The following is a 57,671-nucleotide window of genomic DNA, read 5'->3' as shown; positions in this document are numbered from 1 at the left end:
TGTGGCATTTTTTATATTGGTGAGCCGGGGGAACTGCAACCAATTTTTAGAGCATTCCTATAAGTATTGACCTATCAGGTCGACTCTTTAAACATTGAATGTTTACCAGAAAATCCAAGCGAACAACGTAAGTACTAAGATACAAACTAGGTTTAACACCATACCGATTCGCATCATCTCTTTTTGTTTGATATGACCAGAGGCAAACACGATTGCGTTAGGCGGTGTTGCAACTGGTAACATAAAGGCACAAGACGCAGCTACGGCGATCAACGCTGATAAAATAACGGGTGACATACCAAGAGCTTCAGCAATAGTCGCAAATAAAGGGACAAGCAGTGCGGCACTTGCGGTGTTACTCGCAAATTCAGTCAGGAATACAACAAAAGCAACTACAGCAAGAATTGTGAGAAGCACGCCAGCCGTTTCCAAGAAGCCACTGAGTGAGTGTGCTAAGAAGACACTGGTACCAGTCTCTTTAAGAACATTACTTAAGCAGATACCACCGCCGAACAGAATAAGTACACCCCAATCCGTTGATTTCTCGACATCTTTCCAATCAACAACTCTAGAAGCACCAAGCAGTACAATCGCACCAATTGCAACCAAGCTATCAAATTTAGAGAACCCGCCAATCATTGCGTTGATTGGCTTTCCAAATATCCAAAGCGTAACGGTTAAGAGGAAGATAGATAGAGTGATTTTCTTACTATTTGTCCACTCTACAGGAGCGTGGTCTAACTCAAACTTGTGGTTTAGCTTAGGTTTAGTCATCGCATATAGGATGACCATCGCGATTGGAAGCAAGATCATTGAGATCGGTAGACCCAGTTCCATCCACTCAGTAAAACTCAAGCCAACTTCCGCTGCTGCGATTGCATTTGGAGGACTGCCGACTAAAGTTGCAATACCACCAATGGATGCGCAATAGGCGATACCCAGAAGCACGAACACATACGTATTGCGGTCTTCACTTTGGTCAACTTTATTCATGATGCCAAGAACAAGGGGAAGCATCATTGCAGTGGTGGCTGTGTTTGAGATCCACATTGATAACCCAGCACTTACGCCAAATAACATGAAGACGGCGACAGACATTTTCCCCTTTGCTATTAGAAGCACCTTATCAGCAATCGCTTTATCTAGTTCTTGTTTGTTGAGTGCCGCCGCAAGAGCAAACCCCCCCATAAACAGAAAGATGATCGGGTTGGAAAAGTTAGACAATGCAGCCGATGTGTTGAAAACACCAAACAAGACAGCCAAAAGTGGAATGAGCAAAGCTGTGATGCTGACGTGAATGGCTTCGGTTAACCATAAAATCGCGACAAATACGAGAATACTTAGACCTGTATTCACTTGAGCTTCGAAAGGCAAGGTGTTGAGCAATAACGCAAATAGCGAGAAATTACCAATTAAGATCATGCTGTTGCGTGTAAACAGCCAGTGTTTCAGTGTAGTAACAAGTGCCGTCATAAGGCGCTCCTTTTGTTTATCCTCGTTTTATTGGTGCACCTGACCCAAAGAGCGATGCTTCTTATTTTTTCGAGGTATATAGTTTTCGAATTATCTTGTTTCAAGCTATACAGTGCTAATGCATTGACTCGATGTAGGGGTGGGCTTTGTTGGGATAATGTTACTTAAGTTAATAAAGGAGTGTTGGTGTGTTTTTGTGTAACAGTGGGGAAGTGTGAGGTAACAAATTAAAAATGTGTAGTTTTCTACACATCAGTCTCTGCTGGTCCTGCAATAGGCGGAGGGATAGGTGATGATTCTTGTTTTGGATTTAGTTGAATTGGCTCTTTCGGGCCAAGAAATTTAGGTGTGGTCCCAATAATGTATAGGTCAAGAAACGCTTTGGTGCGGGCAAACACTTCACGTAAGCGTATGGTCATTCCCGAGTGATGAGTTGGTCCAGAAACCGCTAAACACTTTGCGTGTATATCATAAGAATTAGCGATAAATAGCGCTCTTTCACAGTGAAACTTTTGAGTGATGATCAGGAAGTTATCTGTGTCGAATATTTTTTTTGCACGAACAATTGAGTCTAATGTCCTAAATCCAGCGTAATCTAGATTGATTCGTTCATCAGGAATACCGGCTTTCAATAAGTCTCGTTTCATCGTCCAAGGTTCATTGTAAGAACGGTGAGCGTTATCGCCACTCAGTAAAAATTGATTCACCTTTTCACGATTGAACAACTCGATAGCGGCTTCAATTCGGTATTTATAATAATCGTTGAGCGTTCGACCTAAATATTTACTGGTGCCGAGGACAACCGCAACTTCGCGCTCAGGTACTTCATCAATATCGTAAATGATGCGATCTTCTGCTTGCCATGAAACCCAATAATCGATAGCAATAATTGCAGCGCAGCTTACCAAGAATACGAGGAAGGCGCCAAACATAAACCCTTGTAGTTTTTGGTAAGCTTTTAGTAAGTAGGTACGGTAAACGTGAGAATCGAATTTCACTCTCGGTATGGCCCTTTGGTTGAACATTAAATTTTTAGTGTTCGATAATACCAAATAAAAATGAGAAAAATCAGTTAAAAAGACAAGACTGTGTAAAGAAAAAGCCCCTGTGATTACAGAGGCTTTGATTAGAAGCGTAACAATTTTTATTAGAATGCGGTGCGCTTGTAGCGACGGTAAACCGGCTGCCAGAAGTGTTGGTCAATGGCTTGTTGTAGTGCTTCGTCGGTGATCTCTAGAGCTACACCTTGTTCAATCGCTTTTTTACCAACAGCGAGAGCAATCTTCTTAGATACGGTATGGATCTCTTCCAATGGTGGAAGTAGAGCACCTGAACCATTGATTGCGAGTGGAGAGCACGTTGCAAGCGCACGACTCGATTCCATTAGCATTTCGTCAGTGATGCGTGACGCATTCACAGCAAGTACCCCAAGGCCGATCCCTGGGAAGATGTAGCTATTGTTACACTGAGCAATTGGGTAAGTTGTGCCGTTATGAGTTACTGGCTCAAATGGGCTACCCGTTGCTACCAATGCTTTTCCATCAGTCCAACGAATGATGTCGTTTGGTGTTGCTTCAACACGGCTAGTTGGGTTAGACAGTGGGAACACAATAGGGCGTTCACAGTGTAGATTCATCTCTTGGATGACTTCCTTACTGAATAGACCCGGAGCACCAGATACGCCAACAAGAACGGTTGGTTTTGCGTGACGAACAACATCCAGTAGTGAGAAGCCTGAGCTATCACTTTCCCAACCTTTAGTATTCGCATTGGTTTGAACTAAGCGTTGTTGGAAATCAAGTAGGTTTTGCATGCCTTCTTGTAGCAGGCCCCAACGATCAACCATGTACACTTGAGAACGAGCTTGAGCATCACTGATACCTTCAGATACCATTTGCGCGATGATCGCTTCAGCGATACCACACCCGGCAGAGCCTGCACCTAAGAAGGTAATACGCTGTTCTGAAAGTTTGCTGTTTGCGGCTTTACATGCTGCAAGTAGAGAACCTACAGTGACGGCTGCTGTACCTTGGATGTCATCGTTGAAACAACAGATGCGGTCTTTATAGCGCTCAAGCAATGGCATTGCATTCTTTTGAGCGAAATCTTCGAATTGTACTAATGCATCAGGCCAACGGCGTTGAACGGCTTGGATGAACTCTTCAACGAATGCATCGTAATCAGCCCCTGTGATACGAGGGTGACGCCAACCCATATACATAGGGTCTGCAAGACGTTGAGGGTTGTTAGTACCAACATCAAGCACGATTGGTAGCATATAAGCTGGGCTGATGCCGCCACAAGCTGTATAAAGTGCGAGTTTACCAATTGGAATACCCATACCACCGATCCCTTGGTCTCCCAAACCAAGAATACGCTCACCATCAGTTACCACGATAACTTTTACGTTGTGGTTGGTTGCATTATTCAGTAGATCATCGATGCGATCGCGGTTCGGATATGAGATAAACAAGCCACGACCACGACGGTAAATATTTGAAAAGTTCTCACATGCTGCGCCAACTGTTGGCGTGTAAATGATAGGCATCATTTCAGAGATGTGGTTTTGAACTAAACGATAAAAGAGCGTTTCATTTGTGTCTTGGATATTACGCAGGTAGATATGCTTATCCATATCGCTTTCGAAGTTGCAATATTGCTTGTAAGCACGTTCAACTTGCTCTTGAATTGTTTCGGTTGTTTCCGGTAACAAGCCTTCAAGGTTGAAAGAACTACGTTCTTGAGCTGAGAATGCGCTGCCTTTGTTTAGAAGAGGAGTACTTAGTAGAGCAGGACCAGCATAAGGTATATATAGAGGGCGTTTATCGTTGTTCATTGGATGCCTAATATGGGAGAAAGGGTAACTGAAAAATGATAACGGTTTAGTTATTCAATTGTAAATAGTTTCTCCGAGATCTTAGCAAACAAAATGATATTCTTAATTATGTCCCACACTTTTCGAATTCTAACGTCATAATTCGTTATACTTTGCTCACCGTTTTTCATTAGTTACCTTCTGTATGTCATCACTGCCTATCGATTCTTATCAAAAGACTTTCCATGAACAGATCTCTAATTCTCACCTTGTTGTCGAAGCTGAAACCGGGTCGGGTAAATCAACACGCTTACCAGTTTGGGCATCAGCGCATGGGCGAGTGTTGGTTGTTGAACCAAGACGAATCGCTTGTACGTCACTCGCTAAATATTTAGCGCAACAATCGGGCGAGAAGTTGGGTAGCAAAGTGGGCTATGCGATTAAGCTTGAGTCGGAATACAACGAGCAAACTAGCGTCGTTTTTGTGACGCCCGGTATCGCGCTGCGTTGGTTATCAGAAGATGGATTGGCTAACTTTGATGTGATCGTGGTGGATGAATTTCACGAGAGACGTTGGGACATTGATCTGCTGGTGGCGATTCTGAAACAAAAAGCGAGTCATCGTTTGGTGATCACATCAGCAACCATTGAGGGGGAACGCCTTGCTCATTATTTGGATGCGAATCGCATAAACTGTGAAGGGCGAACTTATCAAGTTGAGATAGAGCACCGAGCGAACGAATCCAGAACACTGCCTGATATTCGACATCTAGAGCAGCGTATTGCGGAAGAAGTGAATCATCAGCTGATCGCTTCTTCTGGCGATATGTTGGTTTTTCTGCCGGGTAAAAAAGAGATCGTGCAATGCGAACAAGCCTTAGCGAAAAATCCAGATATCCAAGTTGTTAAATTGCATGCGTCGGTCAGTGATAAAGAGCGAGATTCAGCGTTATCGGGTCGTAATATCAATGTTGAAGGAAATACCCTGAGAAAGGTCATTCTTGCGACCAACGTTGCAGAAACGTCATTAACCATTCCTGACATTGGTGTGGTGATCGATTCGGGATTAGAAAGGCGCACCGTTCAGCGTAATGGCAGAACCACACTGATGCTTAAATCCATATCACGAGCCAGTGCCAAACAACGAGCTGGCCGTGCGGGCAGGGTGATGGATGGTGTTTGTGTGCGTCTGTATGGTGAGCATGCAGCGTTGGAGTTAGTGACACCGCCCGAATTGCAACGCGAAGAATTAACCGAACCTATGTTGGCCGCGGCATGTTGTGGCAACTCGATCGAGAGCTTATCTTTTCTTGATCCAATCCCCGAGAAGTCGTTAAACAGCGCAACACAAACCTTGTTGATGATGGAAGCGATTAATACCGACCATCAAATCACTGAGCACGGCAAAAAGCTCTACCCGCTGCCGATTGATGCTTTGTATGCCGATATTGTCACGCGAATTAAAACCAAAGCACTTAAAGAAGCCATGGTGGATCTCACGGCGGCGCTGTCCGTTCCGGCTCGCTTGTATCAGTTACCAACCAATGCAGAACATTTGGAAGCGCTCGCTCAGCAAGAGAAAGAAGGGTGCGATCTAAGCCTGTTAATTCAGATCGTTCGTGGTCGCGATTATCCGCATTTAGAAATCGATCAACAGGCACTGAATGAAGCACAAGGACTGGCAAAGCAAATGCGTGAGGTGTTTGAACTTCCTCAGTTAGAAGTCGCGTCACGTTTCCAACGTATTGAACTGCTCAAGACCATTGTAAATCTGCATCCTGAACTGGTGTTTGTACGCCGACTTAAAAGAAAAGAAGCCTTTGCTAATGGCATGTTAGAGGTGGTACTCGGTCGTCAGAGTCGTTTCCCTGATAATGCACAAGCTATGTTGGTGCTTGATACCCACAGCTTGCCGGGAAGAGGCGTTAAGCAAACACTGACCCTAGCGACGGTCACGGCCCCAATTCCTCTTGAGCTTATCATTGATGCTGAACTAGGAGAGTGGGGGCAAGGTGAAACCGTTGTGAATGATGATGGCGTTTTTACCGAGGTCGCGTTGCTCTATGCCGGCCGCCCTATTATGACTAAACTCGTGGCGGCTGAAGGTCAATTGTCATTGAAGCCTATCGTAGACCTCGTAGTCAGCGGTGCTCAGCTTCCCGGTTTTGCAGAACTTCGCACTCAAGAGATCAAGCATTGGCAGTTGTACGTGAGACTTGGGCTCGATGAGAAAATACACAATACCCCAGAGATTGAGCAATTGAGTTTTGAGGGATGGTTTATAGAGCAACTTGAAGTCTTAGGGGTTACTGACATTAGCGAGCTAGAAATGTTCGAACAGTCAGATATTCCCTTTGAAGGCATCCCAACTTGGCTTTATTCAGAGTTTTCAGAAAAATATCCGTTTTCTTTGAGCCTTGCTGATTTGCAGCTTGATGTTGAATACTTCCCCGGAAGAAAGCTGATTTACGTGCATTATCAATCGGGTGGTCGCAAGTTATCGCCAAAACGTTGGGAACTACCAACATGGTCAGGATGGCGTATTCAATATAAAAAAGCGAGCCGTATTATCGATATAAAATAGCTTAGATAAGTTTTATCTCTAAAATATTAATCAAATAGGCGCATATGTGATTTATCAGTGCGTATTTTGTTACAAACTTGATTTTTATATGCATTTTTAACCAATCAAAAGGTCATAAAAGACCATTCTTCTATATCCTATTGCTATATAAAAGAAGTTGGTGGATATTGAGTATATTGTGTTGCCAAAGTGTCGGGGGACATCATGGATAAACAGAAAGAGACGCGTGTAGAATTTGATTACACAACATTTCTTGGCGCCTCATGCAGTAAAAAATGGACTTTCCTGGAAGCACTTACCACCATTGCCCCAGTATTCAGTACTGTCTGGCGCGATAGCATTAAAGAGCTAGCAAGCCCAGAAGATCGCTTATGGCAGATGGCATTGAAATCAATGTCTACGCGTAAAAGTGATGAGTCAAACATTGTCACTTTGCTCAAGCTTGCCAAGCTAGAAGGAATAAATGAACTCAAAGTTGTGATGCCATATTCTCTTGAAGAAGAGCAGATAGAGTATATCGAATCGCGTAGTCATTTAGTGCTTGCGGTTAATTCTGGAGAAGAGTTTACGATTAGGCTGTAACTTCAGTTCGTCTACAACCTCTCTCAGGAATAGTAGAACGTACACGTAAAAAGGGCCTCAATATTGAGGCCCTTTTAGTATCTAAAACTTGTGTCTACGAGCTTATTAGCGTTCTAGCTTTTTATTTTGAGATTAAGCAATTAAGCGACTAGTCGATTAGACCATAGTCAGCGCGCAGTACATCAATGATCTCTTGCTTAGGATTTTCGCTCAGTACGATCTCTGCACCTGTGATTTTCGCTGCGATATCAAGGTAAGTGCGAGACAGAGACATTAGCGAATCAAGTGGAAGTTCATTATCATGAGCCAATGCTTCACGCTCTGGCATACGTTCTTTGTTTAACAAGATGTCTGCATCAGGGAAGTAGTTAAGCAAGAACTGACGGAAACCTTCTTTTGAGTTCTCAACGATGTTGCCGTTGTTGTATTCCTGAGTATCCCAGATACGCGATGAATCTGGAGTACCAACTTCGTCCATGTAGATAAGTTTTTCTTTGCCTTGAGCATCGTTGACGTAGCCAAACTCAAATTTGGTATCAACAAAGGTTTGATCTACTTTTGCTAGCGCTTGGCTGATTACGTTGAAGCCTTCTTTAAGAAGTTTTTCGTAATGCGCGATGTCGCTTGCTTGAGTAAAGTTGAAGGCTGCAAAGTTATCTTCGATGTTGTTACGAGTGATGTTCACATCGTCAGCTTCTGGAACGCCAGGAATACCTTTCAGAATTCCTTTTGTTGAAGGCGTGATCAGTAGCTCAGGCAACTTCTTGTCTTTCTCAAGGCCTTCAGGCATCTCGATACCACAGAATTCACGTTCGCCGTTCGCGTACGCACGCCACATTGAACCTGTGATGTATTGACGGCAAATCGCCTCGATCATGACTGGGCGAGCTTTCTGTACAATCCATACGAACGGGTGAGGGATATCAAGAATATGACTGTCAGCAAGTCCGTTGTCTTTAAACAATTTGAACCAGTGGTTAGAGATAGCATTCAGAGCCGCTCCCTTACCTGGAACACCTTTAAGATTCCCTTCACCACGCCAGATACAATCAAATGCAGAGATACGGTCACTGATCACCATGATTGCTAAAGGCGCATCTGGTGCTACATCGTAGCCTTTCTCTTTAATTAGTCGTTGGCTATCTTCTTCAGTTAACCAGTAGACCGAACGAACCTTGCCACTGTGGACAGGTTTATCAGTACGGATTGGTAGGTCATCATTTACGGCAAGAACTTGATCAGCAAGGCTCATTTAGACATTCCTATCTTTTATCAAACGTCATACAGAGAAGTGCGGTGTGCACATGATTAGACGGGCATTATACCCAATCTACTATTTGCTTCCAGAGAAAAAGCAAACGATTGCTAAGTCTGTTGTTTAAATAAAAACCCCCGCCTAACAATCCGCTAAAAAATTGGCGAATTGTAGGGCGGGGAAGGCAGTATATTTGGACTTTGTTTTGGCTCTATGTTTGTGAGCTCAAAGGTTAAGCTATGTTTGCTAGCTAAAAGGCTAAGCAAGGTGGTTTAGTGAATACGCTCTTAGTGAATACGCTCTGAATTTGCATCCATAAAGAAGACTTCACATTGAAAGCGTAACCCTAGTGTTCTTAGGTACTGTTGGCTGAACTGGTCAATCGATGCACTTGCAACAATCGCGCTCGCATTCTTAGAACGGATTGCTTTCTCAACAGTTTCTACCTCAGTCATTTGATGAGAGGCTTTCATATGAATAACGCGGTCGCAGCAAACATTATGTTGCTTAAGCTGTTTAGCTGATGGTCTTGGTGTTTGAGCGGTAAACAGTAACCACTGATGTTGATTGGACAGCAACGCCATTCTTGCAAACAACGCTTCCTCGTTTGAATTTTTGCTTTTACGAGAAACTGATGTAAATGCGCAGTGAACTAGCGGGCTAGAGTGTTGTGCTTTAACGTGTGCTTGAATCATTTTGCTGTCCTTATATACATGCTGTATGTGTATACAGTAGTTTTGATTGCTTATAAGATCAAGCGTTTTTTGCGGGATTATTGGACGATTCTGTTTAGAATTGTGGATGGAATATGATTAAACTATTGAAATTATTAGATAAATTAAATTCGAATGAATTTGCTGTCTTGTCTCATAAGTTGAAAAAAATGTGAGCTTTATACAGGTGTATACAGTGGTTTTGACAGAAAAGTACTGTATACACCTGTATAGAAGAGAGAAGAGAGAAGAGAGAAGAGAGAAGAGAGAAGGTCTAAAACCGCAGGCACAAAAAAAGCGCCTTAGGCGCTTTCTTATATTTCAGAGGTGTTACTTATCTCAGTGTCGCTTGGGAGAGTTTCGCTCTCATTTCCATTTCACCAATATTGAATTGGCGAACATCAATGGTTGCAATATCATTGCACTCTTTACATGCATGATGACACTTACCATCTAGGTAGTCGTGCTTTTTTACTAGGCTTGGCTTTTTGCACCAATCACAAACGCCTTCTATTGTGAACATATTCTCTCCTCACCTGTATACGCCAGGTGTATTTTCGGCGCAAATTATGACACAAGTAAGACCTATTAGTTAATAGTTTGTTACCTGTTTTTGAGAGGGGGATCGATTGCCACACTAATAAAATCGGTATATTTGTGACTTTGTAAATTTGATTAGTGTTCTTTTTTACTATTTTGTAACATTTTGTAGTAGGGTTTTTAGTGCATTGTTCAAGCGTTTCATTTCTTCGTCGCACCCGCTAGCGTCAGGATGGTATATTTTTGATAGTTGTTTGTATCTAGTTTTTACACTTCTCTGTTCAGGAATAGAGTTCGGTGTATATCCGAATAAAGCGCAAGCCACTTGTATTTTTTGTATGTCCTTTGAATTTTTCTGTTTCTTTAGTTCAGTAAGCATTGCGTGCAGTTGTCTTTTTTGCTGCTTAATCGTCAGGTCCTTCGAGCTAAGCCGCGCTTCAAATGATTGTTGTTGCAGTCGCGAATCACCCGACTTTAGAGCTTGTCTTTTTCTTGAGATAACGAACGTCGCAATGATGCTGATAATTGAAATCAACACGGCTAAGGTTGTGCCAATCAGATAGTCTGAATTCGTTTGGTTAGAACTGGAGAGGTTAGAGCGTGAGGCTTGGTTAGATTGTACTTGCTGAGATAACCCCTGACTGGTGTCTATTTCAGAGTCGATGCTGTCATTGAGCTTCTCAATCGAAGAAATCTGCTTTGCGCGTTGTTGGTTGAATTGTGCTTCCAGAACCCGGTTGTATCCATCTTGTGCGTCAGGATTGTCTGGTAAGGCTGCTTCATACCATATCAGTGCAGCATCTAATGGTTGGAGTTGTGCTTTCTCAAGTGAGGACTCGTAGAGTTTGGCGATTTCGATTGGCGCTCGTTGGTTACCTTGCAGCGCTGCTTTGATTAACCATTTCAGAGCAAGCTTGTTGTTTTGTTCTACGCCTGTACCTGCTAAGTACAACTCTCCCAATCTAAATTGCGCATCTGAATTGCCATTATCTGCTGATTGCGTATACCAATAAAATGCGTCGCTGGTGCTAAGAGGGAGGTCGATCCCCGACTCATAAGCTTGAGCTAACTGGTATTGAGATACTGGATCTTGAGGTTGTGATTCTAGTAACAACTCACTACTCCTTTCAGCATAAACGAAATGTGTGATTGATAACTGTATCGTGGAAAAGATGAGGGCTAGAAATAGAGTTCTAAGAAATGACGACGGCAGCAAGTTGGATAAGGTAAGCAAAAGATAAGTCTCGTAAAAAGCCCAGAGTCGATAGTTCAATATGAATACATTTATGATTGTTGGTTAGTCGTATTACTTTGAATAAGTAACACGACTGACAAGCAACTAAACTATATAATGGTTAATTCAATAGATAAAGACGAGCTGGGCTTAATCGTGCTACTTAAGTGGCAAGATTTGAATTTCTACGCGACGGTTACAAGCACGACCTTGAGAGGTTTTGTTGTCACAAAGAGGGTAGCGCTCACCGTTACCACGAGCAATAGAACGACCTGTCGCTACATTTTGAGAGACCAAGAATGAACGAACGGATTCTGCGCGACGCTCGGAAAGTATTTGGTTAGTCGATTCACTGCCAGTGCTGTCAGTGTGACCTTCAATTACTAGGCTAGTGTCTGGGTATTCAACTAAGATGCGAGCGACGCCGCGCAGCGTGTTGTGAATGCTAGACTGCAAAGCGTAAGAACTGGAATCAAAACCGATGCCGTTCTCTAGACGGAGTAGAAGTTGGTTCTCACCTACACGCTGTACTTGAACTCCTGAGTTCATTAGCTCTTCACGAAGTGCGGCTTCTTGTTGGTCAAAGTAGTAACCAACACTTCCGCCAACGGCAGCTCCGCCTGCAGCACCAATTAAAGCCCGCTTGCGGCGATCTTTAGAATCGTCACCGGTAACAGCTCCTGCAACGGCTCCTGCGATAGCACCGATTAGGGCGCCTTGAGTTGCTGAGTTAGTCTCAGACTCGCCAGTTGTCGCGTTTTGACGTTGCGTTGCCTGACAACCTGTTAAGGCGACAGTAAGCGCCAGGGCTAGAGTGATTTTTTTCAACGTACTTTCTCCATTATGTACCTCTGTCAAACGAATGGATGTGAATGACAACCATAGTTCTGTAAATACTATTGGTGTTTTTATCAATACGTTGAGGTAATGTAAAGCCGCTCTACGATTTAGTGATCTTTTTAGGTGTCTGAGCACCGGAAACTGGTCGATTTACAGACAATTTACGACCTTTCTTCAAGCCAACTTCATAATCTGCGGTGAGGTTTTTCATCGCTTCTCTCAGTTGTTGCTTAAAAGTTTCGCGGTCGATATTTTTGAATTCTTTATCAATGTAGTTATTGATCTTGTTGTTTGATTCATCGTCGGGGGTAATAGTAGGTAGCTTCTCAAGCGCTCCTTCAACCCAACCTGAAACAAACGAGTTCACACGACGTGTAACCTCTAATGACCCGGTTCCTGAGCCAGCGAAGCTATTTCTAAATTGGCCCGTGTGCTCATTCAGTTCTCGGTAAACAATATCAAACGCAAAAGCTGCGAAGATAGCGCGATCGGCTTCACCAATGAACTCAACACGCTTGAGGCCTTTGTGATTCAGTAACACGGCTTCAACACCAAATTTGGTGTTGATACCACGAATAACACGCAGCAGTGTAGAGCTGATATTTGCAGGTAACAGATGACTGGATTGAGTTTTTCCCATCTTGATAAATTCAATATCGTCTTTTTCGAGACCATATTTCAGCATCAAGCTGTGCGCCATTTTTATCGCATTGGCAGCTTCATTGACGTTCGCAGAATTTCCAAGCTCAAGACACTTGGCAATTTTCTTTAGGGCTTTTTTCTTATCCATCGACTACTTAATCATTACCGCAAATTTTTAAAAGTCCGACATTTTACATGTTTTGACAGGCAACAGAAAGTTAAAACTCACATATAAACCTATAGGTCTGGTTGTGAAGTAGAGGTAAAGTTGTTTTTGAAAAATAAAAACGCCATCAGCGTATTGATGGCGTTAGTGAGGTTATTTATCAGAACGACTAGGGCTTTGTGGAATTAGATCCCGAGTTCATCGAGTAGATCCGCTGCAGAATCGTTGCCTGAGCTTTGAGTGGATTTGTTTGCTCCTTGCATATTTTTCTGAGTAGTTTCAAGAATGCTATCTGGACATTCGTCCTCAGCGATTTCAAATTCTTCCAATTGGATGAATTCTGTCTTATCCATGGCTAATTCAAGATAGAAAATATTGTTCTTTTCGGTTGAGAAAGTTACACGGCGCGCTTGTGGACGATCTAGGTTGGTGTCTACAGAAAGGTTAACTTGCTTGTTAAGCGCCAGCATTTTAGGTTGGTTCTGCGTGATGTTAGTTTGCAGTTCTTTACGGATTTTATTCGTAAAGTCGCCGACTAATTGATTCATTAATTCTCCCAATACATCACCAACTTCGTCCGAAGTATGGAGAACAGCAAGTTCTTCTTCAGGCATCCCCATGTTACGCATATAATTGGCATAGATCTCTAATGCCGCTTTTGACGTAAAATTGATAACAACAAGACCGGAAAAACCACCGTCAAATAAGACGAAACAGCCGAAGTCAGGTTTCAAACTCGTTTTATTGATTTTTTGAACCATGGCTGAATAGGACACTTGAGAAGCCGTCGCTGAAGTGAGTACGCTGGAGACTGATTGGCATAGCTTAAGAAGAATATCTTCAGTTGTGACTGTTTTGTTTTTTTTCATTGTGATGTGCTCGTGAAGTGCCTTAAACAAAATGTTATTCAATATATTACTACTGAATTAAGACAAAAGTGATTATTTCTCTATTCTTGCACTGAGATTCTTATTTGAGCACCTTTTTATATGATCTTAATAGTAGTAAAGTGACGAAATTCAAAGAAAATTACTAAAATCTCAAATAACCCAATGCTGATAGGATCAGCGAAGTAGGGGCAGGAAGCAAATGTTACCAAGACTTCAACTCAATGCTGATGTGGACCCAGTAGTCGTACGCTTTTTAGATGATTTAAAAACAGTGGGCTTTACTGGCGACATTGAATCTCAATATTCTAGCCGTTTGGCCGCGGCGACTGATAACAGTGTCTATCAGCAATTGCCACAGGCTGTCATTCTTCCTAAGACAACGCACGACGTTGCATTGATCGGCAAAGTAGGTTCTAAATCCGCTTACGAACGAGTGACTTTTTCTCCTCGCGGCGGTGGTACTGGCACAAACGGACAGTCATTAACAAAAGGCGTGGTGGTTGACCTATCACGATATATGAATAAGGTTCTTGAGATTAACGAAAACGAAGGCTGGGTAAGAGTTCAGTCTGGCGTCGTTAAAGACCAATTGAACGATGCTGTGCGTCCCTACGGTTACTTTTTTTCTCCAGATCTTTCAACGAGTAACCGAGCAACTATAGGTGGCATGGTTAATACCGATGCCTCTGGCCAAGGGTCACTCAAGTACGGGAAAACCTCTGATCATGTGTTGTCGCTGCAAGCAGTGTTCGCAGATGGTTCATGTCTAGAATCTGATTTATCAAACGGCTTACCCGTTGAGGGTGAATTTGCTCACCATGCACTTGCGGTGACTGAGGCTGTTTGTCGTAAAAAACGTGCTCAAATCCTAAATAAATTCCCCCCGTTGAATCGCTTTTTAACAGGCTATGATCTAAAGAATGCAATCAACGAACAAGATGACAGCTTTGACCTGACTCGCGTTTTATGCGGTGCCGAAGGTTCACTCGCATTCATTACTGAAGCAAAACTAAATTTAACGCCAATTCCAAAAGCTCGAACACTGGTTAACGTGAAATACAACACGTTTGACTCTGCGTTGCGTAATGCGCCGTTCATGGTTGAAGCGAAAGCACTGTCTGTTGAAACCGTTGATTCAAGAGTATTGAATCTTGCGAAGCAAGATATTGTTTGGCACACCGTGAGCGACCTGCTGATGGATGTGCCAAATAAAGAGATGCTTGGCATCAACATGGTTGAGTTTGCTGGCCAAGATGAAGCGGAAGTTGAACAACAAGTTCAAGCGCTGACTGCACAACTTGAAACCATGGTAGAAACCGAAGACGCGGGTGTGATTGGCTACCAAGTGTGCAGCGACTTAGCGAGCATTGGCCGAATCTACAACATGCGTAAAAAAGCGGTGGGTCTATTAGGTGCAGCAAAAGGTCGAGCTAAGCCGGTCGCTTTTGCTGAAGATACCTGTGTACCACCGGAAAACTTGGCGGATTTTATCTCTGAATTTAGAGTGTTACTCGATTCAAAAGAGCTGAACTACGGCATGTTTGGTCACGTTGACGCGGGCGTACTGCACGTTCGCCCTGCTTTAGATTTGTGTGACCCGATGCAAGAAGCATTGATGCACGAAGTTTCTGATGAAGTGGTTAAGCTGGTGGCGAAATACGGCGGCTTAATGTGGGGTGAACACGGTAAAGGCTTTCGTTCTGAATATGGTCCTGACTTCTTTGGTGAAGAGCTGTTTACCGAATTAAGACGTGTTAAAGCCGCATTCGACCCACACAACAAGATGAACCCGGGCAAGATCTGTACGCCATTAGACAGTGATGCTGAATTGGTAAAAGTGACTGATACCAAACGTGGCTTTTATGATCGTCAGATTGACGTACAAGTTCGTGATAGCTTTAAGCAAGCGATGGAGTGTAACGGTAACGGTTTGTGTTTCAACTACGATACGAGCTCGCCAATGTGTCCTTCGATGAAAGTCACGGCAGACCGTCGTCACTCACCAAAAGGCCGTGCAGGCCTCGTGAGAGAATGGTTGCGTCAGCTGACGGAGCAAGGCGTCGATATTCTTGATTTAGAGCAAGAAGCGCTGAAGGACAATACTCCGGTTAAAACCATGGTGGAACGTGTTCGTAACACGATGAACAAACGTCATGAGTACGACTTCTCGCATGAAGTTTATGAAGCGATGAACGGTTGTTTGGCGTGTAAAGCGTGTGCGAGTCAATGTCCGATTAAAGTCGATGTTCCAAGTTTCCGTTCTCGATTCTTAAACATCTACTACTCGCGTTACCAGCGCCCAGCAAAAGACTATTTAGTCGCCAATATTGAAACCATGCTGCCGCTGATGGCGAAAGCGCCAAAAGTAGTCAACGCTACATTGGGTCAAAAGTGGATCCAAACGGCAACAGCTAAAACGGTCGGTTATGTTGATGCACCGCTGATGTCTGTGCCTACGCTAAAAAGTCGTCTGGCAAGTAAAAAGCTGCAACTCTTCGACCTACAGTATTTAGAAGGCTTGTCTTCTGAACAGAAGAAACAGCATGTGCTCATCGTTCAAGACCCGTTTACCAGCTTCTATGATGCAGAGGTGATTGAAGACTTCGTCACTCTGGCTCAAAAGCTTGGTAAAACTCCAGTATTACTGCCGTTTAAGCCAAATGGTAAAGCACTGCACATCAAAGGCTTCTTAAGTCGTTTTGCTCGTGAAGCCAAATCGACGTCTGATTTCTTGTCGATGGTGGCGGATATTGGTATTCCTTTAGTGGGTGTCGATCCTGCTCTTGTGCTTTGTTACCGCGATGAATACGTCGAGATCTTAGGTGATAAGCGCGGCGACTTTGATGTGCTTACTGTGCATGAATGGTTAATGCCATCGCTCGGTGACTTTGAAGCGCGTTCTACAAGTGAGGAAATGTGGTACTTGTTCGCCCACTGTACTGAGAAAACCAAAATGCCGAATGCTGAAAAAGAGTGGGGCGCTATCTTCAAACACTTTGGCGCTGCACTTACCAGCGTTCCTGTCGGTTGCTGTGGTATGGCGGGCACCTTCGGGCACGAAGTCGATAAGCTACAAATGTCGAAAGACATATACGGTCTAAGTTGGAAGCCAAGGATCCAAGACTTACCGAAAGAGCGTTGCTTAGTGACGGGGTATTCCTGCCGAAGCCAAGTGAAGCGTTTTGAGGGTGAGAAGCTTGCCCACCCATTACAAGCGCTCGCAAAAATTCTTTAATACATTTAGCCCAGCAATTGCTGGGCTTTTTCTAAACTAACAATGGAATTGTTAATAAGGAAAGCTATGAGATTTCTAGAGTTGAAAGTCCCACCGGTTGCTCTATTTATACTAGTATTCGTCGCGTCTTATTTTAGTGCTCAGCACCTGAGTGTAGGGGCAATAGTATTGCCTTATAAGATCATTGTTCTGGTGATCGGAATTGCACTGAGTGGCGTGGTCGGATTATCCGGTATATGGGAATTTCGAAAACAGAAAACCACCGTTAACCCGATTAAAGTAGAAACCGCCTCTGCAGTAGTGGACAGCGGCATTTTCGGCTACACCCGAAACCCAATGTACTTAGGGCTATTCATCCTACTGTTTTGCTTTGGCTACTTCTTCCAGAATATCTTCAGTGTACTGCTTAGCTTTGGCTTCGTAATCTACATGAATTACTTCCAAATCAAACCCGAAGAGCGAGCACTAGAACAATTATTCGGCGCAGAATATGTTGATTACAAACAAAAGGTTAGGCGTTGGGTTTAGTGCTAATTTGAGTGCAGGCTTTAGTGGCCTAGTAACCGAAATAATAAAGCCCAGCTTGAGATTATCAAGCTGGGCTTTATTGATCTTGTTCTAGAGCTGATTAAGCAGCGGCTGCGAACTGAGCTAAAAACATCTCTTTACGCTCGTTGAAGCGGTTTACTAGGTCGTCTACAGAAGCTTGGTCGTATGGCTTAAGGCCACTTGCTACCATGCGTTTTACGCCTTTACCTACTACTTCACCGTTTTCTTTGAAATCGAAGTTCAGGGTTACGATGCCGCGTTTGCCTTCAACATCAAAAGTCGCACCAGAAAACTCAACTTCTGGGTTGGTTAGGTCTAGGCGAACAAATTCAACTTCCATGCTCTCATAAATCACAAGAGGGCGTTGGCAGTTGATCATCATTTGCTGTTCTTCCATTAGAGGCACCATGATGTGCGGGAAGTTCATGCCTGAAAACTTAACGTAGTTTGTTACCACGTGCTCGATGAATGCTTGATCGTGACTCTTTTCACCTTCACATGACATGTGGAGGTATTCTTTGCCTTTTTCATCAACTAATGAGCTTTCTCTTTCACATTTTTTGTCAATGCTTAGCGCAATACCATTACCAACCATGCCTGAAAAATCAAAACGCATTTTTTGGCTAATGCCTTCTTTTTGCAGAAGTACTGCAAACAAAAGATCACCAGGTACGCAAAAGCGTTTATTGTCTTCATCGTGAATTGGGTTGAAGTCAGCAGCTACTTTTTTTGCAAAGTGGCTAGCTTGTTCACGAGTGAATTGAAATTCATTGTCTTCAGTAGAAAAGTAAGGTGTCAGAAACATAGTATCGCTATTAGTCATCAAATCTGGTGTGGATTATAGCTAACTAACTTCTATCTAATGGTCTATCCAGTTAACTTTTCATAAATATCAATGGATTAGATGGAAATGTTGGATGGTATGTGACGATTTTGGGTGGAGGGTTTGTCTTGGCTCAATGCAACAAGGGCTAATTAATAGCCCTTGTATATGTGACGTGTTATTGGGTTTTCAATAGCTCCTAGAAGCTACACAGAATACCTTCAGGCATTAGGTGGTTGTGTGCTGACAACTTTAATAATAGATTTGCTTGTTCAATATCTGGTGAAAAGTAGCGGTCTTTGTCATAGAAGCTGACTTTTTCTCGAAGGATTTGTTTCGCTTCTTCTACACGAGGTGATGATAGGTTCGGCGCTCTGAAGTCTAGACCTTGTGCAGCGGCCAAGTATTCGACTGCCAATATGCCACGTGTGTTTTCAGCCATGTATCGAAGACGACGTCCCGCAAATGTTGCCATTGATACGTGATCTTCCTGGTTTGCCGAAGTCGGTAAACTGTCGATTGAAGCTGGGTGTGCAAGTGTTTTGTTTTCACTTGCCAGCGCAGCAGAGGTCACTTGAGCAATCATGAAACCTGAGTTCACACCACCATTATCAACTAAGAAAGGTGGCAGTTTACTTAATGCGCTATCGATAAGCAGTGCCATTCTTCGCTCTGAAAGGCTACCTATCTCTGCAATCGCAAGAGCGAGATTATCCGCAGCCATTGCGACTGGTTCTGCATGGAAGTTGCCGCCTGAAATGATGTCGCCATCTTCAGCAAAAACCAGTGGGTTATCGGATACAGAGTTCGCTTCAACATTTAGGGTCTCCGCAGAGTTACGGATTTGTTGTAAACATGCCCCCATAACTTGGGGCTGACAGCGTAGTGAGTACGGGTCTTGAACTTTTTCACAGCTAGTATGTGACTCGCCAATCTCGCTATTTTGATCAAGCATATGACGGTAAGCCAGAGCTGCATCCATTTGGCCACGGTGACCACGAACACGATGGACTCTAGGGTCAAACGGACGACGGCTACCTAGTGCGGCTTCAACAGACATAGCACCACATACCGTTGCAGACGCGAACAAATCTTCCGCAGCGAATAGGCCTTCTAATGCGAATGCTGTGGACGCTTGAGTACCATTTAACAGAGCTAAACCTTCTTTAGGTGCTAGTGTTATTGGTTCTAGACCTGCGATTTTCATTGCTTCTAAGCCGGTGACTACCTTGCCGTTGTGTCGTGCTTGGCCTTCACCCAATAGCACTGTACTCATGTGCGCTAGTGGAGCAAGGTCACCAGAGGCACCTACTGAGCCTTTTTGTGGAACACAAGGATAAACTTGTGCATTCACTAGATCGATTAGAGCATTAATTACCTTCAGTCGAATACCTGAATAGCCACGAGACAAGCTATTAATTTTTAGTACCATCATCAAACGCACGGTTTCATCAGACATGAATTTGCCTATGCCAGCCGCATGAGAAAGTACGATACTTTTTTGTAGAACTTCCAGATCTTCAGGCGCAATTTTGGTGTTTGCCAACAAGCCAAAGCCTGTATTGATGCCATACACAGTGCGATCTTCTGCAATCACTTGCTCTACAACGCGTGTACTTGCTTCAATGTCAGGAATTGCTGCTGGATCGAGTGACAAGCTCACAGGGCTGCGACTCACTTTGCGAAGTTCAGGTAGGCCGAGCTGTCCTGGTTTAATTAATAAATTCAACATGTTTTCTCCAGACATTAAAGATGACGCAGTTCGTCGTTAAGCATAGGTAAATCAAGCTTTTGTTCTTTAGCACATTGCTTGGCTATATCGTAGCCTGCATCTGCATGACGCATAACACCGGTTGCCGGATCATTGTGAAGTACACGAGCAATACGTTGCGATGCATCTTCACTGCCGTCACAACAAATCACCATACCCGAGTGTTGTGAGAAGCCCATTCCAACACCACCACCGTGGTGCAGAGAAACCCAAGTTGCGCCGCCTGCTGTATTTAGCAGAGCATTTAGCAGAGGCCAATCTGATACAGCGTCTGATCCATCCATCATGTCTTCTGTTTCACGGTTAGGACTTGCGACTGAACCTGAGTCTAGGTGGTCACGACCGATAACAACTGGTGCTTTCAGTTCGCCATTTTTAACCATTTCATTGAATGCTTGACCCAAACGTTCACGATCTTTTAAGCCAACCCAACAGATACGAGCTGGCAGACCTTGGAATTGGATGCGTTCACGTGCCATATCCAGCCAGTTGTGCAGATGTGGGTTATCGGGGATCAGTTCTTTTACTTTTTGGTCTGTTTTATAGATGTCTTCAGGGTCGCCAGAAAGGGCAGCCCAACGGAATGGGCCGATGCCTTCACAGAACAGAGGACGAATATACGCAGGAACGAAGCCTGGGAAATCAAATGCATTCTCGACACCTTCTTCCAGTGCCATTTGGCGAATGTTGTTACCGTAATCTACGGTCGCAGCACCGCGGTACTGAAGGTCTAGCATTGCTTGTACTTGAACAGCCATGGATTGTTTAGCTGCCTTCACGACTTTTGCTTCATCAATCAAACGTTCTTGTGCGGCTTTCTCCATCGTCCAACCTTGAGGCAAGTAGCCGTTCAGTGGATCGTGGGCAGAGGTTTGATCAGTAACCACATCGGGAGTGATATTGCGTTCAACCAGTTCTGGAAATACATCTGCCGCGTTACCTAATAGACCAACAGAAATAGGCGTGTCTGACTCTTTAATCATAGCCATTGCTTCATCTAAGCTGGTGGCTTTCTTGTCAACATAGCCAGTGCGTAGACGGTAATCGATTCGAGATTCATCACACTCAACCGCAATCATTGAGAAACCTGCCATTGTCGCAGCAAGAGGCTGAGCCCCCCCCATTCCGCCAAGACCGCCCGTTAGAACCCACTTACCATTTGCTTCGCCTTGGAAGTGCTTTTTCGCGATAGCAACAAACGTTTCATAAGTACCTTGAACAATGCCTTGTGAGCCAATGTAGATCCAGCTACCTGCTGTCATTTGTCCATACATCATCAAGCCTTCTTTATCGAGCTCGTTGAAGTGTTCCCAGTTTGCCCAATGTGGAACAAGGTTGGAGTTGGCAATCAGTACACGAGGTGCATTTTTGTGGGTCGGGAATACGCCTACAGGTTTCCCTGATTGAACAAGTAGAGTTTGGTCATCTTCTAGACGTTCTAATACTTCGACAATCTTGTCATAACATTTCCAATCACGAGCTGCACGGCCAATACCACCGTACACAACCAGAGCATGTGGGTGTTCTGCCACATCTGGATCTAGGTTGTTCATCAACATACGTAGTGGTGCTTCTGTTAACCAAGATTTAGCACGTAAAGCCGTACCATGCGGTGCGCGAATTTCGCGAGTCGTGTCGAGACGAGGGTCATTGTTGTGTTCCGTCATTCTGGAATTCCTTATGTTTCACGTTATATAGCTGTCGGTATAACTTGATTAGTTGTTGGCCATTGCATTGGCGATATCCCAACACAAACGAGCTGCCAAACGAGCGGTTTGGCCATCAATGTCATAGTCTGGGTTGTATTCCGCAATGTCCGCGATAATGAGTTTTTCACTGTGTTTGAAAATCTGTTCTAAAAAAGGAGCGAGTGCTTCATAGCTCACGCCTCTTGCCGCGGGTGCACTTACGCCCGGTGCTGTCGCTGCTGGGAATACGTCTAGGTCTATAGTGAGATAGAGGTAATCACACTTAGCGATGAATTTTTGTAACTTAACCAGTTGAGTGACTTGGTTTATTTGGGTCATGTTGCGGTCGTGTTCATACCAAACGCCCAGTTGGTCAGCTCTGTTAAACAGCGCTTTGGTATTGCTGGCTGCACTCACACCAAGACAAGCGTAATGAAACGGCCACTGATACTTGTGGCAGTAATCATTGATCTGGTTAAAAGGCGTGCCTGAACTGGGTTTAACGTCGGCGATGTCGCTTTCGAATTCGCGAAGATCAAAGTGAGCATCAAAGTTAACGATGCCTATGTTAGGTTTGCATTCAGGTTGATCTTTGTGAAGGCGTTCAGCTTTATGTAAATGCTCAGCGAGACCTTGGAACGACGCCCAAGCCACTTCGTGACCACCGCCAAGAGTAATCACTTTGTTAGTTGATAGAGCATTGGCAATCACAGAAGCGCACTGTTTTTGGCTGACTTCTAATTGACCATCATTGCATTCAACATCGCCAAGATCAGCAATGTGTGTGTCGTTGTGCCAAGCCATATTCGCGAGAGCTTTGCGAATAAGATTAGGTGCTTGCTTTGCGCCCACTCGCCCTTTATTTCTTGCCACTCCAGCATCGCTGGCAAAGCCAACTAAGGCGATAGCATTCTTAGTCGGTTCGTTACTTAAATCACTATTTTGGATTTGGCTAGTGATCTGGTGAACACGCGTACCCATTGCACCATCTTCGAGATCATTACGTCCCGCCCACTCAAAGTTATGTACGGTTGTTGCGTTATATTGGGTGTTGTTGGACTTAGATTGAGTCATGGCACACCTCGCCATCAACGATGCGTTTATGCAGATGAGGAACACCGACTTGATAACTAAGGTCGGCTGGATGTTCGATATTCCAAATAGCTAAATCTGCGGCATAACCGATTTCGATTTTACCTTTGTTTTGTGAGTCGCCGATGGCGGAAGCAGCATGGCAAGTCACACCGCGCAGTGCCTCTTCAGGCGTTGTTCCAAATAACGTACAGCTCATGTTCATCATTAGTGTTAGGTCGGCAAAAGGGGAAGTGCCGGGGTTTAAGTCGGTAGCAATCGCCATAGGGATATTATGTTTACGTAGTAATGCAATTGGCGGCTGTTGGGTCTCTTTCAAGAAATAAAAAGCACCAGGTAGTAACGTCGCAGCAGTGCCTGATTTCGCCAGCGCTTTTACTCCGGCTTCATCAAGGTACTCAACATGGTCAACAGAGAGTGCGCCGTATTTTGCTGCAAGCGCACTGCCACCCATATTAGAAAGCTGTTCTGTGTGGCCTTTAATCGCGAGCCCATGCTCTTTGGCTGCTGCAAATACACGTTCGGTTTGTTCTAGGTTGAAGCCGATAGATTCGCAGAACACATCAACCGCATCGGCTAACCCTTGTTCTGCGGCTTTAGGAATGATCTCTTGGCAAACCAGATCGATATAACTATCCGGTTGTTCTTTATATTCGGGCGGCACAGCATGTGCTGCAAGGAGAGTGGTGGTGATCTTAATACGGCGATGATTTTCTAACGCTTTAGCTGCGCGTAACATTTTGAGTTCATCATCAAGCGTTAAACCATAGCCCGATTTTACTTCGATGCTGGTTACGCCACTTCTTAGGAGACCATCGAGTCTAGGTAGCGCCATTTCAACCAGCTCAGACTCTTGTGCTGCGCGTGTTGCAGTGACTGTCGCCAGAATTCCGCCGCCTTGCTTGGCGATGTCGGTGTAAGACACACCATTCAAACGCTGCTCAAACTCGTTGGCGCGATTACCCGCAAATATGAGATGAGTGTGGCAATCAATTAACCCAGGTGTTACTAGCTTGTTCTTGCAATCATAGGTGATGTAACCCAAAGAACTATCAACACTGATTTGTTGTAACTCAGAAGCAAGCGCCTCGTTGTTTGAACAAGAGATGGACACGATCTTACCGTTTTCGATAACGATATCTTGAGGGGAAGAGGGCTGATAACCATCGGCTCCCGAGCTCATAGAGACCACTCGTGCGTTTTTGAGGATCAAATTCATAATCACCTAGATCTTTGCTGAACATTAAATGTATATACAAATAAATAGGCTAAACGTTTACTTGAATCAAGTTTATGTTGCAAAAATGTGATCAGAGTTCAGGGTAATGTTCTTTAATCTAGAATTATCTTGGAGCTTAATTTGTACTTAGAACCAGGATGGTAGAGCAATGCAAAGCTGATTAGACGCTCTTTGCTCCATGTTCTTCGATTCAAAAGAAGGCAAGGTTCTGATTCTAGAAGTTTGAGCGAAGTTCTAACTTTTGAGTCTGGAATAATGGCTTCAACAGTATGCTCAATAGCACTCAATGGGCAACTTTTTGAAAGGTATTCATTAGGTGTTGATGTCGAAAAATCCTGTTCAAGGTATTTAGGCGCGGCTAGAGAGTTAACCCATCGAGCCTCTAGCTGAATTGGTGATCCATCTGCAAAATGTATGATTTCACTATAAAAAACTTCTTCGTGAATCATAACACCTAACCGTGTGGCGGTGCTTTCATCGGCCTTGCTGCTTTCGTGTTTGATGACTTTGCTTGTATACTTTTGGCCTCGATCTTTGATCTCTTGCGCGATGTTATTGATATCAAGCAAGGGAGATTGGGCTTTTTCATTTGGCTCACAAACAAAAGTTCCCAGCCTTGGTTTTCTGATTAATTTCCCTTCAGAAACGAGGTCTCGAATGGCTTTATTAACTGTCATTCTACTCACATTAAACTGTTCTGTGAGTTCAAGTTCGGTGGTGATCTGATAACCAACTGGCCAATAACCGCTAGTGATTTTCTCGTCTATGAATTGTTTTATTTGCAGGTAGAGCGGTGCTTTTGACATAATGAAACCTTATTTGACTATACAAATAGAGTAGCGAATTTCTTAATGATTTCAACATTTCCTCGGACTATGTGATGCTATTCGACATAGATAGTGCAAATTACTTGATTCTATGAGGTAAGTGTCGCAAATTGTCGCGCAATAATTATCAGAAAATCAAATGATTAAAAAAGGAAATAATATGTTTAAGAAATTAAAAGCATCGTTGGGCATCGGTGCAGCAAAGGTTGATACCGTCTTAGATAATATTGAAGTTTTCCAAGGTGGCGAGTTGTCTGGCAATGTTCATATCATTGGTGGCGACGTTGAGCAACAAATCGACCGGATCAACTTGGTTCTCAATACAGAAGTAAAAGTCGAAACCGAAGATAGCACCAGTTACGAAACCTTTTCACTGAGTAGTATTCGAGCTGTAGAGTCTTTCGTTATTCAACCGGGTGAAACCAAGTTGGTCCCATTCCGCCTTAAGTTAAATGATGAAACACCAGTGACTGCGTTGAACGCACAAATGAACCAATGCCATGTGTGGGTTGAAACAAACCTAGATATCGGCTTTGCGATTGACCCTAAAGATCGCGATTTTATCTCCGTTCATCCACTGCCAACAGTCGCTAAAATCATTCAAGGTGTTGAAGCATCGGGCATGGCCATGGTGAAAGCAGACGTAGAGAAGGGCTTCTTAAAAGGCAACAGCTTTGCTTCGCGTTCGGGCTGTTACCAAGAGATTGAATTTCGCAGCGGCGGTTTTATGAATAACAAAGAGATCGAGCTGTCATTCATCGTAGAAGGTTCAATGGTTCACTGCCTAGCAGAAATCGACCGTTCAATGAGTTTCCGTGGCGACCAATACATCTCATTCAGCTTGCCTGCAAACACGGCTGATTCAGACATTCGCAATGCAGTCTCACGAATTATGAGTGCGTAGTTGCCAACAGTGCCGACAAAATTAAGCCGAACGAACTCGTTCGGCTTTTTTGATTCTGCTGTCTCGACCTGAAATGTGTTTACCACTGATGACGATAGGCCAATTGGAAGGCGACGTCGGTGGAGTTATCCATGTTGAAGATGTTTTCGATAATGGATATCTCGATAGCTGAACGCTGCATGAGATAGCGATACCCAAGCATCATTTCATTCGCGGCTTCCGAAAATTCAGTTTCACCGTCTTCTGCGCCTTCATACCATCGATATTCAAGGTGTAACTCATGCTTTTCAAATAGTGTGAGCTGATAGCCGCCCATCCATGACCATGTTCTCTTTTTATGTGAAAAACTATTTTCGACCTCTCGACTGGACTGATTGGTAAACCCTAAGCTTGTATAAAAGGTATTGATGTCGAGTTGGTATGAATAGTTGAATTGTACACTTTGCTCGGTGCTGCTTCCTTCGAAGGCGCCGTGGCTGACGTTGTTGTGATATAGGGATAAACCAAATGACAAGCCGTGGTTTTCTAGATCTATGATTTGGTATTGGTTGTAGAACGTGAAAGCGCTGGTTAGCGTGTCACCGGAGAAGTCACGAATATTGATGTCGTGGTCTGGTGCATAGATGTCGAATTGGTGTCGCTCTTTCTGGTCTCGCCCTGCTTGGTCGATGCTAAATAGGTCATGAAAATTGATGGTGATTTTGTCGAGGTGATTATTGGCTGCATAAAGCCAACGGTAATTGAATTCTACTTGCCACCTTGTGGTTAATTGCCACCGCAGTCCTGTCTGAAGTTGGTTTTGATAATAGTCGAAGTGATAGTCGGGGGAGTGGGCCCAGATGCTCGCGGCAGTTAAGGCGGTAAACATTTCAACCTTATTCTCTTCGAGTGGAAAGCCAGAACGAAGTGTTGGAGTCAGGCGAACGGACTGCAACGGTGCTTGGGTATAACTGATTAAGGGGCCGTAATCTTTGTTGGCCCATGCCGTTTCTGGTGCAGTAACTGCTATGGCTATTGTTAACAGTAAACGAGGTGTGAGTGATATAAAAGTAGCTAGCTTCTCCATATGCGCCTCATCTGTATCTAGTTGCTTTATAGAGCTTAGTTCTAAATGACTAATTTGTAAGAGTTGAGTCGAAATAGGTAAGTTAGAACAGTTCGATTCGAAAGGTGGTTCAAGGGAATGGGAAGTCACTTTTTGGCATAACGACGTCAATAGGAGAGTCGGGAGGTTCCCTCCATCATTGTCATTTCATATTATTTCGTTAAAATGCTCGGATACGTACAAATGGGGCATCTGTATTTGCTTCTATGTGGGTATCTTTATTATGCATATATCTACGATCAACATACTCGTTGATTGAAAAACATATATTAAACATTTTCATGTGTTGCTTGGTGTGCAACACCACTGTAAAGGACAAATAATGCCAATTATTACTCTTCCTGACGGTAGTCAGCGTCAATTTGACAACCCTGTATCAACTCTAGATGTTGCCCTATCAATCGGTCCTGGTCTTGCTAAAGCAACCATTGCTGGTCGTGTAGACGGCGAGCGTGTTGATGCTTGTGATCTTATCGAAAATGATGCAAGCCTAGAAATCATCACAGCTAAAGATGAAGTCGATGGCCTTGAAATCGTTCGTCACTCTTGTGCTCACCTTTTAGGTCACGCGATTAAGCAGCTTTTTCCAGAAGCGAAAATGGCGATCGGTCCTACTATCGATAACGGTTTCTACTACGATATCGACCTTGAGCACTCTCTAACGCAAGAAGATCTAGAAAAGATTGAAAAGCGTATGAAAGAGCTAGCGAAGACCAAGTATCAGGTTGTTAAGAAGAAAGTTAGCTGGCAGGAAGCGCGTGACGCATTCGAAGCTCGCGGCGAGACTTACAAAATTGAAATCTTGGACGAGAATGTTTCTAAAGACGACCGTCCTGGCCTGTACCATCACGAAGAATACATCGATATGTGTCGTGGCCCACACGTACCTAACATGAGCTTCTGCCAGCATTTCACGCTACTTAATGTAGCAGGTGCATACTGGCGTGGTAACAGTGATAACAAGATGCTTCAACGTATCTACGGCACTGCATTCCAAGACAAGAAGGCACTTAAAGCTCACCTTGTGCGCCTAGAAGAAGCGGCTAAACGTGACCACCGTAAAATCGGTAAAGCGCTTGATCTATTCCACATGCAGCAAGAAGCACCAGGCATGGTGTTTTGGCATCACAACGGTTGGACTATCTTCCGTGAGCTAGAAGTATTTATTCGTCAGAAACTGACTGAGTATGATTACCAAGAAGTAAAAGGCCCATTAATGATGGACCGTGTTCTTTGGGAACGCTCTGGTCACTGGGATAAGTACGCAGACGCGATGTTCACAACTTCTTCAGAGAACCGTGAATACGCTATTAAGCCAATGAACTGTCCTGGTCACGTTCAAATCTTCAACCAAGGTTTGAAATCTTACCGTGATCTACCGCTACGTATGGCTGAGTTCGGCTCATGTCACCGTAACGAGCCGTCTGGCGCACTTCATGGCATCATGCGTGTTCGTGGATTCACTCAAGATGATGCTCACGTATTCTGTACTGAAGACCAAGTTCAACAAGAAGTTAAAGCTTGTATTGAAATGGTTTACGATACTTATACAACTTTCGGTTTCGAAAACATTGTTGTTAAGCTATCTACTCGTCCAGAACAGCGTGTCGGTTCAGACGAAATGTGGGACCGTGCAGAGGCCGATCTTAAGCAAGCGCTAGAGTCAATGGAGATTGCATACGAGATTCAAGAAGGCGAGGGTGCGTTCTACGGACCTAAGATTGAATTTACTTTGCATGATTGTTTGGACCGTGCATGGCAATGTGGTACAGTGCAGCTCGATTTTGCATTACCAGAACGTTTAGGTGCTACTTACGTAGGTGAAGATAACGAGCGTCACACGCCAGTTATGATCCACCGCGCGATTTTAGGTTCACTAGAACGCTTCATTGGTATTCTTATTGAAGAATACGCTGGCTTCTTCCCTACGTGGTTGGCGCCAGAACAAGCAGTTGTAATGGGTATTACAGACAAACAGTCTGAATATGTACAAGAAATTACGAAAAAACTGCAAAAAAGTGGATTTAGAGTCAAAGCAGACTTGAGAAATGAGAAGATTGGCTTTAAAATCCGCGAACATACTTTGAAACGTGTACCGTTCATGCTTGTGTGTGGTGACCAAGAAATGGAAGCCGGCGAAATTGCAGTACGTACACGTAAAGGTAAGGACCTTGGCAAGTTTAAAGTGGATGACTTTATTTCATACATCCAAGCCGAAGTTTCAAGCCGTAAGCTCAATCTGGAGGAATAGCTATTAAAGGCGGAAGACGTGGCCAACAACCGGCCAAACAAAACCAGCACCGTTTAAACGGTGACATTCGTGGCGTTCGTGAAGTGCGTCTAACTGGCGCAGACGGCGAAGCTGTTGGTGTAGTAACAATCGCGGAAGCGATGGAAGCTGCAAATGAAGCTGGTATGGATCTTGTGGAGATTAGCCCTAACGCCGAGCCGCCAGTTTGTCGTGTGATGGACTACGGTAAGTTCCTCTTCGAGAAGAGCAAAGCTGCGAAAGAGCAGAAGAAAAAGCAAAAGCAGGTTCAGATCAAGGAAATTAAATTCCGACCTGGAACTGATATTGGAGACTATCAGGTAAAACTACGCAACCTGACTGGTTTCCTAGAAGACGGCAACAAAGTGAAGGTAACAATTCGCTTCCGTGGCCGCGAAATGGCTCACCAAGAAATCGGTGTTGACGTTCTTAATCGTTTGAAAGTAGATACTGAAGAATTTGCAGTTGTCGAATCTTTCCCAACGAGAATTGAAGGTCGCCAGATGATCATGGTGTTGGCCCCTAAAAAGAAGTAATTAACGGCTTTGCAAGTAATTAAACCCTGCAGCCTCAGGTTGCGGGGTTTTATTCGCCCTAATTACTATGTTATTAACAACTCAACAATGCGGAGTTATTCATCATGCCTAAGATGAAAACCAACAAAGGTGCTGCTAAGCGTTTCCAGAAAACTGCTGGTGGTATTAAGTTTAAGCACGCTGGTAAACGTCACATCCTGACTAAGCGTACTACTAAGAACAAGCGTCAGCTACGTCCGAACTCGATCCTTCCTAAATGTGAAGTTGCTCAAGTTCTACGTATGATGCCATACGCTTAATTCTTTTTAGTTTATAAATTCGTTTAGTTTAGGAGAAGCATAATGCCTCGCGTAAAACGTGGTGTACAAGCTCGTGCACGTCATAAGAAAGTTCTAAAACAAGCTAAAGGTTACTACGGAGCACGTTCACGTGTTTACCGCGTAGCTTTCCAAGCAGTTACCAAAGCTGGTCAATACGCTTACCGTGACCGTCGCAACAAGAAACGTCAATTCCGTCAACTTTGGATTGCACGTATCAACGCGGCATCTCGTCAAAATGGTCTATCTTACAGCCGTTTCATCAATGGCCTTAAGAAAGCATCTATCGAGATCGACCGTAAGATTCTTGCTGACATCGCAGTATTCGACAAAGCAGCATTTGCTGTTCTAGTTGAAAAAGCGAAAGCATCTCTATAATTTAGAGTTAGCTTAAAGGTTTAAGAAAAGGAGAACTTCGGTTCTCCTTTTTTATTGCCTGTAATTTGTCTCTTTTAGAGATTCCCAACTCCTTCCTCCGTCAGTCTTGGGAATGACGAGATGAACTTCCGCATCTAATTTTTATTCGCTTGATCTGGCATTCTGGTATATAAACATCTACCTAACTTTTAAATGTTAAGCGACCGATATAAATGACTGCACCAACTACTATGACGTTCTTTGGACGTTTTGAAGCTGACATCCTTTCTGGCAAAAAGACCATTACTATTCGCGATGAATCAGAGCGTGATTACCAACCGGGCAGCGTTGTTGAAGTCTCAACGTTAGAAGAAGGGCGCGTGTTCTGTAATCTCAAGATCATCAGCGTAGAACCAATTCTGTTCGATGAGCTGGGTGAGTTCCATGCACAACAAGAGAACATGACGCTGCAAGTGCTGAAAGATGTGATTCAAGATATCTACCCAGGTATTTCTCAGCTTTACGTTGTCTCTTACGAGCTAGTTTAATCGCTAACAACGCACCTTTAGTGCAGTTCTGGATGAATAGGAAGGATTAATGACTGAGTTATCGAGCGACACTAAGCAGCAAATCTTGCTTCAACTTTATTGTCGTGAGCAAACTGACCAGCCGTTAATTCCTCGTACCGAGCTCGACATCGATCTTTACGACAGCGAAGCGTTTTTAGTTTGGCGTGCAACCAAGCGCGATTTTGTTACCAGTGATATTGAAAACCGTGTTTGGGTAAAAAGCTGCCCAGCAGGGTACATTACCGAAGTTCACTTTCATTCTGATGGTAGCTTAACTGAATATCGTTTGTTTGACCGATTTGAAACACAAGGTCATTGGTTATTGAAAAGCGGGTTGCTGCAAGTTGAAATCGATAAAGGTGATAATCGTTACCAGTTTGATGTTGTCGCGCGTAAAGACCTCAATATTCATTCGGCAGTGGAGTATAAGAATCAAGAACTCCACTCTTATCTCAAGCTTGTTCAGGTGGAAGCTAGTTAAGTCTGTTTCGATTAATTCAGCTCTAGAAGCAAAAAAGCTAACGTCAAACGTTAGCTTTTTCATTTCAGGAGAAACTCGATTAAACGCTTAAGCTTGGTCGCTCTTATGCGTGATAGCTTTCGAGTTTCTTATACAGCTCTGAATTGATATCGCTTGCAGCGCAAACTGTCAGTAGGTCATCAATAAAGTACTTGAGAGCGCGAGCTTCGATACGTCGAATGCCTTGCTGCTGCTCTTCATTCAAGTAACCATAGATGGTCGCCGCTCCAAAATCACCAAAGAGCATTTGGCCTTGTTCATTGACTAGGGTGTTGTGCGCATACAAGTCACCGTGACAAACCTTGTTGTCATGCAGGTGATTAAATACATCGATCATCTGAGTCATAATGTTGTCGATTTGCGAGAGCGGAAGTTCAAAACCTTCTGGGAAAGTATCACGTGTGCAAGTCTCGAGTGTCGGTGGCAGACCTAGGTTGTAGTAGCTGCTTGGAATGAGTTCCATCACCAAAGCTAGGTAGTCCTGTTCCTCAACTTGAGCAATGGATTTTACCAAGTTGTTATGGTGGCCAGCTTGAAGGCACGCTTCTAGCTCATCATGTGGGTAACCGTCACTGGTGACTTCGCCTTTAAACACTTTAACCGCTACTTCTTGTGGGAAATCAAAGTCGCTATTTAGCCAACTCGCATGAGAGATCACGCCTGACGCGCCTTGGCCAAGTACTTGATTCAGTGAATAGCTTTGAGAGCTAACCGCAGGCACGCTATCTAAGCTGCTTGGGTGTTTACAAAACGGGTTACCCGCAAACGCTAACCATGCCAGTTTTGGTAGCTTGATTAGGAACTCAGGGAATTCAGTCAGTTGGTTTGCAGACAGGCGAACCAGTTCAAGGTTTGATAGGTTCTCCATGCTATCTGGTAAAACACGAATCTTATTACCAGCCAATGCTAGCTTTTGTAGTCGTGGTCTTTCACCTAGTGAGATAGGCAGGGCCTCAATCTCATTGTCGGTCAGGATTAACCAACGGAGTTGAGTAGGCAGAGATTGCTCGCTAACGGTTTTGATTTGGTTGGTTTTGAAGCCAACCATTTCGAGCTTAGGAAGAGTACCTAGAACATCAGGCAGGTGCGTAAACAGGTTATTCGACGCAAAGATAATACGCAGGTGAGTAAGCTGTGATAACTCGGCTGGTAGGTCTGACAGCTGATTACCTGAAAGGTCTAGAATTTCAAGAGAATCGGCAAGTTCCAAGATCTCCAAAGGAAACTCGGTGAGACCGTCTGACAGCTGTAAGCGCTTAATACCGTTTAGTTGCCCTTATTTTAATTGTTCTAGAGTATGCAAACCTTAGCCTTATGAATAGATGTTCGAGGCGCGTAGTTTACTTGTCTCAATCAAGAAAGGCGAGCACCGGAACGATGCTCGCTTAACTAATCTAAGTGAACGAATCTACGAAGGTTAAAGTCGTATATGGTTTTGGCTGACGCCGACTTCCTCAACAAAATCAGCATCATGACTGACCAAGATAAATGCGCCTTTGTATCCACGCAAAGCGGACGCCAATATTTGTTGTGAGTCTATGTCTAGATGGTTGTCCGGTTCATCGAGCAATAGAAGTGGGGTGTCTTGCTTGTGGCTAACGATCAACATCGCCAGTTTCATTTTTTCACCACCACTTAAATGTGCCACTTTTCGGTATACGGAGTCTCGCCTAAACCCAATTCCAGCCAACAAGGTTCGTGCGTCACTCTCTGTTAACCCAAAGCTGTGTGTCATCAAGCTATCGAACATAGTGTCGTTGGTGTCTAACAGGCCAAAGTGTTGATCCAAATAGACAGTCGGCCCCAAGCGCTTGATCGATCCCTTATAATTGGTGTGTTGATCGTGAATCGCTTTTAACAGTGTCGATTTTCCACACCCATTAGCACCGGTTAGATAACACCGTTCCCCTTGTGATAAAGAGAAACTGATGGGCGCACCAGAGCCGTAAACAAGGCGGCAGTTTTCAATGGTTAACAAAGAGCTCTTTTTACTGCTATTACTTTGCTGTAGATACAAAGCTTGTGGTTTTATCCGCTCTTTCTGTTCTTTAAGCGACTGAAGTTTATGTTGGTTTTGGTCAATGAGATTCCTTTGGCTTGTCACAGACGCGGCTTGGCTTTGTCCTGCTTTATCTTTCATCGCATCTAATAATATCTTGGGTTGGCTACCTGATTTTCTGAGTCGGTTTCCCTGAGATTCTCGCTGCTGCGCTTTTTCTTTGTTGGCTTGAGTTTGACGCTCGATTCGTTTCTTTTCGGACTGATGATGCGCAACCTGTTTCTCTAGCGCGTCGCTTTGACTAGACACTTGTTTGAAGTAATCATCATAATTTCCTTTATAGAAACGTACGCCCAAGCTGTTGAGGTGGTAGATCCCCTCCATTTGTCTCAATAAGCTTCGATCATGGCTGACGACAAGTATTTTTCCTGCAAACATCTGGCATTGTTCTAGTAGCCAATTGCGTCCGTCCTTATCCAAATGGTTTGTAGGTTCATCGAGGATCAGTATGTCGTAATTTGATACGAACAGCTGATGAAGCTGTAACAGGGCGAGTTGCCCACCACTCAAAGAGCAACAGGGCGTGTTCAAATCACTAGTGATCTTTAATGTACCTAGCAACTGCTGGGTACGTGCCTCTAGATCCCAATCATCGCCAATGATATTGAAGAGCTTCACTTCACAGCTACCTTGTTCTATGGCGCTTAACGCTTCTAACTTTTCGGTGAGCCCTAAGAAGTCAGCGATGGTGATGTTGGTATCCAGTAGCGTTGATGGTAACTGAGAGTAAAAGCCGATTGAACCTTGGCGCGAAACACTGCCCGTTGTGGGCTGTTTTTGTCCAACGAGCAACGAAAGTAACAATGACTTTCCAGCCCCATTTCTTCCGACTAGTCCTGTGAGGCGAGTGCTCAAATTAAAGGTGATGTTTTTGAATAACCACTCACCAGTATCGAGTTGGAATGAGAGATTATTGGCTAATATAGTAGGCATAGAAATACCTCCCTTTACGTGTAAACGAGTAAAAGGGGTGAGGCGCTTTTTCTATACAGAACCCTACACAGAATTCTATGTATAGATCGCCAAAGACGTTACTTAGGTAGTATGCCAATCAAAGATAGGAAATAGGGTGTTGATCTGATTTCTGTCTTTGAGGTACTGATCTTAAAGATGTGTGTTTGTCAAAAAACGGATCTTTAAGAGCTTGATTTGTCGCGAAAATAGATGACGAAGTAACGCCCACTAACCCCGAGTGTCCAAATGATTTTTATAAAAATAAATCGGATGTCAGGATGTTAGTACTTCATTATGGCGTTATTCTCTTTTGAAATGATGGTGGGATGGTACTGAAAGAAAGTACTCTGAGTCAATATGTTGAGGTGATTAAATTGTGTTCAAATAATTAAAGCGCCTGTGTGGCGCTTTAGTGATCATTATTGGAAATAAGTTGAGTCTAGAACTTATATCTTTGGGCTTAGAACTTAGAGTTTAGAGCCTTGGACTTAAAGCTAAAGCTACTTGGTTTGCCCACCAACGGCGCGCCAACACATATCAAAGCTATCGTTGATGTACTTCGATGTTTGCTCTGGTGGAGACTTGCTTTGTTCAATCAGCCAGTTTGCACAAATCAGAAAGTGGCTATGGATGAAGTGCCTCACAAGGTTAATGTCTAACACCATTAATTCACCATCCTCTTGCCCTTTCAAAATGATCTCGTCTAACGATGCGAACATCTGTGAAACAATCACTTCTCGAGTTTGAGTCGTTGGGTCGAAATGAACATTGGTGAAGAACTTCATCGCAACTGGATTCTCTAATGCCCACTCAATCCCTGTGAACCACATGAACTTAAAGGCTTGGTAGCGATCTTCTACTACCACATCAGTGTGCGGTTGAAGGGTCGAGAATAGCTCTAGCTTCAGCTCGCGAAACAGTTCATCAATCAATAGAGATTTGTTTTCGAAGTGGTGGAACAACGTCGCTTTTGCCACGCCGGCTGTTTTCGCTATTTGTCCGGTAGATGTGCCCTCTAGCCCTTGTTGAGAGAAGAGCAGGAGCGCAGCATCTAGGATTTTTTGTCTTTTGGTGATCATCTATTGAGTACTTTGAACATCAGTTTCTTGATTGGGTTGTTGTAAGGAGGATGCATTAACTTGGTGAAGTTGATTTTTCCTCTACTTAGAACGGTTTTGGCATGGCTAAACGTCTTGAAGCCTTCAATGCCGTGATAGTGTCCCATGCCTGAAGGGCCGATACCACCGAACGGCGCGTCTTCTGCAGCCACATGCACCAAAGAATCATTAATACACACGCCGCCAGAGTGCGTGTCTGATAAAAACTTGTCTTGGGTTTCTTTATTATGGCTCATTAGGTACAGAGCCAGTGGGCGTTCTCTCTCTGTGATGTAGTTGATTGCTTCTTCGATGGAATCATAAGGAACGATAGGCAAAACAGGACCAAACAGCTCTTCTTGCATAGCGAGCATCTTATCGTTCACTTCGGTGAGAAGGTGCGGCGTCATTCTGTGGTTTACATCGTCTTGTGCTTGTTCGGTTACCGTGTGAATAACCGCGCCTTTGGCTTGTGCGTCTTCAATGACACCTTTCAAGCGATTGTATTGGCGCATGTTGATCACTGAGGTTAAGTCTTTGCTCTCAATACCGGCTTTATAAAGCTTCTTGAAATAACGCTTATAGGCTGTGATGAACTCGTCCGATTTTTCTCGCGGCAATAAGATGTAATCAGGCGCTACACATATCTGGCCAGCGTTTAAGCTTTTTGCAAACAGGATACGTTCAACAGCGTCAGCTACATCAAAATCAGGGGCAATGATGGTTGGAGATTTGCCGCCTAACTCCAGGGTAACTGGTGTTAAGTTGTTAGCCGCTGCTCTCATAACGTGTTTACCCACAGCGGTTGAGCCTGTGAAAAGGAGATGGTCAAACGGCAGTTGGCTAAATTTAGCGGAAACGTCAGCTTCGCCTTCGATAATCGCAACCTGATCTTCACTAAAGCCTTCGGCCAACATCGCTTTTAAAACTCGGTTGGTTGCTGGAGTAAACTCCGACATCTTGAGCATCGATGTGTTGCCGGCTGCTAACGCTGTGATCAGAGGGCCTAAAGAGAGCATGACTGGGAAGTTCCAAGGAACAATGATACCCACAACGCCCACTGGCTGATAATGAACCGTGATCTTTGCTGGCGTTAGCATCAAACCAGCTTTGCGGCGTGATGGCTTCAACCACTTCTTAAGGTTCTTCACGCTGTAATTGATCTGGTGAAGAGAAGGGGTGATATCAGCAATCAAGCTGTCGTGCTTTGCTCGATGGCCATAATCTTCAGATACTGCCTCAATCAATTGCTCTTGATAGCGCATTAACAACGCTTTTAATACTGAGAGGTTTTCTCTTCTCTGCTCAAGCGTAGGATTAACGTTATTGCGGTAGTGATCTTTTTGTCGGTTGAACATTTGATCCATGTCGTTGGTGCTCGACGTGTTTGGTTCAAGGTCTAGATTATGGCTCATAGTATCCCCTAAATTCGAAGGCTGACCGATTGGTTGGTCAGTTAAAATTACAAGAAGATCGAATCGAATACAAGATATGCGCGAGAAAAGTTCAAAAATTGAGCGGTCACAACATTGAAGTGAGCGAGTTCTAGTAGGAAGAATGAAGTGTTTATCGGCATCGAATCGCGGGATACAAGCTGTGTTGGTGATAACGAGAGTTCAGATTATGAAGTGCTTATATTTGTCACAATTCTGACTTAACCTCACTCAATTTACTAAAAATCTTATGGTTCCTGCACATTTTTCTCCCTAATTTAATGTGAGAAATTGCTTTATATTTAATGCGCTTCAGCCTGTTTTTTACCCTAAAACCTTGTAATTCCTTACCTGTCACTTTAAGTCGATCTGTCGATAAAAAAACATAATCGTCACCACAAATATCAATGGTTGGACTCGCTCTTAATAATATCGGTTAATGCAGCCAACAAATCGTTTTTGAACGTTTTTTGTTGGGTTATACCTCGCTATTCCAAAGAGGTATATTCTGTCGATGGCCCTATAGTGTGAGGTCTCTAGAATTGGAAAATTCGGTTAATTTGGAACGCATCCGTGCTGAGTATAATGTAAAGCACTGGAGCCAAGGTTTTTATGGAATTGATGATAACGGTGAGGTGTATGTCTCACCGAGCGAAACCGATCATCAAGTTCCGCTAAGTCAGATCGTAAAACAGTTAGAGCAGCGAAATATTGGTTTGCCTGCTCTTGTGCGTTTTCCTCAAATAGTGCATCAACGTGTGCACAATATCTGTAACGCATTCAACCAAGCGATCGACGAATATCAGTACGATAACCGTTACCTACTTGTTTACCCGATTAAAGTTAACCAACAAAAAGAAGTGGTTGACGAGATCTTAGCAAGCCAAGCTCAATTAGAGCAGAAGCAATTAGGTCTAGAGGCGGGCAGCAAACCTGAACTATTAGCGGTATTGGCGCTGGCTCAAAAAGCGAGCTCAGTGATCGTTTGTAATGGTTATAAAGACAGAGAATACATCCGTCTTGCGCTTATTGGCGAAAAACTAGGCCACAAAGTATTCATCGTTTTAGAGAAGTTGTCAGAGCTTGATCTTGTCCTTTCTGAAGCAAAAGCGCTTGGCGTGAAACCTCGTTTAGGTTTACGCATTCGTCTTGCTTCTCAAGGCGCGGGTAAATGGCAAGCAAGTGGTGGTGAGAAGTCGAAGTTTGGCTTGTCTGCATCACAAGTGCTTACCGTTATCGAACGCTTGAAAGCAGAAGATCAACTGGATGTTTTAGAGCTAGTGCATTTCCACCTTGGCTCGCAAATGGCGAATATTCGTGATGTGCGAAATGGTGTGAGTGAAGCGGCTCGTTTTTACTGTGAACTGCGTGATATAGGTGCTCAACTGAAGTACCTAGATGTGGGTGGTGGTTTGGCGGTCGATTACGACGGCACACGCAGTCAATCTTCAAACTCAATGAACTACGGCTTGCTTGAGTACGCTCGCAACATCGTGATGACAGTAGGGGATATTTGTAAACTCTACAATCAACCACAGCCTGTGATTATTTCGGAATCTGGTCGTTCACTGACTGCGCACCATGCAGTACTAGTGACTAACGTGATTGGTACCGAAAGCTACTCGCCAGAAGACATGGCGGCGCCAGACGCAGACGCACCACTGTTGCTAAACAACATGTGGAAGAACTTCTTGGAGTTAGATGCAGGTAATGATGACCGCGCGCTAATTGAGATCTACAACGACACGCAAAGTGATATCGCAGAAGCACACAACCAATTTGCGACAGGCATGCTGAACCTTCAGCATCGTGCTTGGGCAGAACAGATGTCTTTGCGTATTAACTACGAACTTAGCTCTCGAATGAGTACTAAGAACCGCTACCACCGTCCAATCTTGGATGAGTTGAGCGAGCGTTTGGCTGATAAGTTCTTCGTGAACTTCTCGTTGTTCCAATCGCTGCCAGACGCGTGGGGTATCGAGCAGGTGTTCCCTGTGTTGCCACTGAGCGGTTTGGATAATGCGGACGAGCGACGCGCGGTAGTACTGGATATCACATGTGATTCTGACGGTACGATTGACCAGTATGTTGATGGCCAAGGTATCGAAACAACATTGCCAGTACCTGCGTGGAACCCAGATGAACCATATCTAATGGGCTTCTTCCTGGTAGGGGCGTACCAAGAGATCTTGGGTGATATGCATAACCTATTTGGTGATACGCACAGTGTCGTGGTGAATGTCGATGAGAGCGGCGAAGCAAACATCGACTACATCAACGAAGGCGACACGGTTGAAGACATGATGCGTTATGTTCACATTGATATGGACCTAATTCGTCAGAACTACAAAGAATTGGTAACGGCAAAAGTACCAGAGCAAGAGCAGCAAAGCGTACTTGAAGAGTTAGAGCAAGGCTTGATGGGTTACACCTATCTTGAGGATTCTTAATGAAAGATCTATTTACCAAACCAGATTACTCGTTGTACTCCAATGCGATGACGTTCATGCGTCGTCCATTAGTTCAAAACCCAATCGACAACGACGCTGATGTGGTTGTGTTGGGCGCGCCGTTAGATATGGCGACGTCTGGTCGTCCGGGTGCTCGTATGGGACCGGATGCGATTCGTCGTGCGTCTGTAAACTTGGCGTGGGAAGGCAAAAAGTTTCCTTGGGACTTCAATGTATTTGAATATACCTCAGTGATTGATGCTGGCGATCTTGTGTTTGATTGCGGTGATGCTGAAGATTTAACTCAGCGTTTAGAAGCGGCTGCTGATGCGATTCTAAACAGTGGTAAAACGCTGTTAGGTTTAGGTGGCGATCACTTCATTACACTGCCTTTGCTTAGAGCATACGGCAAGAAGTACGGTGAGATGGCTCTGATTCACTTCGACGCGCACACTGACACTTACAGTCAGGGCAGTCGTTACGATCACGGTACTATGTTCTACCATGCGCCAAATGAAGGTTTAATTTCGCCTGAACATTCAGTGCAAATTGGTATTCGTACAGAGTACAAGCAGGAAGGCCACGGCTTTAACGTTATTAACGCGATGCAAGCGAACGACATGAACGTGGACGAGATCATTGCTCAAGTGAAAGACATTGTTGGTGATAAGCCAGTTTACCTAACGTTTGATATCGATTGTCTCGATCCTGCTTTTGCTCCGGGGACAGGTACTCCGGTATGCGGTGGTTTGAATTCAGACAAAGTTCTGAAAATTATCCGTGGTCTACAAGGAATCAACATGGTTGGTATGGACGTTGTAGAAGTTTCTCCAGCGTATGACCAAAGCGAGATTACGGCATTGGCTGGCGCTACGATTGCTCTTGAATTGCTTTATGTTTGGACGGCGAATCGCCTGGCTAAGTCATAATCTTTTATAGCAAAGCACATAACACTGCATACTGATTCACAAGCTCACCAGGTTTAACTTGGTGGGCTTTTTAGTTTGTGTATGGAGGCAAAGTCGCGAACCTTTAGAAGTGAGTTCGTTTTTTACAGCGAGATTTAATACCCCAATAATTACGGTATATGCAGCTTGTTTTACTAACTTTGATTGCAATTATATCGACTTTGTTCTGCATGTTGTCTCAAATTTGAGACTTACTTTTTCTTTGTTATGAGCGTATAGCTCACCCGAGTTAATACCCCATATTTGGTAATGATTTATCAATCTGATTACTGTATATAGTTATAAAAATTTGAGGTGTAATTAAGCTGTGCATTTTATTGCATACTAATCAACACCCTATAAACTTTTGCTTAGTCCATGAACAAACTAAAGTGAATGCCTAGATTTGTGAAAAGAAGTCACTTCGCACAGACATGACATTTCGGATAAGGAAGACTAGGCTTAAGGTTAAGTAAACTATAAAGAAAACAGGCGAAACGGAACTAACGCATCACATACATCATTCTACGTAATTGATTGTTAATGCAGAGAATAAATTCTGAATATAATTTAAGCCTGAAACCGTTATTACTATCATTTTCACGATGTTGGGCAATACAGCATTTTGTGACCTCGGGGGATATATGGGTATTGAAGTTTCGCGCCAAGCTGCAGTTGTAGAGGCAGTGAGTGGAGAAGTCATTGCGGTTAAGTCTGACGGAAGCGCACGAAAAATTTCAGTTGGCGATATTATTCGTGAAAACGAGATTGTTATCACTGCAAACCAAGCAGAGCTTTTATTAGGTACCTCAAACGGTGTCACTGAAGTGGCAAGTAATTGTGTTGGTTGTGTTGATCAAGACTTAGCGTGGGCTGATGCTCCGATCGCTGGAGAAGTTAATTTTGACTTACAGCAAGCCGATGCAGGAGATTTTGATGATGATGAATTTGCTGCAATCCAAGAAGCGATTTTAGGTGGCGCCGATCCGACCCAAATCTTAGAAGCAACGGCTGCGGGTGGCGGATTAGGTTCTGCAAACGCTGGCTTTGTGACGATTGACTATAACTACACAGAAACTCATCCGTCGACATTTTTTGAGACAGCAGGTCTAGCAGAACAAACGGTTGATGAAGACCGAGAAGAGTTCAGAACAATAACCCGTTCATCGGGCGGTCAATCAATCAGTGAAGTGCTCACTGAAGGCTCCATTTCTGGTAATACCTATCCCCAATCTATTACAACTACCGAAACGATTATTGCTGGTAGTTTAGCGCTCTCCCCTGATTCTTTTGTTCCAGAAGCACTGTCTCTCGCTTCGCTACTCACAGAGCTAAACAGTGATATTACCTCAAGTGGTCAACCCGTTACGTTTACTTATGATGCGGCGACGAACTCTATCATAGGTGTTCAAGGCACCGATGAAGTATTACGCATCGACATCGATGTTGTTAGTGTTGGAAACAACGCTGAGCTTTCATTGACCACAACGATTTCTCAGCCAATTGACCATGTACCTTCTATTGGCGGTGGTCAGGTTTCCTATACAGGCGATCAAATTAACATCACTTTTGATATTCAAGGTGAAGACACCGCCGGAAACCCATTAGCAACACCAATCAATGCGCAAGTTGCCGTGGTTGATGGGGTCGATCCGTCTGCTGAAAGTGTCAATATCAATAACGTAGAAACAAGCAATGCTCCAATCGAAGGGACATTCTCCAATATTGGCAGTGATAATCTTCAATCAGTCGTATTTGATTCAAGTGCACTGGACCAGTTTGATGGGTGGCTCAGCGATAATCAGGCGACCGTTGCATCGTTGTCTGCTGATGGCAGTACCATCACGCTGTCAATTCAAGGTAGCAGTGACGTTATTTTAACCGTTAGCTTAGATACTGACGGTACCTATCGATTTGAGCAATTGAGACCGATAGAGCAAGTTGGTACTGATTCGCTGTCTTTCTCTTTGCCAATCACGGTTACTGATTTTGACCAAGATGTGGTAACCAATACCATCAACCTCGCTATTTCAGATGGTGCTAAACCAGTTATTACCAATGTCGACAGTATCGATGTTGATGAAGCTGGTATTGTTGGCGGTTCTCAGGAGGGAACAGCGACAGTATCAGGCAGTGGCAGTGTTACCTCAAAGACTTTTGATAGTGACATTATCGATCATCATGAACTTGAACCTGCAGAGTTTAATACTAGTGGCACACTGATATCTAACGGTGAGGTTGTGTTACTCGAATTGGTTGATGAAACTAATGGCGTACGTACTTATGAAGGCTATGTTGAGGTAAACGGCACAAGAATTACGGTCTTTGACGTAAAAATTGATAGCCCATCATTGAGTAACTATGAATTTAACCTCTATGAAGAACTGTCTCATCAAGGCGCTGAAGATGCGTTATTAACTTTTGCACTGCCAATTTATGCGGTAGATGCGGATGGGGATCGTTCTGCACTATCTGGCGGTTCGAGTACACCAGAAGCCGCAGAAATTCTCGTTAATGTAAAAGATGATGTTGTTGAATTAGTGGATAATGTTGTCTCTGTCGATGAACCAACGTTGACTGGTGATACGGTTGTTTCGTACAACCTATTTAATTTTGAAGGCGCTGATGGCTCAACAATTCAATCTTTTAACTATGATGGTGTTGATTACTCACTAGATCAGAGCTTGCTGCCAGATGCTGCTCAAACATTCAGTTTTACTGAGGGTGTCGTAACCATCTCACTAAATGGCGATTTTAGTTTTGAAGTTGCGCGCGATATTGACCACACAAACAGTGAAACCATTGTAAAACAGTTCTCATTTTTAGCTGAAGATGGTGATGGCGACACTGACACTTCAACGCTTGAGCTAAGTATCACTGACGGCCAAGATCCAATCATTGATTTGATCCCGCCTGTTACTCTCTCAGAAACAAATCTTGCTGATGGATCTTCTCCAAGCGGAAGTGCGGTGAGCCAAACCGATACGATTACCTTTACTGCTGGTAGTGACGATGTTGCTAAATTTCGTATTGAACCAACTGAATTCAATGTCGGTGGGACACTGGAATCGAATGGGTTTGCGGTCGAGATAAAAGAAGACTCTGCTAACCCAGGCACTTACATCGGTTTTATTACCAACGGTTCTGGCTCTGAAATCCCAGTGTTCACCATTAGTTTCTCTGCTACTACATTAGGTGAATACACTTTTACCTTACTTGAAGCGCTAGACCATGTGGATGGCCTAGATAAAAACGATCTAAGCTTTGAACTTCCTGTTTATGCGGTAGACAGCGATGGCGATGACTCATTGGTATCGCAGCTTAATGTAACTATTGGTGATGACGTTCAAATCATGCAAGACGGCACGTTAGATATCATCGAGCCAACCGTCGCAGATTTGGCTGCTGGCACTGTAACGACCAACACCATTGATGTAATGCCTGATCAAAGTGCAGATGGTGCGACCATCACTCAGTTCACTTATGACGGTGTCGTAAACACACTCGATCAAAGCATTTCAGGCGAGCAGCAATTTAACTTCGCGGAAGGTAGCTTGTTCATCACCCTTGAAGGCGAAATGCGTTTCGAGCCCAACCGCGATCTCGACCATACCACGAGCGAAGATATCGTGAAGTCGATTGTGGTGACCTCAAGCGGCTTCGATAAAGATTCGGTGACTTCAACGGTTACATTGACGATCACCGATGGCGATATCCCAACCATTGATGTTATTCCAACGGTTAGCTTATCTGAAACGAATCTGAGTGATGGTTCGAACCCGAGTGGTAGCGCGGTTAGTCAAACCGAGACGATCACTTTCACCAACCAAAGTGACGATGTTGAGAAATTCCGTTTAGAGCCTAGTGAATTTAACGTTGGCGATTCTCTTACGTCCGATGGTCTGGTTATCGAGCTTAGGGAAGAACCTGCGGGGTCGGGTAATTATATCGGTTTCACGACTGATATTTCGAATACTGAAACTACCGTTTTCACTCTTGATTTCAGCAGTACCAATTTGGGTGAATACACCTTTACGCTTCTCGAAGCGATTGACCACACGCCGATTCAAGGCAATAACGACCTAACATTTAACTTGCCAGTTTATGCCGTCGATAGCGACGGTGACGACTCTCTGATGTCTCCGTTGGCGGTGACGATCACCGATGACGTTCAAGTGATGGTCAATAGCTCACTCAATATTGAAGAGCCAACGGTCTCGGATTTAGCGGCAGCTACGCCGACCACGACAACGGTTAATGTTCTTGATGAAGAAGGCGCTGATGGAACGACCATTACTCAGTTTACCTACGATGGTGGAGCGGTACTAACACTTGACCAAAGCGATACGGGTGAACAGAAGTTTGATGTTGCTGAGGGTTCGCTGTATATCACCCTACAAGGCGACGTGCGTTTCGAGTCTAATCGCAATCTTGACCACACTGGTGGAGACATTGTTAAATCAATAGTGGTGACTTCAAGCGATTCTGATAACGATCTTGTTTCTTCAACGGTTACGCTGACCATTACCGATGGCGATATTCCAACGATTGATAATGTACCAAGTGTTACGTTATCTGAAAGCAACCTGAGTGATGGCTCTGCTCCAAGTGGCAGTGCGGTCAGTCAAACTGAGACGATTACCTTCACCAATCAAAGTGATGATGTGACGAGTTTCCGTATTGAACCTACTGAGTTCAATATTGGTGGCCTTCTAAAATCGAATGGACTGACGGTTGAGTTGAAAGTCGACCCAAGTACGCCGGGTGGCTACATCGGCTTTGTGACGACGGCGCCTAATGTTGAAACGAACGTGTTCACGATTAGTTTTTCGGATACCAATATCGGTCAATACACCTTCACACTGTTGGAAGCGTTAGATCACGTTGATGGGCTAGGAAATAATAACCTAAGCTTTGACCTGCCGGTTTACGCTGTTGATAAAGATGGTGATGATTCGTTGGTGTCTCAACTCAATGTGACTATCGGTGATGATGTTCAAATCATGCAAAACGGCACATTAGATATCGTTGAACCGAATGTTGCTGATTTGGCTGGTGGCACTGTAACGACCAATACCATCGATGTGATGCCAACGCAAAGTGCTGACGGCGCGACAATCACTCAGTTCACCTACGATGGTCAACTTCGAACACTTGATCAAGCTGACAATGGCGAGCAAAAGTTCAGCTTTACGGAAGGAGAGTTATTCATCACTCTTCAAGGTGACGTGCGTTTTGAGCCAAATCGTAATTTAGACCACACAACGAGCGAAGACATCGTGAAGTCGATTGTGGTGACTTCAAGTGACTTCGATAACGATCCAGTGACAGCAACGGTTACGCTGACGATTACCGATGGTGATATCCCAACCATCGATGCCGTGCCAAGCGTTACTCTATCTGAAACTAACCTTAGCGATGGCTCTAACCCGAGCGGTAGCGCAGTAAGTCAAACCGAGACGATTACTTTCACTAACCAAAGTGATGATGTGACGAGTTTCCGCATTGAACCAACTGAGTTTAATGTCGGTGGTGCACTGAAATCGAATGGGTTTGCGGTCGAGATAAAAGAAGATTCAGCGAATCCGGGTACTTATATCGGCTTTATTACTGATGGTTCAAACACTGAAATTCCAGTATTCACGGTTAGCTTCTCGACCACGACTCTTGGTGAATACACCTTTACTTTATTGGAAGCGTTAGACCATGCAGATGGCCTAGCGAACAATGATCTGAGCTTTGATCTTCCGGTCTATGCGGTAGACAGCGATGGCGATGATTCTTTAGTGTCTCAACTCAATGTAACCATTGGTGATGATGTTCAAATCATGCAAGATGGTGCGATCAATATTACCGAGCCGACCGTCGCTGATTTAGCGGCTGGTACACCGACCACGGCCACTTTTGATGTCATGCCAGACCAAAGTGCTGACGGCGCGACCATCACTCAGTTCACTTATGATGGCGTCGTAAAGACCCTCGATCAAAATATTTCAGACGAACAGCAGTTTATTTTCGCGGAAGGTAAATTGTACATTACCCTCGAAGGTGAAGTTCGCTTTGAGCCTAATCGAGATCTTGACCATACGGCCGGCGACATAGTTAAGTCGATAGTGGTGACCTCAAGCGATTTCGACAAAGACTCAGTCACTTCAACCGTTACGTTAACGATCACCGATGGTGCTATTCCAACTATTGATGTTATTCCAACGGTTAGCTTATCTGAAACAAACCTGACGGATGGCTCTGCCCCAAGTGGCAGTGCGGTAAGTCAAACCGAGACGATCACCTTCACCAATCAAAGTGATGATGTGGTTCGCTTCCGCCTTGAACCAACAGAGTTCAATACCAACGATGCACTTACATCGAATGGTTTAGCTGTTGAATTACGTGAAGATCCGCAAGGGTCGGGCAACTACATCGGATTTACAACCAGCTCGTCGAATGCGGTAACCACAGTATTTACGTTGAGTTTTTCTGGGACAACCTTAGGTGAATACACCTTTACCTTAATCGAAGCCTTGGATCATCAAGATGCACGTGGCAACAACGACCTGAGTTTTGATCTGCCTGTGTATGCGGTGGATAGTGACGGCGACGATTCGTTAGTTTCTCAGCTTGGCGTGACTATTGGTGATGATGTGCAGTTGATGCAAGGCGGAACAATAACCAGTCGCGAGCCTGCGGGAGCCGTCGAAACATCGAATACTCTGGACGTGATGCCAAATCAGAGCGCAGATGGAGCAAAAATCACTTCATTTGTGTTTGATGGAAACAGTGCAGAAAGCCTTGATCTCAATGTGAATGGCGAGCAAGAGTTTGTGTTCACTGAAGGTTCTGTATTTATTACCACAGAAGGTGAGATACGATTCGAGCCTGTGCGAAATCAAGATCACACGAGTGGTGATATTACCAAGACGATTGTTGTTACATCTACTGACCTTGATGGTGATATCGTCTCATCTACCGTGACATTGAAGATTACCGATGGTGATCTTCCAACGATCGATTTAGTCCCTGGAATTACGCTCTCAGAAGTGGATCTCGCTGACGGTTCTTCGCCGACCGGTAATCCAGTGACGATGACTCAAGTTATTACCTACACAGAGGGTAGTGACGATGTGAGTCACTTCAGAATTGACCCAGCACAGTTCAATACGTCTGGAGCTTTAAAGTCCAATGGCTTAGAGGTTGAGATAAAAGAGCAGCCAGCGAATTCTGGTAATTACATTGGCTTCGTCAAGGACGGTTCTAACGTAGAAACCAACGTCTTCACGATCAGTTTCTCGACAACCAATCTAGGGCAATACACGTTCACACTGCTTGAAGCGTTAGACCATGCAGATGGATTACAAAACAATACTCTAAGTTTTGATATCCCTGTTTTAGCGGTTGATACCGATGGTGATGATTCTGCAATGTCGCCAATGACCGTGGTGATCACCGATGATGTGCAAGGCGTTCAAGATGGGGTGCTAAGTATCACTGAGCCTTCACTTGCTGATATAGCAGCAGGTTCGCCAACCACGCCAACAATCGACGTTATGCCGACACAGAGTGCTGATGGCGCGAAAGTGACTCAGTTTATCTACGATGGTGGCACGGCTGTTACGTTAGACCCAACTGTGTCTACAGAACAAGTTTTTACCGTAACCGATGGCTTACTGTACATCACGATTGAAGGTGAGGTGCGCTTTGAACCAAGCAGAAATCTAGACCATTCATCTGGCGATATCGTGAGAACGATAGTCGTGACGACCAGTGATTTTGATAACGATACCGATACCGCGGATGTCACTTTGACGATCAAAGACGGAATTGATCCGGTTATCGATGTAGTGCCAGATATTAACCTATCGGAAGTTGGTCTTGCTGATGGCTCTATGCCGAGTGGTTCAGCGGTTAGCTCGACACAAACGATCACTTATACCGTGGGTAGTGATGATTTAAGCCACTTTAGAATTGCAACCAACGAGTTCAATCCTGGCGACTTACTCAAATCAAATGGTCTTGTTGTTCAGTTAAAAGAAGATCCGTCTTCTCCAGGTGATTACATTGGCTATACCGATGATGGGGCAGGTAATGTAACCGATGTCTTCACGATTAGCTTTGATAGCGTTAATAAAGGGCTGTTCACCTTCACTTTGATTGAGGCGTTAGATCACCTTGATGGTGATCTTAATAACAGCCTCAACTTCAACCTGCCTGTTTACGCCGTTGATACCGATGGTGATGATTCGGTTAAACGCGATGTCATGGTAACGATACAAGATGACATTCAACAGATGCAAGATGGCACTTTAAGCATCACAGAACCGAATTCTGGCACACCAACCACTGCTACTGTTGATGTAATGCCTACACCAAGTGCTGATGGGGCGACCATTACTCAGTTTACTTTTGGTGGCGGTTCAGCGATCACCTTGGATCAAACTAACAATGGCGAGCAAGAGTTTACCTTCACTGAAGGCTCACTGTTTGTCACGCTAAGCGGTGATGTAAGGTTCGAACCAAACCGAAATCTAGACCATTCTGCGGGCGACATTGTTAAGTCGATTGTGTTTACGTCTTCTGACTTTGATAAAGATACCTTTTCATCAACAGTCACGCTTACGATTGTTGATGGCGATGGACCAATAATCAACGTTGTGCCAAGTGTCAGCTTGTCGGAAAGCTTACTTGCGGATGGTTCGACACCTAGCGGAACGCCTGTCAGTGTGACTCAGACTATCACCTCGCTAGCAAGCAGTGATGACATTGGAAAAATAGTCGTCGAAGTTGGGCTGTTCAATACCAACGGCGTATTGAAGTCTGATGGCCTTGAATTGAGTTTACGTGAGGAGCCTGCGGGTTCTGGCGACTACATTGCGTTTACGACGGATGGTTCGGGTGGTGAGAAAATCATATTCACCCTAGATTTTGATGATACTAATCCTAGCCAGTATACCTTTACGCTGCTGGAGCGTTTGGATCACGTTGATGGCTTAGGAAACAACGATCTGAGTTTTGATCTTTCCGTTTATGCGCAAGATACTGATGGCGATATTTCAGCGTCTAAACCGCTTTCAGTAATCATCACCGATGATGTCCAGTTAATGCAGTCTGGTGCCCTTAGCATCACTGAACCAAGCACTGGGACGCCGACCACAACAACGTTTGATGTGATGCCAGCACAAAGTGCGGATGGTGCCACAATCACTAAGTTTACCTATGGCAGCCAACCTGAGTCGTCTCTGGTACAAAGTAATACAGGAGAGCAAAAGTTTGTATTTGCAGAAGGTTCTTTGTTTATCACGCTTGAAGGTGATGTGCGTTTTGAACCTAATCGCAATCTAGACCACTCTGGTGGCGATATCGTCAAGACCATTACGGTGACATCTGAAGATAAAGATGGCGATATCGTGACGTCTACCGTGACGTTAACTATTGCCGATGGCGCGCCACCAACTATCGACACCGTACCGACTGTCGCGTTGGAAGAAGCAAATCTGATTGATGGTTCTTCACCGGGTTTACCTGTTAGCCAAACTGAAACCATTACTTTCACAGCTGGAAGTGACGATGTGAGCCACTTCCGTATTGATACCACTCAATTCAACACGTCTGGCGATCTGAAGGCAGATGGTTTGGTGGTTCAGCTAAAAGAAGATCCTGCCAACAGTGGGAACTATATTGGTTTCGTAGAAAGTGGGGGTGTCCAAACGGATATTTTCACCATCACCTTTAGCAGTCTGGTTCTAGGAGAGTACACATTCACCTTACTGGAAGAGTTAGATCACCTGCCAGTACAGGGTAATAACGATCAAATATTTACCTTGCCAGTGATCGCTGTCGACAAAGACAACACTGACTCAGCTGTGAAACCGCTAACAGTGACCATTACTGATGATGTGCCAACCATTACTGACACATCTGTCGCAAGTACGTTTGTGGTTGATGAAGATGATTTGGGTACTCTGGCACAAGCGACGGGTTCGTTTGTTACCACCGAAGGTGCCGACCAAGTTGAGGTTTACGAACTACGCAATATCTCAACTCTAGAAGCGACGCTATCGTCTGGCAATGAAGGTATTAAGATCACTGAGATCACAGGTGCTGCTAACACGACCACCTACCAAGGTGCAACTGACCCAGGCGGAACGCCAATTTTCACATTAGTGCTGACTGATGATGGTGCTTACACGTTTACCTTGCTTGGTCCTCTCAATCACGCCACGACACCGAGCAACCTCGATACACTTACAATACCGTTCGATGTCGTTGCAGTTGATGGCGATGGTGATGATTCTAACCAATACGTATTGCCAATCGAGGTGCTAGACGATGCGCCAGTAATGAGTGCGCCAACGGGTGAAACGGTTGTCGATGAAGACGATCTTACTGGTATTGGTTCAGATCAATCTGAAGACACCATTATCAATGGCCTGTTCACTGTCGATGAAGGCGCGGATGGTGTTGTGAAGTATGAACTGGTTGATGAAGATTTGGTTCTGACTGGCTTAACCTCCGATGGAGAAAGCTTAGAGTGGCTAGCTGTTTCACAAAGCGGCACAACATTTACTTACGTTGCTCAAACTGCAACGAGTAATGAAGCTGTGTTTGAGATTATTTTCGATACCTCTGATAACAGCTATCAGTTTGAATTGTTTAAACCCCTTAAGCACCCTGATGGTGCGGATGAAAATGCGGTTGACCTTAATTTTTCTGTTGTTGCAGAAGATTTTGATCAAGACCAATCAAACGCGATCGATTTGAAAATCACGGTGACTGATGATGTTCCATTGGTGACAACTCAATCGATCACACGAATTGAAGGCCAGGGCTATGGTAATTCCAAAGTTGACATGTTTGCTAATGCGACGGATGTCGGCGCGGATGGCGCGGTACTGAGTCGAATTGAGGGCATTACCAGTAATGGTGCAGATATTGTTTTCCGTACAGGAAACAACGGGCCGTACAGCAGCAGTTTCGATTTAAATAGCGGTAGCCAACAAGTACGAGTGTACGAACAAACCGACGATGGTAGTGGCGGTATCGATACTCGTGAGCTTGGTAGACTGCGCATAAATTCCAATGGTGAAGTGGAGTTTAGAGCGACCAATTATCTCGATCATGATGGAGACACTATCGACTTCTCGATCAATGTGATTGCGACAGACAGTGATTTAGATACGTCATCTACGCCATTGAACATCACGATTACGGATGAAGAGTCTTCAGCAATCTCGCTGAAAGTGACTACGTTTGAGGATGCGGGTAGAGACTCTACAATCCCTTACGCAACGGGAGATGCCCCAAGCCTAGAGAATACCCAAGATAATCAAAGTGGGTTACCTGATGCTCCTGCACAAGTTGCGTTACAGGTTAACCTGAAGGACCAAGATAACAACGAGTCCATTGGCCAACTGACGATCCAGAGTGGCAATCACAGAGGGACGTTCTATTACTTTGATGGCGTGGAATATCACAAACTAGTGGCAGAACCAAACGGTGATATCTTGTTTGGTCCACCTCAAATGCAGCAGAGCTTTGCTCCAAGTACTAATCAACCATTAGACACCATCGCGACAATCGACAACTTGTTCTTTGTCCCAGACCAAAATTACGGTTCGAATAACAATGGTGTACGAATTAACTACGAACTCGAGATTGATAATAATGGTTCGCTAGACCACACCGTAAACTCAAACTTTAGAATTGAAATTGAAGCGGTTGCCGACATTGCGACTTGGGATGATGCGAATAGCACTTATCAATATCAAGTGAATGAAGATGAGGACAATGTGACGCTGCAGCTGAACGCAGAGTCTCAAGATAACAGCCGTACTGAAACCATTACCTATGAACTTGAAGCGATTCAGGGTGATGGGAAGTTTGAGCTGTTGGATCAAAATGGCAATCTGTTAACGCCCGTTAATGGTGTTTATATTATTGCAGCTGGCGATATCAATAGCACTGTCGTCAACCCAATCGATAACTTCTCTGGACAAATTGAGTTCAAAGCGACGGCAATTACTGAAGAGACGCTTAACCCATACGATGATTCAGCGAACGGCGGGTTAGACAAAACGACCGCTCGCTCTGTTGAGCAAAACATTATCATTGATGTAACTGCCGATGCGGACCCTGGGTCGTTCAGTGTTAACAGGATTCGTATTAACGAAGACAATATTGATGACCCAGATTACCTAGGTCCTCTGGCGAACAAAGATGCCTTCACGTTGGATGAAGTGATCACCATGAATGGCTCGGTGGACACTGATGGCTCCGAAGAGCTGTTTGTTCGCATCAGTAATATAACCGAAGGTGCGGTGCTTTATTTCCTTGGAACTACGACCCCAGTTCCTACAATCACCATTAACGGTATTGATTATCAGGAAGTGGTGTATTCCGACTTAGCCAATGTAGAGATCGTTCCGACTAAACACAGCAATGTCGATTTTACTTTTGATGTAACCGGTGTGGTTAAAGACACCGCGAACCTCTCTACTGGCGCACAAGTTGATGAAGAAATCCTAGGGACTAAAACGGTTAACGTTGAAGTTAAAGGTGTCGCAGATATTCCTTACGGCGGTACTAGCGGTACGGCATGGACTGCAATACCTGATACCGATCCTGACCCTGCAAGTGGTGTGCAAACCACGATCCAAGAGAGCCAGAATGGAGATAGCTACGCCGAGCTTGATTTCACCGTGTTGTCGGGAGAGAGAAGACCTGATCCTGCAGCTGTAGATCAAACCCCATTACCTGACGACGGTTCAGAATCCATAACCGTTATCCTCTCGGGTATTCCTGATGGCGTTATTCTGGAAGACGGTGACGGTACCATTATTGACCTTAACTTTGTCGGTTACGAAACTGGTCCGGGTGGTAGCCCTGATCTGTCTAAACCTATCTACGAAGCGAACATCACTGACGCGGGTAAAACCTCAGGAATCCGCATCAGACCCGTCGATTCTTCAACCGAGAACATTCACATTCAGGGTAAAGTGATCGTGACTGAGAATGACGGTCATACGCTTACGTTTGATCAAGAAGTGCGAGTGCTAGTCGAACCTAGAATCGATACCTCGGCGACGTACAGCACAGTCACTAATGGCGATGAAGATACGGCGATCAGTATTGATTGGCACCCAGAGGGTACTGATTATATTGATGATGATGAGCATTTCACTTCTATTGTGATCAGTGCCATTCCGACAGATGTTGAAAGTGTTGTGGTTAATGGCGATGTAACTTGGGTTTACGATGCTTCAGCAGGCACTTTAACCATTACGCCGAAGAGTGGGCAGACGGCAGAAGAGTTTACTCAAATTGCACTGAACAGTAATTTTATTCAGATCACACCCGAACAAGATTCGAGCACCGACTTTACGCTTAATACGGTTGTCATGATTGAAGAGCGAGATCATGAGTATGTTGATGCGACTGATCCTGGTCAGGGGATCGCTACCGCGACGATTACAGGTACGATTAAGGTTGTGGTAACGCCAGTCGTTGAACCGCAAGACGCGAGCAACAAGCTTATCGTCGATGATGTGCTGGGAACTGGAGCACTAACAACCGTAGTTGCTGATGCAAACACTGGCGTGCTTAAGTTCACTACCAATAGCGATAATACATCGGTTACGGATGAGTTCGTCATTCGATATCAAGAAACAGATGCTTCGTCCGCTATCGAAGAAGTGGATCAGTTAGTTATTCAATTAACAAACGTGGACGACTCGGCTCTATCAGATGCTGTACTCAATCAACTGCTCGTTATTGGCGCTGCTTATGAAGGCAATGGGCGCTGGGTTGTAACGAATGAAGACATATTTAGCATAAGTGCACCGAACGGCCTTGTTCTTCCTTCAGGAAACAGCGGGGCTGGAGGGTTCAATGACATCAAGATGGACATCTTTAGCACTGTGATAGACCGAGGTGATGGTGCTGAGGTTGAGTCATCTACGGCCGCTCGTAGGGACGGAGAAGTCACTCTGTCATTCCCTCAAGTGGTGGCTGGGAGTACTAAGGTTGCAGCCGATATTGATATAACACCAGACAGTGTTGTTGATGCGATTGAGGACACCCAGTTAGATCTAGGTACGGCATTGAATGGTTTAATTACGTTCTCGGGCGAAGATGATTCAACTGATCAAGTGACCATCATTATTGATGACAGTGTGACCATTAATCCAGGAGCGGCGAACGAAGTCACCTTCCCAATTAGTTTATCGGGAAGCAGCGACCTCGACTTTGTTAACGGGAAATATGTATTCCAGACTACCGTCGATCAAGGGGTCTCGACCGACTTCTCTGGTTTGCTTCTTAACTTGCCAGCTGACTACTCTGGCGACTTTAGATTACCAATCACCATTGTGACTAAAGATATGCTCTCAGGGGATGAGAAAACTTCGGTGACCGATGTGGTTATAAAAGTTGCTCCTGATGTTGAAGGTAACCCAGATATTGACGTTACTGTCGTTGGTTCGCTTGACGATTCGTTTAACCCTGTCGATACCGATGGGCAGAGTGGACAAGACACGGTCGGTTATGAAGATACCTATATCCAGCTTGACTTCAATTCAACCATTTCAGATCAGGTTTCAGGCGTTGAAGGCGGTCAAGAAGAGTTTACGTCCGTTACCTTAACGCTGGACGACCCTTCTATAGGTGCGTTTTATGACAATACAGGTACATCATTAGGTACATCTGTCACGTTTAATCAGGCTGAAATCGCGGCAGGTGCATTAGATAATGTGCTCTTTAGGGCAGTAACAAACTACCCTACAGGGAATGACGTAAATCAGGTGCAAGTGAATGTCAGCGGTACAGTGACCGATACCGCAACTTATAATGATCCTGCCTCACCTGTAGGTACGGCAGTAGACACAGATTCATTTAATACCAGCGTGAGCTTTGATGTTGTCCCCGTTGTCGATGATGTGCAGGTCACGGGGCCAGGTAGTAACCCAGATATCATTGAAATAACAGGTAATGAAGATCAGTTAATTTCGTTAGCAGGGACCGGACCTGTATCGATAGCTTTGACCGACCTCGATGGCTCTGAGCAGTTCGTTTCGATTAAGTTTACGGGTGTGCCAGATGGGTTTTTGATGAACGCAGATGCAGGGTCTGGATATACAGTCAAGAATAACGGCAACGGGGAATGGAGTGTTAAGCTTCCTCAAGCTTTGGGGCTTTCGTTCGACCTTAGTGAGTTATCGATATTACCACCTAAAAACTTCAGTGGTACTGCTGAGTTTGGTGTGGAAGTCTTTACTCAAGAATCTTTGCTTGGTGTACCGACTGCGGCGGCGAACTTGCCGAGTTTCAAACTGCATGTGGTGCCTGTTGGTGATGATGTAGATACCAATCCAACAGATTCCGTTGTAGGCAATGAAGGACAAAACATTGATATTGAGATCAATGCGACGATTTTGGATAAAGAGCTATCCGCAACGGGCAGCGGCACTTATACCGAGAATGCGCCAGAGACACTTAGAGTCGAAGTGGCAGGGGTGCCTCAAGGAGCCTCCATATACTATCCAGACGGCACCACGTTGGGCAGCTATGATCCAGTAACACGGATTTGGACACTGGATGTTGCTGCGCAGTCACTTGATAAGATCGTATTCAATTCAGGTGAACACAATAGCGATACGGGTAATGTATTAGGCATCAATGGCCCGCTGCAGATTACCGTTCGCTCTGTGGATGCTGACGCCGATAGTACCGAATATTTGGGTACGCCAACCAGCTTCGATGTTGATTTGGTGATCGATCCTATTAACGATCAACCTATCTTTGTAAACGTAACGAATATTGAAACATCTGAAGACATTAGTGTTGCCATCGACAATTTTAGTATCTACGACGTTGATGCTAACTTTGATAATCCAGATGCTCCGTATGTTCTTACGTTGCAAGTCGATCAAACACTGCCGGGAGCACAGGGTGTGTTTGAGTTTACCAGCTCTCCTGACGTGACGTTTGTATTGCAACCTGACGGCTCATTGGTGATTACGGGTAAAGAAGCGGACATCAATACTGCATTGACCAATGGAGCAGTGACGTTCAAGCCAGATCCAGACCAGAACTACCTCAACCAGAGTGGTTTAGTCACGATCAATGCAACGCTCGATGACGGCGGTAATAACGGTCTGATTGACGCGGGTGATCCGAGTACTGCTCAAACTAATCAAACTACGTTCACCGTTAAGGTGACGGAAGTGAACGATGCTCCTGCCGCGACAGACGTTGATTTAGGTTCGATTGCCGAGGAAGGCCAGCTTGTTATCGTTGAAGGTGACTTAATTGCAGCAAGCTCTGATCTTGAAAACCACAACCTCACCGTCACGGGTGTGACCCTGACTCAAGGCCAAGGTCAGCTAACACGCTTTGAAAATACTGGCGGTGCAGATGATCCTGCGATTACTGGACCGTTCTGGATATTCACTGCAGCTAATGATTTTAATGGCGATGTGAAATTTGGTTATTCGATTATTGATGATGGTACCACCAACGGTGTGGATGACTTCCTAACTGATAACGCTGAAATTAGCCTTGTGGTGACTGAAGTTAACGACCAACCAACGGCATCGGATATTGATTTGGGTACCATGCTTGAAGAAGGTCAATTGATCATCAAAGAGGGTGACTTAATTGCCGCGACGAGCGATCCGGAAAACGATTCGATTACCGTGACTAATCTGGTGCTCGATGAAGGTCAAGGCCAGTTACAGCGCTTTGAGAACGTAGGTGGTGCTGATGACGCTACGATTACAGGCCCTTACTGGATATATACGGCTGCTGATGAATACAACGGTAACGTTAAGTTCACTTATACCGTTGAAGATGACGGTACAACGAACGGCATTAATGACTTCCTAACGGATACGGCTGAGATTACAGCGATTGTCGATGGAGTGAACGATACACCTGTTATTAATGGTGACAGTGTCACCTCTATGATTGATGAGGATGCAGGTCAGTTATTGAGTGGCATCAATGTCAGTGATCCTGATTATGTTGATTCATATGCCAATGACCTAATGACAGTCACGCTGACGGTCGATTACGGCACATTGAATGTATCACTTCCAGCAATGACGACGGTGGTGGTCAACGGTAATAACACCGGTACAGTCATCTTAGTTGGTACTCTGAGCGATCTGAATGCGCTGATTGATACACCAACTAGCCCTAGTGGG

General features: G+C 44.4%; 35 protein-coding genes (1 of these 35 only partly in view). 14 read left to right on the top strand and 21 right to left on the bottom strand.

Annotated elements, in window-relative coordinates:
- Nucleotides 1–102: 102 nt before the first annotated feature.
- The 3 genes from OCV24_RS08395 to OCV24_RS08385 all read right to left on the bottom strand — a co-directional run bounded on the left by OCV24_RS08395 (nucleotide 103) and on the right by OCV24_RS08385 (nucleotide 4,309).
- Nucleotides 103–1,473: an SLC13 family permease gene (locus tag OCV24_RS08395; protein ID WP_046222837.1), complete on the bottom strand. Its 1,371-nt coding sequence runs from the start codon at nucleotides 1,471–1,473 to the stop codon at nucleotides 103–105.
- A gap of 245 nt (nucleotides 1,474–1,718) precedes the next feature.
- Nucleotides 1,719–2,471: a SanA/YdcF family protein gene (locus tag OCV24_RS08390; protein ID WP_136996977.1), complete on the bottom strand. Its 753-nt coding sequence runs from the start codon at nucleotides 2,469–2,471 to the stop codon at nucleotides 1,719–1,721.
- Nucleotides 2,472–2,620: 149 nt separating this feature from the next.
- Nucleotides 2,621–4,309, bottom strand: a complete 1,689-nt coding sequence (locus OCV24_RS08385; RefSeq protein ID WP_017055173.1) for an NAD-dependent malic enzyme — start codon at nucleotides 4,307–4,309, stop codon at nucleotides 2,621–2,623.
- A gap of 184 nt (nucleotides 4,310–4,493) precedes the next feature.
- Between OCV24_RS08385 and OCV24_RS08380 the strand changes: the two genes are divergently transcribed.
- On the top strand, nucleotides 4,494–6,872 hold the full coding sequence (locus OCV24_RS08380; protein ID WP_150877935.1) for a helicase-related protein: 2,379 nt from the start codon (nucleotides 4,494–4,496) through the stop codon (nucleotides 6,870–6,872).
- Nucleotides 6,873–7,076: 204 nt separating this feature from the next.
- Nucleotides 7,077–7,454 (top strand): hypothetical protein, encoded by a 378-nt coding sequence (locus tag OCV24_RS08375; RefSeq protein ID WP_017055176.1) that lies wholly within the window; start codon nucleotides 7,077–7,079, stop codon nucleotides 7,452–7,454.
- A 148-nt stretch (nucleotides 7,455–7,602) separates the two neighbouring features.
- On the opposite strand, the gene OCV24_RS08370 is transcribed toward OCV24_RS08375, so the two are convergent.
- The 7 genes from OCV24_RS08370 to OCV24_RS08340 form a co-directional block, all read right to left on the bottom strand.
- Nucleotides 7,603–8,706: a phosphoribosylaminoimidazolesuccinocarboxamide synthase gene (locus OCV24_RS08370; protein WP_150877937.1), complete on the bottom strand. Its 1,104-nt coding sequence runs from the start codon at nucleotides 8,704–8,706 to the stop codon at nucleotides 7,603–7,605.
- A 290-nt stretch (nucleotides 8,707–8,996) separates the two neighbouring features.
- The gene (locus OCV24_RS08365; protein ID WP_017055178.1) at nucleotides 8,997–9,404 is read right to left on the bottom strand and encodes a SulA-like leucine-rich domain-containing protein; all 408 of its coding nucleotides are present in this window, start codon (nucleotides 9,402–9,404) and stop codon (nucleotides 8,997–8,999) included.
- 352 nt (nucleotides 9,405–9,756) lie between these two features.
- Nucleotides 9,757–9,945, bottom strand: a complete 189-nt coding sequence (locus tag OCV24_RS08360) for a hypothetical protein (protein WP_004733419.1) — start codon at nucleotides 9,943–9,945, stop codon at nucleotides 9,757–9,759.
- A 168-nt stretch (nucleotides 9,946–10,113) separates the two neighbouring features.
- The gene (locus OCV24_RS08355; protein WP_150877939.1) at nucleotides 10,114–11,196 is read right to left on the bottom strand and encodes a tetratricopeptide repeat protein; all 1,083 of its coding nucleotides are present in this window, start codon (nucleotides 11,194–11,196) and stop codon (nucleotides 10,114–10,116) included.
- Between the two features lie 159 nt (nucleotides 11,197–11,355).
- Nucleotides 11,356–12,024 carry an OmpA family protein gene (locus OCV24_RS08350; protein ID WP_150877941.1) on the bottom strand — a complete coding sequence of 223 codons (669 nt, stop codon included), beginning with the start codon at nucleotides 12,022–12,024 and terminating at the stop codon, nucleotides 11,356–11,358.
- Between the two features lie 112 nt (nucleotides 12,025–12,136).
- The gene (locus OCV24_RS08345) at nucleotides 12,137–12,826 is read right to left on the bottom strand and encodes a DUF2786 domain-containing protein (RefSeq protein ID WP_017055181.1); all 690 of its coding nucleotides are present in this window, start codon (nucleotides 12,824–12,826) and stop codon (nucleotides 12,137–12,139) included.
- Between the two features lie 203 nt (nucleotides 12,827–13,029).
- The gene (locus OCV24_RS08340; protein WP_046222846.1) at nucleotides 13,030–13,713 is read right to left on the bottom strand and encodes a DUF3334 family protein; all 684 of its coding nucleotides are present in this window, start codon (nucleotides 13,711–13,713) and stop codon (nucleotides 13,030–13,032) included.
- A gap of 220 nt (nucleotides 13,714–13,933) precedes the next feature.
- Here OCV24_RS08340 and ydiJ point away from each other — a divergent pair, with 220 nt between their 5' ends.
- Together ydiJ and OCV24_RS08330 are read left to right on the top strand one after the other, a co-directional pair.
- Complete coding sequence (gene ydiJ / locus OCV24_RS08335) at nucleotides 13,934–16,969, top strand: D-2-hydroxyglutarate dehydrogenase YdiJ (protein WP_150877942.1); 3,036 nt, start codon at nucleotides 13,934–13,936, stop codon at nucleotides 16,967–16,969.
- Nucleotides 16,970–17,035: 66 nt separating this feature from the next.
- On the top strand, nucleotides 17,036–17,497 hold the full coding sequence (locus tag OCV24_RS08330; protein ID WP_150877944.1) for a methyltransferase family protein: 462 nt from the start codon (nucleotides 17,036–17,038) through the stop codon (nucleotides 17,495–17,497).
- 100 nt (nucleotides 17,498–17,597) lie between these two features.
- On the opposite strand, the gene OCV24_RS08325 is transcribed toward OCV24_RS08330, so the two are convergent.
- The 6 genes from OCV24_RS08325 to hutC form a co-directional block, all read right to left on the bottom strand.
- A complete protein-coding gene (locus OCV24_RS08325; RefSeq protein WP_137032284.1) occupies nucleotides 17,598–18,323 on the bottom strand; it encodes a DUF3581 domain-containing protein in 726 nt (241 codons plus the stop codon).
- Between the two features lie 217 nt (nucleotides 18,324–18,540).
- Entirely contained in the window at nucleotides 18,541–20,073 is a 1,533-nt protein-coding gene (gene hutH / locus OCV24_RS08320) for a histidine ammonia-lyase (RefSeq protein ID WP_017055187.1), read from the bottom strand.
- A 14-nt stretch (nucleotides 20,074–20,087) separates the two neighbouring features.
- Nucleotides 20,088–21,779, bottom strand: coding sequence for a urocanate hydratase (hutU, locus tag OCV24_RS08315; RefSeq protein WP_150877946.1), 1,692 nt, complete (start codon nucleotides 21,777–21,779; stop codon nucleotides 20,088–20,090).
- A 48-nt stretch (nucleotides 21,780–21,827) separates the two neighbouring features.
- Nucleotides 21,828–22,874, bottom strand: coding sequence for a formimidoylglutamase (gene hutG, locus OCV24_RS08310; RefSeq protein ID WP_150877948.1), 1,047 nt, complete (start codon nucleotides 22,872–22,874; stop codon nucleotides 21,828–21,830).
- Nucleotides 22,861–24,111, bottom strand: a complete 1,251-nt coding sequence (hutI, locus tag OCV24_RS08305) for an imidazolonepropionase (protein ID WP_102506966.1) — start codon at nucleotides 24,109–24,111, stop codon at nucleotides 22,861–22,863. The genes hutG and hutI overlap by 14 nt, the downstream gene beginning before the upstream one ends.
- Nucleotides 24,112–24,224: 113 nt before the next feature.
- Nucleotides 24,225–24,938 carry a histidine utilization repressor gene (gene hutC, locus OCV24_RS08300; protein ID WP_077680301.1) on the bottom strand — a complete coding sequence of 238 codons (714 nt, stop codon included), beginning with the start codon at nucleotides 24,936–24,938 and terminating at the stop codon, nucleotides 24,225–24,227.
- A 181-nt stretch (nucleotides 24,939–25,119) separates the two neighbouring features.
- Here hutC and OCV24_RS08295 point away from each other — a divergent pair, with 181 nt between their 5' ends.
- Entirely contained in the window at nucleotides 25,120–25,863 is a 744-nt protein-coding gene (locus tag OCV24_RS08295) for a sporulation protein (protein ID WP_077680302.1), read from the top strand.
- Between the two features lie 79 nt (nucleotides 25,864–25,942).
- Here the strand turns inward: OCV24_RS08295 and OCV24_RS08290 are convergent, their stop codons facing one another.
- Nucleotides 25,943–26,929 (bottom strand): DUF3187 family protein, encoded by a 987-nt coding sequence (locus tag OCV24_RS08290; protein WP_017055193.1) that lies wholly within the window; start codon nucleotides 26,927–26,929, stop codon nucleotides 25,943–25,945.
- 361 nt (nucleotides 26,930–27,290) lie between these two features.
- Between OCV24_RS08290 and thrS the strand changes: the two genes are divergently transcribed.
- From thrS to OCV24_RS08260, 6 genes are all read left to right on the top strand, one after another.
- Nucleotides 27,291–29,219 (top strand): threonine--tRNA ligase, encoded by a 1,929-nt coding sequence (thrS, locus tag OCV24_RS08285; RefSeq protein ID WP_017055194.1) that lies wholly within the window; start codon nucleotides 27,291–27,293, stop codon nucleotides 29,217–29,219.
- A gap of 83 nt (nucleotides 29,220–29,302) precedes the next feature.
- Nucleotides 29,303–29,773, top strand: a complete 471-nt coding sequence (gene infC, locus OCV24_RS08280) for a translation initiation factor IF-3 (protein ID WP_009846505.1) — start codon at nucleotides 29,303–29,305, stop codon at nucleotides 29,771–29,773.
- Nucleotides 29,774–29,877: 104 nt separating this feature from the next.
- Nucleotides 29,878–30,072 (top strand): 50S ribosomal protein L35, encoded by a 195-nt coding sequence (gene rpmI, locus OCV24_RS08275; protein WP_004738430.1) that lies wholly within the window; start codon nucleotides 29,878–29,880, stop codon nucleotides 30,070–30,072.
- A gap of 42 nt (nucleotides 30,073–30,114) precedes the next feature.
- On the top strand, nucleotides 30,115–30,468 hold the full coding sequence (rplT, locus tag OCV24_RS08270) for a 50S ribosomal protein L20 (RefSeq protein ID WP_004733517.1): 354 nt from the start codon (nucleotides 30,115–30,117) through the stop codon (nucleotides 30,466–30,468).
- 212 nt (nucleotides 30,469–30,680) lie between these two features.
- Nucleotides 30,681–30,995 carry a N(4)-acetylcytidine aminohydrolase gene (yqfB, locus tag OCV24_RS08265; protein WP_017055195.1) on the top strand — a complete coding sequence of 105 codons (315 nt, stop codon included), beginning with the start codon at nucleotides 30,681–30,683 and terminating at the stop codon, nucleotides 30,993–30,995.
- A gap of 49 nt (nucleotides 30,996–31,044) precedes the next feature.
- Nucleotides 31,045–31,497 (top strand): hypothetical protein, encoded by a 453-nt coding sequence (locus OCV24_RS08260; protein ID WP_017055196.1) that lies wholly within the window; start codon nucleotides 31,045–31,047, stop codon nucleotides 31,495–31,497.
- Nucleotides 31,498–31,600: 103 nt separating this feature from the next.
- On the opposite strand, the gene OCV24_RS08255 is transcribed toward OCV24_RS08260, so the two are convergent.
- From OCV24_RS08255 to OCV24_RS08240, 4 genes are all read right to left on the bottom strand, one after another.
- A complete protein-coding gene (locus OCV24_RS08255) occupies nucleotides 31,601–32,797 on the bottom strand; it encodes a leucine-rich repeat-containing protein kinase family protein (RefSeq protein WP_244291723.1) in 1,197 nt (398 codons plus the stop codon).
- A 156-nt stretch (nucleotides 32,798–32,953) separates the two neighbouring features.
- Complete coding sequence (locus OCV24_RS08250) at nucleotides 32,954–34,528, bottom strand: ATP-binding cassette domain-containing protein (protein WP_150877950.1); 1,575 nt, start codon at nucleotides 34,526–34,528, stop codon at nucleotides 32,954–32,956.
- A 521-nt stretch (nucleotides 34,529–35,049) separates the two neighbouring features.
- Entirely contained in the window at nucleotides 35,050–35,628 is a 579-nt protein-coding gene (locus tag OCV24_RS08245) for a TetR/AcrR family transcriptional regulator (RefSeq protein ID WP_150877952.1), read from the bottom strand.
- Nucleotides 35,625–37,061, bottom strand: a complete 1,437-nt coding sequence (locus OCV24_RS08240; RefSeq protein ID WP_150877954.1) for a coniferyl aldehyde dehydrogenase — start codon at nucleotides 37,059–37,061, stop codon at nucleotides 35,625–35,627. Before OCV24_RS08240 ends, OCV24_RS08245 begins: the two co-directional genes overlap by 4 nt.
- Before the next feature lie 578 nt (nucleotides 37,062–37,639).
- On the opposite strand from OCV24_RS08240, the gene speA reads away from it, so the two are divergent.
- The 3 genes from speA to OCV24_RS08225 all read left to right on the top strand — a co-directional run.
- Complete coding sequence (gene speA / locus OCV24_RS08235) at nucleotides 37,640–39,529, top strand: arginine decarboxylase (RefSeq protein WP_208806548.1); 1,890 nt, start codon at nucleotides 37,640–37,642, stop codon at nucleotides 39,527–39,529.
- A complete protein-coding gene (gene speB, locus OCV24_RS08230) occupies nucleotides 39,529–40,458 on the top strand; it encodes an agmatinase (protein ID WP_150877958.1) in 930 nt (309 codons plus the stop codon). Before speA ends, speB begins: the two co-directional genes overlap by 1 nt.
- A gap of 662 nt (nucleotides 40,459–41,120) precedes the next feature.
- On the top strand, nucleotides 41,121–57,671 hold the 5' portion of the coding sequence (locus tag OCV24_RS08225; protein WP_150877960.1) for a retention module-containing protein. Its footprint extends 1,032 nt past the window's final position; only the first 16,551 of its 17,583 coding nucleotides appear in the window; its start codon is at nucleotides 41,121–41,123; its stop codon lies off the right edge, out of view.

The organism is Vibrio kanaloae (assembly GCF_024347535.1).
GTDB classification, from domain to species: Bacteria; Pseudomonadota; Gammaproteobacteria; order Enterobacterales; family Vibrionaceae; genus Vibrio; species Vibrio kanaloae.
This window is presented reverse-complemented; position numbering and strand designations above follow the sequence as displayed.

Excerpts from the sequence above, each read along its gene's own strand:
- OCV24_RS08395 (WP_046222837.1), bottom strand. The coding sequence starts at position 1,473 with ATGACGGCACTTGTTACTACACTGAAACACTGGCTGTTTACACGCAAC.
- OCV24_RS08385 (WP_017055173.1), bottom strand. The coding sequence starts at position 4,309 with ATGAACAACGATAAACGCCCTCTATATATACCTTATGCTGGTCCTGCT.
- OCV24_RS08380 (WP_150877935.1), top strand. The coding sequence starts at position 4,494 with ATGTCATCACTGCCTATCGATTCTTATCAAAAGACTTTCCATGAACAG.
- OCV24_RS08375 (WP_017055176.1), top strand. The coding sequence starts at position 7,077 with ATGGATAAACAGAAAGAGACGCGTGTAGAATTTGATTACACAACATTT.
- OCV24_RS08370 (WP_150877937.1), bottom strand. The coding sequence starts at position 8,706 with ATGAGCCTTGCTGATCAAGTTCTTGCCGTAAATGATGACCTACCAATC.
- OCV24_RS08365 (WP_017055178.1), bottom strand. The coding sequence starts at position 9,404 with ATGATTCAAGCACACGTTAAAGCACAACACTCTAGCCCGCTAGTTCAC.
- OCV24_RS08360 (WP_004733419.1), bottom strand. The coding sequence starts at position 9,945 with ATGTTCACAATAGAAGGCGTTTGTGATTGGTGCAAAAAGCCAAGCCTA.
- OCV24_RS08345 (WP_017055181.1), bottom strand. The coding sequence starts at position 12,826 with ATGGATAAGAAAAAAGCCCTAAAGAAAATTGCCAAGTGTCTTGAGCTT.
- OCV24_RS08340 (WP_046222846.1), bottom strand. The coding sequence starts at position 13,713 with ATGAAAAAAAACAAAACAGTCACAACTGAAGATATTCTTCTTAAGCTA.
- ydiJ (WP_150877942.1), top strand. The coding sequence starts at position 13,934 with ATGTTACCAAGACTTCAACTCAATGCTGATGTGGACCCAGTAGTCGTA.
- OCV24_RS08330 (WP_150877944.1), top strand. The coding sequence starts at position 17,036 with ATGAGATTTCTAGAGTTGAAAGTCCCACCGGTTGCTCTATTTATACTA.
- OCV24_RS08325 (WP_137032284.1), bottom strand. The coding sequence starts at position 18,323 with ATGTTTCTGACACCTTACTTTTCTACTGAAGACAATGAATTTCAATTC.
- hutH (WP_017055187.1), bottom strand. The coding sequence starts at position 20,073 with ATGTTGAATTTATTAATTAAACCAGGACAGCTCGGCCTACCTGAACTT.
- hutU (WP_150877946.1), bottom strand. The coding sequence starts at position 21,779 with ATGACGGAACACAACAATGACCCTCGTCTCGACACGACTCGCGAAATT.
- hutG (WP_150877948.1), bottom strand. The coding sequence starts at position 22,874 with ATGACTCAATCTAAGTCCAACAACACCCAATATAACGCAACAACCGTA.
- hutI (WP_102506966.1), bottom strand. The coding sequence starts at position 24,111 with ATGAATTTGATCCTCAAAAACGCACGAGTGGTCTCTATGAGCTCGGGA.
- hutC (WP_077680301.1), bottom strand. The coding sequence starts at position 24,938 with ATGTCAAAAGCACCGCTCTACCTGCAAATAAAACAATTCATAGACGAG.
- OCV24_RS08295 (WP_077680302.1), top strand. The coding sequence starts at position 25,120 with ATGTTTAAGAAATTAAAAGCATCGTTGGGCATCGGTGCAGCAAAGGTT.
- OCV24_RS08290 (WP_017055193.1), bottom strand. The coding sequence starts at position 26,929 with ATGGAGAAGCTAGCTACTTTTATATCACTCACACCTCGTTTACTGTTA.
- thrS (WP_017055194.1), top strand. The coding sequence starts at position 27,291 with ATGCCAATTATTACTCTTCCTGACGGTAGTCAGCGTCAATTTGACAAC.
- rpmI (WP_004738430.1), top strand. The coding sequence starts at position 29,878 with ATGCCTAAGATGAAAACCAACAAAGGTGCTGCTAAGCGTTTCCAGAAA.
- rplT (WP_004733517.1), top strand. The coding sequence starts at position 30,115 with ATGCCTCGCGTAAAACGTGGTGTACAAGCTCGTGCACGTCATAAGAAA.
- yqfB (WP_017055195.1), top strand. The coding sequence starts at position 30,681 with ATGACTGCACCAACTACTATGACGTTCTTTGGACGTTTTGAAGCTGAC.
- OCV24_RS08260 (WP_017055196.1), top strand. The coding sequence starts at position 31,045 with ATGACTGAGTTATCGAGCGACACTAAGCAGCAAATCTTGCTTCAACTT.
- OCV24_RS08250 (WP_150877950.1), bottom strand. The coding sequence starts at position 34,528 with ATGCCTACTATATTAGCCAATAATCTCTCATTCCAACTCGATACTGGT.
- OCV24_RS08245 (WP_150877952.1), bottom strand. The coding sequence starts at position 35,628 with ATGATCACCAAAAGACAAAAAATCCTAGATGCTGCGCTCCTGCTCTTC.
- OCV24_RS08240 (WP_150877954.1), bottom strand. The coding sequence starts at position 37,061 with ATGAGCCATAATCTAGACCTTGAACCAAACACGTCGAGCACCAACGAC.
- speB (WP_150877958.1), top strand. The coding sequence starts at position 39,529 with ATGAAAGATCTATTTACCAAACCAGATTACTCGTTGTACTCCAATGCG.